Source organism: Varibaculum cambriense DSM 15806 (assembly GCF_000420065.1).
GTDB classification, from domain to species: Bacteria; Actinomycetota; Actinomycetes; order Actinomycetales; family Actinomycetaceae; genus Varibaculum; species Varibaculum cambriense.
On the sequence record NZ_ATUF01000006.1, the window covers coordinates 1 to 57,671 of the forward strand.

General features: G+C 53.8%; 50 protein-coding genes, 1 tRNA gene and 1 pseudogene (1 of these 52 running past the window's edge). 41 read left to right on the top strand and 11 right to left on the bottom strand.

Translation table 11 applies throughout. The features are described from left to right. The first annotated feature begins 917 nt into the window (after positions 1 to 917). Positions 918 to 1,772, top strand: coding sequence for a 23S ribosomal RNA methyltransferase Erm (erm, locus tag F605_RS11330; RefSeq protein ID WP_016456425.1), 855 nt, complete (start codon positions 918 to 920; stop codon positions 1,770 to 1,772). A gap of 70 nt (positions 1,773 to 1,842) precedes the next feature. On the opposite strand, the gene F605_RS11130 is transcribed toward erm, so the two are convergent. After that, complete coding sequence (locus F605_RS11130; protein ID WP_425304311.1) at positions 1,843 to 2,313, bottom strand: type IIL restriction-modification enzyme MmeI; 471 nt, start codon at positions 2,311 to 2,313, stop codon at positions 1,843 to 1,845. 408 nt (positions 2,314 to 2,721) lie between these two features. Next, a complete protein-coding gene (locus F605_RS0108050) occupies positions 2,722 to 3,009 on the bottom strand; it encodes a YciI family protein (RefSeq protein ID WP_022865371.1) in 288 nt (95 codons plus the stop codon). A 124-nt stretch (positions 3,010 to 3,133) separates the two neighbouring features. Between F605_RS0108050 and xerD the strand changes: the two genes are divergently transcribed. From xerD to der, 8 genes are all read left to right on the top strand, one after another. Next, a complete protein-coding gene (xerD, locus tag F605_RS0108055) occupies positions 3,134 to 4,087 on the top strand; it encodes a site-specific tyrosine recombinase XerD (RefSeq protein ID WP_022865372.1) in 954 nt (317 codons plus the stop codon). A 347-nt stretch (positions 4,088 to 4,434) separates the two neighbouring features. Next, on the top strand, positions 4,435 to 5,271 hold the full coding sequence (locus F605_RS0108060; RefSeq protein ID WP_051132157.1) for a ParA family protein: 837 nt from the start codon (positions 4,435 to 4,437) through the stop codon (positions 5,269 to 5,271). Beyond that, the gene (locus F605_RS10545) at positions 5,255 to 6,136 is read left to right on the top strand and encodes a segregation and condensation protein A (RefSeq protein ID WP_022865374.1); all 882 of its coding nucleotides are present in this window, start codon (positions 5,255 to 5,257) and stop codon (positions 6,134 to 6,136) included. The genes F605_RS0108060 and F605_RS10545 overlap by 17 nt, the downstream gene beginning before the upstream one ends. Then, a complete protein-coding gene (gene scpB / locus F605_RS0108070; protein ID WP_102184261.1) occupies positions 6,129 to 6,701 on the top strand; it encodes an SMC-Scp complex subunit ScpB in 573 nt (190 codons plus the stop codon). The genes F605_RS10545 and scpB overlap by 8 nt, the downstream gene beginning before the upstream one ends. Before the next feature lie 143 nt (positions 6,702 to 6,844). Continuing rightward, positions 6,845 to 7,627, top strand: coding sequence for a pseudouridine synthase (locus tag F605_RS0108075; RefSeq protein WP_051132158.1), 783 nt, complete (start codon positions 6,845 to 6,847; stop codon positions 7,625 to 7,627). 9 nt (positions 7,628 to 7,636) lie between these two features. Continuing rightward, complete coding sequence (locus F605_RS0108080) at positions 7,637 to 8,767, top strand: prephenate dehydrogenase (RefSeq protein ID WP_022865377.1); 1,131 nt, start codon at positions 7,637 to 7,639, stop codon at positions 8,765 to 8,767. 121 nt (positions 8,768 to 8,888) lie between these two features. Next, positions 8,889 to 9,599: a (d)CMP kinase gene (gene cmk / locus F605_RS11335; RefSeq protein WP_027723715.1), complete on the top strand. Its 711-nt coding sequence runs from the start codon at positions 8,889 to 8,891 to the stop codon at positions 9,597 to 9,599. 41 nt (positions 9,600 to 9,640) lie between these two features. Then, positions 9,641 to 11,077 carry a ribosome biogenesis GTPase Der gene (der, locus tag F605_RS11135; protein WP_231725817.1) on the top strand — a complete coding sequence of 479 codons (1,437 nt, stop codon included), beginning with the start codon at positions 9,641 to 9,643 and terminating at the stop codon, positions 11,075 to 11,077. A gap of 230 nt (positions 11,078 to 11,307) precedes the next feature. On the opposite strand, the gene F605_RS0108095 is transcribed toward der, so the two are convergent. Further along, positions 11,308 to 11,393, bottom strand: a tRNA-Leu gene (locus F605_RS0108095). Between the two features lie 49 nt (positions 11,394 to 11,442). On the opposite strand from F605_RS0108095, the gene F605_RS0108100 reads away from it, so the two are divergent. From F605_RS0108100 to pflA, 11 genes and pseudogenes are all read left to right on the top strand, one after another. Further along, positions 11,443 to 12,051, top strand: coding sequence for an ANTAR domain-containing response regulator (locus F605_RS0108100; RefSeq protein WP_022865378.1), 609 nt, complete (start codon positions 11,443 to 11,445; stop codon positions 12,049 to 12,051). A gap of 77 nt (positions 12,052 to 12,128) precedes the next feature. Further along, positions 12,129 to 14,792, top strand: coding sequence for a DNA polymerase I (gene polA / locus F605_RS0108105; protein ID WP_022865379.1), 2,664 nt, complete (start codon positions 12,129 to 12,131; stop codon positions 14,790 to 14,792). A 224-nt stretch (positions 14,793 to 15,016) separates the two neighbouring features. After that, positions 15,017 to 16,474: a 30S ribosomal protein S1 gene (rpsA, locus tag F605_RS0108110; protein WP_022865380.1), complete on the top strand. Its 1,458-nt coding sequence runs from the start codon at positions 15,017 to 15,019 to the stop codon at positions 16,472 to 16,474. A gap of 173 nt (positions 16,475 to 16,647) precedes the next feature. Further along, positions 16,648 to 17,139: a hypothetical protein gene (locus tag F605_RS0108115; protein ID WP_022865381.1), complete on the top strand. Its 492-nt coding sequence runs from the start codon at positions 16,648 to 16,650 to the stop codon at positions 17,137 to 17,139. Positions 17,140 to 17,216: 77 nt separating this feature from the next. Beyond that, the gene (locus F605_RS0108120; RefSeq protein WP_156005348.1) at positions 17,217 to 18,728 is read left to right on the top strand and encodes a hypothetical protein; all 1,512 of its coding nucleotides are present in this window, start codon (positions 17,217 to 17,219) and stop codon (positions 18,726 to 18,728) included. Positions 18,729 to 18,846: 118 nt separating this feature from the next. Continuing rightward, positions 18,847 to 19,509, top strand: a complete 663-nt coding sequence (gene coaE, locus F605_RS10555; protein WP_022865383.1) for a dephospho-CoA kinase — start codon at positions 18,847 to 18,849, stop codon at positions 19,507 to 19,509. Positions 19,510 to 19,719: 210 nt separating this feature from the next. Beyond that, the gene (locus F605_RS0108130; protein ID WP_027723718.1) at positions 19,720 to 20,388 is read left to right on the top strand and encodes a queuosine precursor transporter; all 669 of its coding nucleotides are present in this window, start codon (positions 19,720 to 19,722) and stop codon (positions 20,386 to 20,388) included. Continuing rightward, positions 20,360 to 21,613, top strand: a complete 1,254-nt coding sequence (gene tgt / locus F605_RS0108135) for a tRNA guanosine(34) transglycosylase Tgt (RefSeq protein WP_040765527.1) — start codon at positions 20,360 to 20,362, stop codon at positions 21,611 to 21,613. Before F605_RS0108130 ends, tgt begins: the two co-directional genes overlap by 29 nt. Before the next feature lie 140 nt (positions 21,614 to 21,753). Then, the gene (pflB, locus tag F605_RS0108140; RefSeq protein WP_022865386.1) at positions 21,754 to 23,850 is read left to right on the top strand and encodes a formate C-acetyltransferase; all 2,097 of its coding nucleotides are present in this window, start codon (positions 21,754 to 21,756) and stop codon (positions 23,848 to 23,850) included. A 93-nt stretch (positions 23,851 to 23,943) separates the two neighbouring features. Then, positions 23,944 to 24,213: pseudogene (gene grcA2, locus F605_RS0108145) on the top strand (autonomous glycyl radical cofactor GrcA2); the annotation flags it as partial. A gap of 114 nt (positions 24,214 to 24,327) precedes the next feature. Beyond that, a complete protein-coding gene (gene pflA / locus F605_RS0108150) occupies positions 24,328 to 25,239 on the top strand; it encodes a pyruvate formate-lyase-activating protein (RefSeq protein WP_022865388.1) in 912 nt (303 codons plus the stop codon). A gap of 12 nt (positions 25,240 to 25,251) precedes the next feature. Here pflA and gluQRS read toward each other — a convergent pair whose 3' ends face one another. Further along, complete coding sequence (gene gluQRS / locus F605_RS0108155) at positions 25,252 to 26,196, bottom strand: tRNA glutamyl-Q(34) synthetase GluQRS (RefSeq protein WP_040765540.1); 945 nt, start codon at positions 26,194 to 26,196, stop codon at positions 25,252 to 25,254. Positions 26,197 to 26,265: 69 nt separating this feature from the next. Between gluQRS and thrS the strand changes: the two genes are divergently transcribed. The 16 genes from thrS (at position 26,266) to F605_RS0108235 (ending at position 43,267) form a co-directional block, all read left to right on the top strand. After that, the gene (thrS, locus tag F605_RS0108160; protein WP_022865390.1) at positions 26,266 to 28,275 is read left to right on the top strand and encodes a threonine--tRNA ligase; all 2,010 of its coding nucleotides are present in this window, start codon (positions 26,266 to 26,268) and stop codon (positions 28,273 to 28,275) included. Between the two features lie 3 nt (positions 28,276 to 28,278). Then, positions 28,279 to 28,842: an HIT family protein gene (locus tag F605_RS0108165; RefSeq protein ID WP_022865391.1), complete on the top strand. Its 564-nt coding sequence runs from the start codon at positions 28,279 to 28,281 to the stop codon at positions 28,840 to 28,842. Positions 28,843 to 28,845: 3 nt separating this feature from the next. Further along, positions 28,846 to 29,460, top strand: coding sequence for a phosphatidylinositol phosphate synthase (gene pgsA / locus F605_RS0108170; RefSeq protein ID WP_022865392.1), 615 nt, complete (start codon positions 28,846 to 28,848; stop codon positions 29,458 to 29,460). Continuing rightward, on the top strand, positions 29,461 to 30,411 hold the full coding sequence (locus F605_RS10560; protein WP_022865393.1) for a phosphatidylinositol mannoside acyltransferase: 951 nt from the start codon (positions 29,461 to 29,463) through the stop codon (positions 30,409 to 30,411). Beyond that, positions 30,408 to 31,517, top strand: a complete 1,110-nt coding sequence (locus F605_RS10565; protein ID WP_022865394.1) for a glycosyltransferase family 4 protein — start codon at positions 30,408 to 30,410, stop codon at positions 31,515 to 31,517. Before F605_RS10560 ends, F605_RS10565 begins: the two co-directional genes overlap by 4 nt. Before the next feature lie 108 nt (positions 31,518 to 31,625). Continuing rightward, positions 31,626 to 32,966, top strand: a complete 1,341-nt coding sequence (locus F605_RS11140; RefSeq protein ID WP_022865395.1) for a PrsW family intramembrane metalloprotease — start codon at positions 31,626 to 31,628, stop codon at positions 32,964 to 32,966. 1 nt (position 32,967) lies between these two features. Further along, entirely contained in the window at positions 32,968 to 33,555 is a 588-nt protein-coding gene (locus F605_RS0108190; protein WP_060920662.1) for an NUDIX hydrolase, read from the top strand. Between the two features lie 89 nt (positions 33,556 to 33,644). Continuing rightward, entirely contained in the window at positions 33,645 to 34,409 is a 765-nt protein-coding gene (locus F605_RS0108195; RefSeq protein WP_022865397.1) for a YebC/PmpR family DNA-binding transcriptional regulator, read from the top strand. Positions 34,410 to 34,418: 9 nt separating this feature from the next. Beyond that, positions 34,419 to 35,057: a crossover junction endodeoxyribonuclease RuvC gene (locus F605_RS0108200; RefSeq protein ID WP_022865398.1), complete on the top strand. Its 639-nt coding sequence runs from the start codon at positions 34,419 to 34,421 to the stop codon at positions 35,055 to 35,057. Positions 35,058 to 35,096: 39 nt separating this feature from the next. Next, positions 35,097 to 35,696 (top strand): Holliday junction branch migration protein RuvA, encoded by a 600-nt coding sequence (ruvA, locus tag F605_RS0108205; RefSeq protein WP_022865399.1) that lies wholly within the window; start codon positions 35,097 to 35,099, stop codon positions 35,694 to 35,696. A gap of 9 nt (positions 35,697 to 35,705) precedes the next feature. Next, positions 35,706 to 36,830 (top strand): Holliday junction branch migration DNA helicase RuvB, encoded by a 1,125-nt coding sequence (gene ruvB / locus F605_RS10575; protein WP_022865400.1) that lies wholly within the window; start codon positions 35,706 to 35,708, stop codon positions 36,828 to 36,830. Between the two features lie 46 nt (positions 36,831 to 36,876). Beyond that, positions 36,877 to 37,308, top strand: a complete 432-nt coding sequence (locus F605_RS11145; protein WP_022865401.1) for a preprotein translocase subunit YajC — start codon at positions 36,877 to 36,879, stop codon at positions 37,306 to 37,308. A gap of 42 nt (positions 37,309 to 37,350) precedes the next feature. Beyond that, complete coding sequence (secD, locus tag F605_RS0108220) at positions 37,351 to 39,234, top strand: protein translocase subunit SecD (protein ID WP_022865402.1); 1,884 nt, start codon at positions 37,351 to 37,353, stop codon at positions 39,232 to 39,234. Next, a complete protein-coding gene (gene secF / locus F605_RS0108225) occupies positions 39,231 to 40,319 on the top strand; it encodes a protein translocase subunit SecF (RefSeq protein WP_022865403.1) in 1,089 nt (362 codons plus the stop codon). Before secD ends, secF begins: the two co-directional genes overlap by 4 nt. Continuing rightward, a complete protein-coding gene (locus F605_RS0108230; protein WP_022865404.1) occupies positions 40,316 to 40,855 on the top strand; it encodes an adenine phosphoribosyltransferase in 540 nt (179 codons plus the stop codon). The genes secF and F605_RS0108230 overlap by 4 nt, the downstream gene beginning before the upstream one ends. An 84-nt stretch (positions 40,856 to 40,939) precedes the next feature. Continuing rightward, the gene (locus F605_RS0108235; protein ID WP_022865405.1) at positions 40,940 to 43,267 is read left to right on the top strand and encodes a RelA/SpoT family protein; all 2,328 of its coding nucleotides are present in this window, start codon (positions 40,940 to 40,942) and stop codon (positions 43,265 to 43,267) included. On the opposite strand, the gene F605_RS0108240 is transcribed toward F605_RS0108235, so the two are convergent. Next, on the bottom strand, positions 43,211 to 43,804 hold the full coding sequence (locus F605_RS0108240) for a hypothetical protein (protein WP_022865406.1): 594 nt from the start codon (positions 43,802 to 43,804) through the stop codon (positions 43,211 to 43,213). The two genes, F605_RS0108235 and F605_RS0108240, sit on opposite strands and share 57 nt — an antisense overlap. Before the next feature lie 89 nt (positions 43,805 to 43,893). Next, positions 43,894 to 44,649 (bottom strand): MBL fold metallo-hydrolase, encoded by a 756-nt coding sequence (locus tag F605_RS0108245; RefSeq protein WP_022865407.1) that lies wholly within the window; start codon positions 44,647 to 44,649, stop codon positions 43,894 to 43,896. Between the two features lie 131 nt (positions 44,650 to 44,780). Here F605_RS0108245 and F605_RS0108250 point away from each other — a divergent pair, with 131 nt between their 5' ends. Beyond that, complete coding sequence (locus tag F605_RS0108250) at positions 44,781 to 46,121, top strand: DUF349 domain-containing protein (protein WP_022865408.1); 1,341 nt, start codon at positions 44,781 to 44,783, stop codon at positions 46,119 to 46,121. A gap of 30 nt (positions 46,122 to 46,151) precedes the next feature. Continuing rightward, the gene (locus tag F605_RS0108255; RefSeq protein WP_022865409.1) at positions 46,152 to 47,531 is read left to right on the top strand and encodes a UTP--glucose-1-phosphate uridylyltransferase; all 1,380 of its coding nucleotides are present in this window, start codon (positions 46,152 to 46,154) and stop codon (positions 47,529 to 47,531) included. Positions 47,532 to 47,645: 114 nt separating this feature from the next. Here F605_RS0108255 and F605_RS10585 read toward each other — a convergent pair whose 3' ends face one another. After that, on the bottom strand, positions 47,646 to 49,523 hold the full coding sequence (locus tag F605_RS10585; protein WP_022865410.1) for a DEAD/DEAH box helicase: 1,878 nt from the start codon (positions 49,521 to 49,523) through the stop codon (positions 47,646 to 47,648). Positions 49,524 to 49,688: 165 nt separating this feature from the next. Here F605_RS10585 and aspS point away from each other — a divergent pair, with 165 nt between their 5' ends. After that, positions 49,689 to 51,473: an aspartate--tRNA ligase gene (gene aspS / locus F605_RS0108265; protein ID WP_022865411.1), complete on the top strand. Its 1,785-nt coding sequence runs from the start codon at positions 49,689 to 49,691 to the stop codon at positions 51,471 to 51,473. A gap of 84 nt (positions 51,474 to 51,557) precedes the next feature. Here the strand turns inward: aspS and F605_RS0108270 are convergent, their stop codons facing one another. The 3 genes from F605_RS0108270 to proC all read right to left on the bottom strand — a co-directional run bounded on the left by F605_RS0108270 (position 51,558) and on the right by proC (position 53,797). After that, on the bottom strand, positions 51,558 to 52,526 hold the full coding sequence (locus tag F605_RS0108270; RefSeq protein ID WP_022865412.1) for a bile acid:sodium symporter family protein: 969 nt from the start codon (positions 52,524 to 52,526) through the stop codon (positions 51,558 to 51,560). A 32-nt stretch (positions 52,527 to 52,558) separates the two neighbouring features. After that, positions 52,559 to 52,885: a YciI family protein gene (locus tag F605_RS10590; protein WP_022865413.1), complete on the bottom strand. Its 327-nt coding sequence runs from the start codon at positions 52,883 to 52,885 to the stop codon at positions 52,559 to 52,561. A gap of 96 nt (positions 52,886 to 52,981) precedes the next feature. Beyond that, the gene (gene proC / locus F605_RS0108280; protein WP_022865414.1) at positions 52,982 to 53,797 is read right to left on the bottom strand and encodes a pyrroline-5-carboxylate reductase; all 816 of its coding nucleotides are present in this window, start codon (positions 53,795 to 53,797) and stop codon (positions 52,982 to 52,984) included. Positions 53,798 to 53,821: 24 nt separating this feature from the next. On the opposite strand from proC, the gene F605_RS11435 reads away from it, so the two are divergent. Together F605_RS11435 and ileS are read left to right on the top strand one after the other, a co-directional pair. Beyond that, positions 53,822 to 53,965 carry a hypothetical protein gene (locus F605_RS11435; RefSeq protein ID WP_156005351.1) on the top strand — a complete coding sequence of 48 codons (144 nt, stop codon included), beginning with the start codon at positions 53,822 to 53,824 and terminating at the stop codon, positions 53,963 to 53,965. Positions 53,966 to 54,082: 117 nt separating this feature from the next. Then, complete coding sequence (gene ileS / locus F605_RS0108290; RefSeq protein ID WP_022865415.1) at positions 54,083 to 57,349, top strand: isoleucine--tRNA ligase; 3,267 nt, start codon at positions 54,083 to 54,085, stop codon at positions 57,347 to 57,349. Positions 57,350 to 57,424: 75 nt separating this feature from the next. Here the strand turns inward: ileS and F605_RS0108295 are convergent, their stop codons facing one another. Then, on the bottom strand, positions 57,425 to 57,671 hold the final stretch of the coding sequence (locus tag F605_RS0108295) for a DeoR/GlpR family DNA-binding transcription regulator (protein ID WP_022865416.1). It continues 533 nt past the right edge of the window; the window shows 247 of its 780 coding nt (coding positions 534–780); its start codon lies off the right edge, out of view; it ends in the stop codon at positions 57,425 to 57,427.

The following is a 57,671-nucleotide window of genomic DNA, read 5'->3' on the forward strand; positions in this document are numbered from 1 at the left end:
TACGAAACGCTCTACCTGCGGTTTCGTGATTTCCGCAAACGAAAAGAACAAAACTACGAAACACGCGATAACGCTGTGACCTGCATAGACACGTCACATTTCGGCGATGTTTCGTAATTTTGCGGTATTTCGACCCAAACCTTTTAAGAGAGAGACACAGACACGCATTGCAGGCACATGTCTACGACACAGAGCGTCCTCGTTGAGGGCACGCTGCAGGGGTTGCAGCTATGTGACACGGGACACAATCGCAATCAAGGTGTCTCTTCTTATTTAGATTTTCTTCAAAAAGTGGAAAAATTACGAAACGAAAACCATTTACGCTGCTCAACGTATGTTTTTGTGTTTCGTAGTTTTGTTCTTTTCGTTTACGAGATTACGAAATGACCCGCAAATACCTACCGTGACCTGCGGTGATGTGTTTCGTATTTTTCTGCGTAATTTCACGTCGCCCGAAGCAGACACCCTGCCGTGTGCTTGCTGCAGGGCTGCGGCCGTCCCTCCATGTGGAGCGTCAGTGTCGATGCTGTAACTTAAACGTACATACATTTGTGGCGCTCTCGTTACGTGTCTGTGCATTGCCGAGCTCTTTACTGTTGTGTGTGGGCGCGCAGCCGTAGTGTCCGTGCCACTCCGAGTAGGGCGCGTCGTACCCCAAACCCATGTTCAATTAAATTCCAATCCAGAGAGGTCTTGCACTGTTGCGGTGCGGTTGTCTTCTTTCTCACCGTATTGGACCCTGCGAAATTAATTGGATACGATAGGCCCATGTTGATTTCAGGTTCCGTTTTCATGCGGCCGCTCACCAGCCGCTAAGGCGGTTTTCTCCCTCCCGCAGGTTAGAAACCGCTCCGGTCCTTTAGCCGGGCGGCCATTTGCCATGCCCGGCTCCGTTTCAACTCCACGGAGCACACCTGATGTCTACATACGGATACGGCCGTCACGAACATGGCCAAAATTTTCTCACAGACCACAAGATCATCAACTCCATCGTCGATCTTGTAAAACAAACCTCCGGCCCCATCATTGAGATCGGGCCAGGAAGCGGTGCCCTCACTCACCCGATATCCCACTTGGGGAGGGCAATAACGGCAGTTGAGGTAGACGCAAAACTAGCTGCCAAACTCACAAAAAAGACCGCCTCGGCGTCGGTCGAAGTGGTCCATGATGATTTCCTCAACTTCCCGTTACCCGCCACTCCCTGCGTCATTGTGGGAAACATTCCCTTTCACCTCACCACTGCCATTCTTCGAAAGTTGTTGCATGCGCCGGCATGGACTGCCGCTGTACTCCTCATGCAGTGGGAAGTCGCTCGCCGCCGGGCCGGGGTAGGTGCAAGCACGATGATGACAGCTCAGTGGTCCCCATGGTTCACGTTTCACCTTGGTTCCCGAGTACCAAGGTCTGCTTTCCGGCCACAGCCAAACGTTGACGGGGGGATCTTAGTGATCCGCCGGGTGGGTGACCCGAAGATCCCGATAGAGCAACGCAAAGCCTTTCAGGCGATGGTGCACACCGTTTTCACCGCCCGGGGACGCGGGATAGGGGAAATTCTCCGAAGGGCAGGGTTGTTTTCATCACGTTCAGAGACACAATCATGGTTGCGCTCGCGAGGAATCGACCCCGCAACCCTACCTCCCAGATTGCACACCAGCGACTGGATCGATCTCTTCCAGGTGACTGGTTCCTCTTCACCGCGCCATCGGCCCATTTCACAATCGGGAAGTAGTCAACGCCCTCCTCAACGGAAAAATCGAGGCCGGCGGCGGTAATCCCCCCACCACCAAAACCGAAATCCACCAGTAGTAGTGAACGACCCATGTTCGTCTACCGTGAGCCGCGTTATGGCAGTGACGTGTTCTCGTCGGGCACAGTCATAGTTCCCGGCGTTGCCAGCGACAGGGTTCTACACCCAGCAGCGGGACCGATCAAAATCACCCGCACGGGGAACGACCCTGCTGGTGGTTTCGATTTTGATGAAAGCGAGGAGACATAGCCCCTCGCCAACTCCCCGTAGCTGGCGAACAGTAGCTCCTGGCGCTGGCGCTCGTTGGTGAGTTTGCGTGCCACATCGAAAGCCTTATCGACTTCCCGGTCCAAGTTGTTGTGAGCCTTGAGCAGAATTGGGTCCATCGATAACGGGTTGTAGTGCTCCGCGAGTGACCGCTGGGGGTGCCGCTCGCGTGCCCGCAGCACCAACTGTCCAGCGTCGATGATTCGCTGCTGCGCCTTCTCATCTAGTTCACACAGAGCTGGTCCGCAGTTGTAGCTCCCGATGTACTCCGAAAAACGGAAAAAATAAATAGTGGGGATACATCAACCTTCCACTTTCCATTCTTCCGGCTCAGAGTATTGAGGGGTCTGGGACCGGGTCCGTAAACCCTTTATGTTTTTCGCGCACAGCGGTTTTTAGCGACGCACCCTATAGGTTTTCCGCAGAACCTATATGTGTTTCTGTGCACCCCCATATGTTGTCTGTTTCTAGCGGTATTTCGTTGTACTTTGCGCATCGAATAGTTATTTATCGACGACACTCCGTCGAATTCAAATTTAACGTCTAGCGTTAATAATGGGGTGCGTTAGCGGGGAGGAGGCAGACCTCTGACCGCTGATAAGAGCAATCTCTGAAAAGTGCTCAATAAATTACTTGAAAAGTGCTTAGTAAATTGTCTGAAAAGTGCTCAATTCTTGTTTCCTGTTGCTTTTGGAAACTGGAACTGGCTAGGCGATTTCTCCGATAATTACATTCCATTGATGTACTTTGCGATTGGTGATGAAACCCGCCAAGAAGAAGGGATCTTCCGCTAAAGCGGTGAGGGCGTCCTCGCCAGATTCGGCTTCCACCGCGATTAGGGCGCCCGGATGGGGGTCATTAACCCAAGAACCCACCAGTTTCACAATGCCTTGATCGTACAGGCCGCGCAGGTGTGCACGGTGGTCAGGGCGTACCTCATCCATTTTCGCGGCGGCGGCAGGGTCATAAAAATATTCAATCGCGAATAAAGCCATAAAAGATCACTCCTAAAAGTCAACGGTGCTTCTATTATCACCCCAGCAGCGAAGTGGCGCTGGATAACACCTTTTGCTGCAGGGGAGGCCAGATAATAACGAATGTGCCCTCTAAAATAGCCCTATGGATGAAATCGAACAGGCGAGCGGGGCATATCTAGATCACCTGGCGATTGAACGCGGACTATCAAATAATACTGTCGGCTCCTACCGGCGGGACTTGGCGCGTTACCACGAATATTTAGTCGGTGCCGGTGTTCATTCTCTAGCGGAAATCACCCCCGAAACTTTGCGGGCGTTCTTGCAAGCCGCTGCAGCCGGAGAAGACGGAAAGAACCCGTTGGCGGCCTCTTCAATCGCGCGGCTAATGGCCTCTCTGCGTGGATTTCACGGCTTTATGTTAAACGAACGCTTGTGTAGCACCGACCCCACCGAAAACCTAGAAAATCCTCGCTTAGCGCGACCGCTACCCAAAGCGCTCACCATCCCCCAGACTCGCGCCCTGCTGGAAGCGTTTAGCGGGGAAGATGCCGCCTCCTTGCGTTCGCGGGCGCTACTGGAGACCCTGTATGCGTCGGGAGCGAGGGTGAGTGAGCTGTGCGCCCTAGACGTGGATGATTTAGGAGTTTTAGCTGGTAGTGAGGCAGAAGATTCGGAAGAAAACCCGATTACTCTAGTTACCGTAACCGGAAAAGGCAACAAGCAACGGCTAGTACCGCTAGGGGAATACGCAGTCAAAGCGTTAGAGGCGTATTTGGTACGCGCCCGCCCACAGCTTGCGCAAAAAGGCCGGGGTAGTTCCGCCTTGTTCTTGAATCTGCGGGGAGGGCGCCTATCGCGGCAAAGCGCCTGGAATATTATTCGCGAGGCCGCGGAAAAAGCGGGGATAAAAACACCGGTTTCCCCCCACAGCCTGCGACACTCCTTCGCCACCCATATGTTAGAGGGCGGAGCAGACGTTAGGGTAGTGCAGGAGCTGCTTGGCCACGTGAACGTGACTACCACCCAGATCTATACCAAGGTCACCGCCACTTTGTTGCGCGAGGTGTATCAAGAGACCCATCCGCGTGCTCAGTAGTGGTTGCTCCCGGTTGTGGGGATGCTGGGTAGTGCGAGGAAATTATTTTTCCTGTGGGTGGGGTAGAGCTAAATTGTGGGGCTCTGGAATGAGGTGGGGGTCAGATTTTATCCGAGTAGGTGCGGTGGGCATAAGAATTCGGAAAATGCCCCAGCATTTTTCGAATTCTTGGGCGGGAGGAAAAATCTTAGCCCCACCCCCCCAAGTCTCCCTAGGCAATAAATTCCGGATTTTGTAAGCTTTCTCGGTGCCGAGAAAGGATAAAAGGCTCGGTGAGCGTCAGTTGGTAACATTTTTTCTCAGGTTGTCATATCGTTATAAGGGTGAGCGATATTCAACCCGGTTTGATGCCCCCGCCAACCCCGAAAGATGCGGAGTTTCCCGCGCCTGCGCCCCTAAAGTCCCATGGGCCCGCGCGGATTATTGCCATGTGCAATCAAAAAGGCGGGGTGGGCAAGACTACTACCACTATTAACTTGGCTGCGTCTTTGGCAGAGTATGGGCGTAAGGTGCTGATTGTAGATTTCGATCCTCAAGGTGCCGCGACTGCCGGACTGGGCGTAAACGGCAACGATTTGGATGCCACTATCTACAACGTCCTCCTTGATCGCAACGTCAATGTGGAACAAGTTATTCATCCCACTGCGATCGAGGGGATGGATCTGGTGCCGGCCAATATCGATCTTTCCGCTGCCGAGATTCAAATGGTTAACGAGGTTGCCCGGGAAATGGCGCTCGCCCGCGCCCTCCACCCGGTTAGCGATAAATACGATGTGATTTTGATTGACTGCCAGCCTTCCCTAGGCCTGCTCACCGTGAATGCCCTGACGGCGGCGCACGGGGTAATGATCCCCATGGAAACCGAATTTTTCGCCCTGCGCGGGGTAGCACTGCTGGTAGAAACCATTGAAAAAGTTCGTGACCGTCTCAATCCTAAACTGAAGATAGACGGGATTTTGGCGACTATGGTCGATACTCGCACCCTACATGCGCGCGAAGTAATGGAACGTCTGCAAGAGGCCTTCGGGGATCGGGTATATCAGACAGTTATTCGCCGGACTGTAAAGTTCCCGGATGCCTCGGTAGCTACCGAACCGATTACTACTTTTGCGCCCTCTCATCCGGGGGCAGAAGCTTACCGGCAGTTGGCGCGCGAGGTTATTGCCCGTGGTGACACCGCCTAAGTCGCCGGTAGTAGCTAGCCAGCAAGCGGTAGACGGGGAGGAGGGAGCGCTGTTTCCTGCCCAATTAGCGGGAAAGAGCGACCCGGAAAAAGCTCCTCCTTTTGAACTGGAACTAGAAGTATTTTCCGGGCCGCTAGATTTACTGCTCACCCTGATTATCAAGAACAAACTCGATATTACCGAGGTGGCATTAGCGCAGGTAACCGATGATTTTATTGCCTATATGCAGGCGTTTCCGGATTTGTCGCAAGCTTCCCAGTTCCTAGAGATCGCGGCTACTTTGCTCAATATCAAGGCCAGTCAGCTGCTGCCCGGAGAAGAAACTGAGGAACTCGATCCCGAATATTTAGAGGCGCGTGACCTGCTGTTTTCACGGCTATTACAGTATCGTGCCTATAAGGAAGTCGCAGAGTATTTACGCGTGCGTATCGGGGAAGGGCAGGCTTACTATCCGCGGGAAGTTCCCCTGCCCGCCAAGTTCGCGCGCCTCTTGCCGCCACTACGAGTGGATTTCACTCCCGAAGATTTAGCCCGTGCCGCCGTGGATGCTTTTACCCGTTGTCCTCCCGAAGTGTCCCTCTCTCATCTTCACCTGCCGCAAGCCTCCCTGGCTGAGCAAGCCCAAATTGTGGTTGCGGAGCTCAAACGAAGCGGAAAAGCTAGCTTTAGTGAGCTGACCCGCTCTGCTAAAAACGCCACTGAAAGAGTTACCCGCTTCCTAGCTTTACTGGAACTTTATCGACATCGCTGCGTGGAATTTACCCAAGAAAGTGCGCTGGAAGAACTATATGTGACCTTAGATACCAAGGAAATCCCAGACTTTAACAACTTTATTTTTGATGAATATGGAGCCGCAGATGACTAACTCCGCCGATGAACAGCTACTGGCCGCCTTAGAGGCCATTTTGATTGTAGCCAGCGAGCCACTCAGCCCCGAGGAACTAGCGCCGCGCCTGAAAAGCAGTCCCCAGCAGGTCAAGGCAGCATTAGAGCAACTCCGCGCCGAATATGCGGGCGAAACCGCTCGTCCTCACGGATTCGTTTTACGCAACGTGGCTGGAGGCTGGCGACTTTATTCTGCCCCCACGCAAGAAGAAATCGTCTCCGAATTCTTAACCCAAGGGGGAACTTCCCATCTGTCCAACCCGGCGTTAGAAACCCTGGCGGTAATCGCCTACCGGCAGCCGGTTTCCCGCTCGGTGATCGCTAGCATTAGGGGAGTGAGCGTAGATGGGGTAGTACGTACCCTGTTGGCGCACGATTTGATTCACGAAGTTGAGCGGGCAGACTCGGGGGCGATTCTCTACGGCACCACCACCAGTTTCTTAGAACGGATGGGGCTCGCCAGCCTAGATGAACTTCCGCCGCTCGCTCCCCATCTGCCAGGCAGTGAAGAACTAGACGAGCTAGAAGCCCGGCTCAAACAATAATTTGCTACCGCGATAGGATGAAGGCAGTTAAGAAATAAAACCCAATAGGAGAAGCCAAGTTGACTGATCTTAGTTCCTATCAGGAAAGCGATGAGGGCACCGATCGGCAAGGGCGGCCAGCTGACAAGATTCCCTTAGCCCCGATGCCTCCCCGCCGTAAAGACCCGCAGGTGCCCGTGGTAAAACCGCAAACAATCACCGAAAGCGGCAAAGAAGAACGACTACAAAAGGTCTTGGCTGCTGCCGGAGTCGCCTCTAGGCGTGCCTGCGAAAAACTGATCGTGTCTGGGCGGGTTAAAGTCAATGGCAAAGTGGTGCGCGAACTAGGTACCAAAGTTGATCCCGATCAGGTAATGCTGCATGTAGATGGGCAACTGGTGATGATTGATGATTCCCGGGTCACGATCGCGCTCAATAAACCCACCGGGGTGGAATCTTCCCTTCGCGGTGACCCTCACGACCTCACCCAATTTTTGACCGACTACCGGGAACGGCTCTTCCATGTGGGCAGGCTAGATGTGGATACTTCTGGTCTTTTGCTGCTCACCAACGATGGGGAACTCGCGAACCGTCTTACCCACCCGTCTTGGGAAGTGCCGAAAACCTATTTAGCGACTGTGAAAGGTAAATTTACCGGCAAAACCGCTCAGGAGCTGCGCTCCGGAATCATGCTGGAGGACGGGTTTGCACAGGCGGACCGGGTATCAATAAAAGGTACTCACGGGGGGCTCACCTTGGTGGAAATTGAGCTACATCTGGGGAGAAACCGGATTGTACGTCGAATGTTAGAGGAGGTAGGTTCCCCGGTGATGGAACTATCGCGGATCGCGCACGGTACCGTGAAACTGGGAACGTTGCCCCTGGGGGCAACCCGCCGGCTTTCAAAACCTGAGCTGAGCGTGCTAATGCAGAGCGTCGGTCTTTAGGGTGAAGCTATGGCAAACACACAGTCGCCACTTTCTGGCACCGAGGTAGGTACCACCGGACCAGTATTGATTATTGGAGCGGGTCTGCTAGGCGCATCCTTGGGGATGCGCCTGAGCAAACTGGGAGTGCCAGTTTTTTTACGGGATATTTATCCGGTAGTTAGTGCCCTGGCCTGCGATATGGGAGCCGGTAGTACCTGGGAAGAAAACTCCCCTGAACCTGCGCTAGTAGTGGTAGCTACCCCGCCAGATGTGGCTGCGGATCAGGTGATTGCTGCGCTCAAAGAGTTCCCTGATGCCATTGTTACTGACGTGGCCTCGGTAAAAAGCGTGATTTTAGCGGAAGTAGCGGAGGCCGGTGCAGACCTATCCCGCTATGTCGGCTGCCATCCGATGGCGGGGCGGGAACGCTCCGGCACTGCTTTTGCCCGCGAAGACCTGTTCGAATCCCGCCCCTGGGTGATAGTTCCCAATGAAAAAACCGTGGCGGGAGCAGTTTTAGCGATGCGTAGTCTCGCTTTAGATGTAGGTTCCTTACCCCTGCAATTAGAAGCGGAAACTCACGACCAATCGGTGGCGCTAGTATCGCATGTTCCCCAACTGGTATCTTCCCTTTTAGCCGCGCAACTCGCGAGAGCGATGCCAGAATCTTTAGGGCTAGCGGGACAAGGGCTGCGAGATACTACCCGGATTGCTTCTTCCGATCCCGCCCTGTGGGCGGCAATCATTGCGGGTAACGCCGAGCATGTGGCGAAAGTGTTGCGAGGATTTACTGATGATATGCAACAAGTTTTGCACGCCCTCGAACATCCCGGAACCGCAATCCCTTCCCCCAGCTTGGTGGGAGCTGTAACCTTAGCGATGCGGCAAGGCAACTTAGGGGTGGCGCGCATCCCCGGCAAACACGGGGGAGCACCCCGGCGCTACCAGGAAGTAATGGTTAAAGTGCCAGACGAGGCCGGTACCTTAGGTAGGCTTTTCCAGGCGGTAGGCGAGACCGGTATCAATATTGAAGATTTGGAGTTGGAACATTCCCCAGGAGCAGCGTTCGGGATAGCTCGGTTGGCGATTGAACCTAACTCCGCGGCCTCGTTGGCGGAAAAACTTGAGATAAAAGGCTGGGAAATCGTAGCCTCTTAGCGTATTCGCGGCAGAGTTAGCGAGGAAGCTATCCTAAACGGCTATAAATGGCATAGTATCGAAGGGTAGGGGACGTGTTCGCGCGTTCCAGTAATAATGCTTTCAGAAGGGTTATAACGCTATGTCAGGTGACGGTTCGCAATACGTTAGCCAGCAGATTCTTGGAGCCGGCTTGGTAATCGCCATTGATGGCCCCAGCGGGGCAGGCAAATCTACCATCGCGCGCCTATCTGCTGCGGAGCTAGGCACTAACTTTTTAAACACTGGCGCCATGTATCGCGCCCTCACCTGGTATGCCCTACAGCAACATGCAGATCTAAATGATCCTGCGGCGCTTACGACTCTGGCCACCACGATTCCGATGCAGGTAGAAGCGGTAGCTCATGCCCCGCGTATCTTGATCGAGGGGCGCGACGTGACTCGTTTCCTGCACGGGGAGGAAATAAATAGCGCCGTCAGCCAGGTTAGCGCGATTCCTGGGGTGCGTGAACAGATGATTGCCCGTCAGCGGCAAATCATCCAAGCTGCCCAAGCATCTGGGCGGGGGATTGTAGCCGAGGGGCGCGATATTACTACCGTAGTTGCTCCGGGGGCAGACGTTAAGATTTTGCTCACTGCCTCTCCCGAGGTGCGTGAGCAGCGCCGCGCTCAGCAGTCAGGAGCAGGAAACGATGCGGTAGCTGCCCGTGACCTGGCCGACTCGCAGGTAAACAACTTCACGACTCCTGCTCCGGGAGTTGAACTTCTAGATTCTTCCGACCTGGATGAACAAGAAACTATGGAAGCGGTAGTGGACATGGTTGGCCGGACTTTCCGGGCCCGTCAAGGCTAAGGTTTCGCCAAAGCCCCTTGGCCTCGCCTAAACTAAAGGGCGTGAGTGAAGACTTAAACCCCGTGGATTCTGCGAATCTGCTCAGTGAAATTGAGCTACAGGACGACGACCTGGAGCTGCTTGAGGGCGAAGCTACCTCCGAGCAAACGCCGGATACCGGTGCCCTGCCGGTACTTGCGGTTATTGGGCGCCCAAACGTAGGTAAATCCACCCTGGTTAACCGAATTTTAGGGCGGCGCGCGGCCGTAGTACAAGACCACCCGGGAGTAACCCGCGATCGGGTACGTTACCAAGCACAATGGGCGGGTAAAGATTTCCAATTGCTGGACACTGGTGGCTGGGAACTGGGCGTAAATGGTTTAGATCAGATGGTGGCGGCGCAAGCCGAAGCCTCGATCCAGCTTGCCGATGCGGTGCTATTTGTGACCGATGCCGGGGTGGGAGCCACCGAAACCGATATGCAGATTGCGCGGATTTTGCAGCGCTGTAATAAACCGGTGATTTTAGTAGCCAATAAGGTTGATTCCGAGCGGATGGAGGCCGATGCGGCTGCCCTGTGGTCATTGGGGTTAGGAGAACCCTTCCCGCTTTCTGCCCTCCATGGGCGGGGCAGCGGTGATCTGTTGGATAAAGCGATTGGAATGCTGCCGGAAGAATCCCAGTATTCGCGGGCGCTGCCGGAGGGCAGCCCGGGGCGCGTGGCACTGATTGGTCGCCCTAATGTGGGTAAATCTTCGCTGCTTAACTCCCTCGCCGGTTCCCAGCGAGTAGTCGTCAACGAACTTGCAGGCACTACCCGTGATCCGGTAGATGAAGTAATCGAGATCGCTGGGGTTCCCTGGACATTTGTGGATACCGCCGGGATTCGCCGTCGGATGCTGAAGAGTCGGGGTGCGGACTTTTATGCTTCCTTGCGCACCCAGGCAGCGATTGAGGAGGCCGATGTAGCGATGGTGTTGCTAGATGCCTCCCAGCCCCTGGCTAGCGCGGATATTAGGATCATTGAAGAAGTTATTTCTGCGGGCAGAGCTATGGTTCTGGTGAACAATAAATGGGATTTGCTGGATGAGGAACGTCGCCACGATTTAGAACGCGAATGGGATTTGCAGCTGTCCCACGTGGAATGGGCTCCCCGAATTAATCTTTCGGCGAAGACTGCCTGGCATACTAACCGTATCCAGGGGGCTTTAGCGCAGGCGCTTGCAGGTTGGAATACCCGGATTACCACCAGCGAACTTAACACTTTCCTGGGGCGTCTGGTTGCTGAACATCCGCATCCGGTTAGGGGAGGGAAACAGCCGCGGATAATGTTCGCTACCCAGGTTTCGGCAGCTCCTCCCCGGTTTGTGCTCTTTACCACCGGGTTCCTAGATCCGTCCTATCGCCGTTTTATTGAACATCGCCTGCGCGAAGAGTACGGTTTTATCGGCAGTCCCATCCAAATTTCGGTACGGGTACGCGAACGCCGCAAGCGTTAGCAAGCAGGGCAGCAGGGGAAACCAATAGGCAAGTGCGCCTTTGTGAACATAGTTCTGAAGAAAAATAGTTGTTATCCGGGAGGAATCTGCCTTAGTGAGGAGTTTCATAAGGAGGGTTTTATCTAGAGGCTTCGGCGCGTAAGGCTAAAATTCCCGCAACTTACCCGGAAGGAAAAAAGATTAAAACAGGCGATTAAAACGCCAATATGCTGGGGTTATGCGCTGATCAGTACCTCGAGTGGGACTCGAACCCACATGTCCGGTGAAGGACGGCGGATTTTGAATCCGCTGCGTCTACCAATTCCGCCATCGAGGCTTTTTTGTAACGCTGTAAAGCGTGACGGGTTTCAGTCTAATATAGACACGTGGCAACTTCGAAATCTAACACCAAGAAAAATCAGACTGCTTCCCGTAAAGTGCTGGTAGCCGAGGATGAAACCCTGATCCGCCTGGATATTGTGGAAACTCTCACGGATGCCGGCTACGAAGTAGTAGCCGAGGCCGGAGATGGGGAAGCGGCCTATCAGGCAGCGATAGAAAACCATCCTGACCTGTGTGTAATGGACGTAAAGATGCCCAAAATGGACGGAATTACGGCTGCGGAAAAGATTATGAAGGAGATCTCTTGCGCAGTAGTGATGCTTACCGCATTTTCACAAAAAGAGTTGGTGGAGCGAGCGCGAGACGCTGGCGCCATGGCCTATGTAGTTAAACCTTTTACCCCTGCCGAACTCTTGCCGGCAGTAGAAATCGCGCTTTCCCGGCATGCCGAGATTCAATCTCTGGAAGGCGAAGTAGCTGACTTGCAGGATCGTTTCGAGACTCGCAAAGTGGTAGATCGGGCTAAAGGGCTGCTGATGGAAAACATGGAAATGAGCGAACCGGATGCTTTCCGTTGGATCCAAACCACTTCCATGAATCGGCGCCTGACTATGCGAGAAGTTGCCGAAGCGGTGGTGGAACAGATCGGCTAAAGCCAGGTTAGCAGCAACTATAGGCGGTTGCTGTGACAGTAAGGCCTTTCCTCTAGGATGGTTACCAGGAGGAAAACATGGCCGACAAGAAAACTCTGCTAGTAATCGACGGGCATTCCGCAGCTTTTCGCGCGTTCTACGCCCTCGACCCCGCAAATTTTCGTACCCAAGAGGGACAATACACTAACGCGGTATTCGGGTTCTTGCGGATGCTGGTCAAGATGCTGCAAGAGGAGCAACCCGACTATTTAGCGGTGGCTTTTGATGTTTCTCGCCATTCTTTCCGCACCGATGAATACCCCGAATACAAGGCCGGCCGCAAACCTACTCCGCCCGAATTTTCCGGACAAGTTGAACTGATTAAAGAGGCGCTAGCTCATCTGGGAATCACTACTTTAGAACAAGAAAATATTGAGGCCGACGATATTTTGGCTACTCTTGCTAGCCGAGGAAGTGCCGCCGGGATCCAGGTGTTGGTTGCTAGCGGGGATCGTGACACTTTCCAGTTATCAAACGAGCAGGTTACCGTGCTTTATCCTTCCCGCTCGATCACTGACCTGAAACGGATGACACCCGGGGCTATTGAAGAAAAATATGGGGTTCCGCCGCACCGGTATCCCGAGATTGCCGCCTTGGTGGGAGAAAAAGCCGATAATCTCCCAGGGGTTCCCGGGGTGGGGGAGAAAACCGCTGCCTCCTGGATAAATAAATATGACGGCCTAGAGGGAGTGATCGCCCATGCCGCCGATATTGGCGGTAAACGGGGGGAAGATCTACGCGCTCACCTGGAGGATGTTAAACGTAACCGGAAATTGAATGCGTTACTGACCGATCTGGATTTAGGAGTAGAGGTTACCGAACTCACCTTTGGGAAAGCCGATGCCGCGAAGCTAGAAAAACTACTAGACAAATTGGAGATTGGACAGGGTACCCGCCAGGTTTTAGCCAGTATTCCCGCCTTCGCCCTCGCAGCTAAGCCCGCGGAAAAACGCCCCGAAGTTAAACATATTGCTCCAGAAAAGATAGCTAACTGGATAGCTGACCTTAAGGGGTCGGTAGGGGTAATAGTCGAGGGAGTTACCACTCCTGGCAGCGGAGAGGCCACCCAGGTTACTTTGGCCAGCCAAAACGAAGCTGCCCTTATCAGCTTGATCGAAGATGACGTAGCAACTGTAGCCGCGCTGCGCCAGTGGTTGCAAGACCCTAAGGAGAGCATTTTCCACAACTGGAAGAGCGCCTGGCATGCGCTCAAGGGCGCGGGGATCAAGCTTGGTTTGCCTAGTTGGGACAGTGAAATCGGTGGTTATCTGCTAGACCCTTCTGCCCGCTCCTACGATATTGAGGTATTGAGCGGGAAAATTCTGGGGCATCCTTTGGTGGTTGCGGAAGAAGAGGCCGGCGGACAGACCGCCCTGGATTTTTCGGGTACTGCTAATACCAAGACCGCACAGATTGCGGCGGCTCTACCCGAGATTGCTAGCGGGGAAAAAGCGCGGTTAGCTACCGGACGCACTGAGCATTTATGGCTAGAAATGGAGCGGCCGATCGCCGAGATTCTTGCCCGGATGGAAGATACCGGAATTGCCCTCTCGGACCAGGTGCTAGGGGATTTAGAAAATGATTTAAGGCGGCAAACCGAGGACGCTATGCAGGCGGCCAGAAGGGAAGTAAATAGACCAGAGCTGAATCTTTCTAGCCCCAAACAGCTACAAGAAGTGTTATTTGACCAGTTGGGGATGCCGAAAACGAAGAAAACTCGTACCGGATACACCACGAATGCGGATGCCCTGGAGTGGCTGTTTAGTAAAACCCAGCATCCGTTCTTGCAGTATCTGTTGGCACACCGGGACTCAATCAAACTTTTGCAGACCGTGGAGGGATTGCAAAAGGCAGTGCAAGCTGATGGCCGGATTCACACCACTTTTAAGCAAACTGTGACTGCTACCGGTCGGCTCTCATCTGCCGACCCGAACTTGCAGAATATTCCGGTACGCTCCGAGACTGGGCAACGTATTCGGGAAGCCTTTGTACGCGGGGCAGGATTCGAAAACTTGATGAGCGTGGACTATTCCCAGATCGAGATGCGGGTAATGGCGCATATGTCCGGGGATCAAGATCTGATTGCCGCTATTAGGACTGGCGAAGATTTACACCGCACTATGGCGGCCATGATTTTCGGGATTCCCGCCGAACAGGTCGATGACCAGATGCGCTCGCAGGTAAAAGCCACTTCCTATGGTCTGGCCTATGGCCTATCGGCTTATGGGCTGGCGAATCAGCTGCGGATTGGCCAAAAGGAAGCCGAAAAGCTAATGGAAAGTTATTTTCAGCGTTTCGGCAAAGTTCGCAGCTATTTGCAGCAGATCGTGGAGGAGGCACGCGAACGGGGCTATACCGAAACCCTACAGGGGCGGCGTCGGCAACTGCCCGACCTCAGAAGCTCCAATCACACTTTGCGGCGCATGGCGGAGCGCGCAGCCCTTAATGCCCCCATTCAGGGCACGGCTGCGGATTTGATGAAACAGGCAATGATCCGGGTTGATCAGGAACTGAAGGAACAAAAGCTGTCTTCGCGGGTGCTACTGCAGATTCACGATGAATTAATCCTGGAGGTGGCTCCGGGGGAGGAAACGCAGCTGCGCGCCTTAGTAGAGGAAGCAATGTGTCATGCTGCGGAGCTGGCAGTGCCCCTAGTGGTCGGCATCGGAGTGGGAGAAAACTGGCGGAGCGCCGCCCATTAGGCAGCTGCGTATTGCGGTAGCGCAGAGCAGCTCCGGAACCTTCCGGCTCGCCCTCAGGGTCGATAACACTGTGTGATCGCCTACATTTTGCCAAAATACCCTCCGCAAGGGGTCTTTCAGCTGGAGCCGAAAGGGTTTTTGCTGATAGGCTCAACAAGGTTTCTCTTATGAGGAACCAAATTGTCCATATTGTCTATTAAGTCCGTTTTGGAGAAATTATCTCTATGACCACCTCTACTGAGCAGCTGGATCAAGTTGCCGTAAATGATATCGGTTCACAAGAAGAACTACTTGCTGCAATCGATAAAACTATCAAGTACTTTGGCGATGGCGACATCGTTACCGGTACTGTCGTGCGGGTCGACCGCGATGAAGTCCTCCTCGATATTGGTTATAAAACCGAGGGCGTTATCCTCTCCCGCGAACTATCCATCAAACATGATGTGAGTCCCGAAGACGTTGTCCAGGTGGGCGACGAAATCGAAGCCCTGGTATTGCAGAAGGAAGATAAGGAGGGGCGCTTACTGCTTTCGAAGAAGCGTGCCCAATACGAGCGTGCCTGGGGCGACGTCCAGAAGGTCAAGGAAGCCGATGGTGTAGTCACCGGTACCGTGATCGAGGTGGTCAAGGGCGGCCTGATTTTGGATATCGGTCTGCGCGGCTTCTTGCCGGCTTCGCTGGTAGAAATGCGCCGGGTGCGTGACCTCGCTCCCTACATTGGTCGCGAGCTCGAAGCCAAGATTATTGAACTGGATGAGAACCGCAACAACGTGGTGCTTTCCCGCCGTGCCTGGTTGGAGCAAACCCAGGCGGAGGTACGTACCCAGTTCCTGGATACCTTGCAAAAAGGCCAGATTCGTTCCGGCGTGGTTTCTTCGATCGTCAACTTCGGTGCGTTCGTGGACCTGGGCGGAGTAGACGGCCTGGTGCACGTATCGGAACTTTCCTGGAAGCATATCGATCACCCCTCCGAAGTGGTGGAAGTTGGTCAGGAAGTCTCCGTCGAGGTACTGGACGTGGATATGGATCGCGAACGGGTTTCGCTGTCCTTGAAAGCCACCCAGGAAGATCCGTGGCAGACCTTCGCGCGTACCCACGCTATCGGCCAAGTGGTGCCGGGCAAGGTAACCAAGCTGGTTCCCTTCGGTGCCTTTGTACGGGTCGAGGACGGGATCGAAGGCTTGGTACATATCTCTGAACTGGCGCAGCGTCACGTAGAGGTACCGGAACAGGTCGTTAAAGTTGGCGAAGAAGTATTCGTTAAGGTTATCGATATTGATCTGGATCGTCGCCGGATTTCGCTGTCGCTCAAGCAGGCGAACGAGGGCGTCGACCCCAATACCACCGAGTTTGATCCTTCGCTGTACGGCATGACCGCCGAATACGATGAAGAGGGCAACTACAAGTACCCCGAAGGCTTCGATCCGGAAACTAACGAGTGGATGGAAGGTTACGAGGCACAGCGGGAAGCTTGGGAAGAAGAATACGCCCAGGCGGAAGCCCGTTGGAAGGCTCACAAGGAGCAGGTGGCTAAGGCGCTGGAAGCCGATACGGAAGCCGCCGCTACCCGTCCGGATCCCGCAGAGAACGCTAGCTACTCCACCGAGAGTGAAGACTCGGCCGGTACTTTGGCTTCCGATGAAGCCCTAGCTGCTCTCCGCGAGAAGCTAACTGGCGAGTAAACAGTTAATCGCAGTTCTACCTAAGAACTGTGACGCTTAACTTTCAGGGTGGCCAGAAGCAGAATTGCTTCTGGCCACCCTGTTTTTTATAGAGTAGAGCCGTGAATGCTGGATATTTGCGCTGATTTTTCTATCTCCCGTTTTCCTTAACTAATGACAGGTAGCGTGAAACTGTGAAGCAGATGCCAGGCAGCGATGGTGAGGGCAAGAAGAGTAGCTCCTTGCCACCAAATGCGCAGCGGTCTAACCCCTATGGGCCTCCCGGTAAGATTCTGCCTGCCGGACAGCCGCCAACGTTTGCTCCCTCTCCTTATCCCCAGTCATACCAGGCAGGTGGTGCCGCCTATCCGCAGCCGGCAGCCCCGCCAGCGGCAGTACCGGCAGCATTTTCAGCGGCGTATTGGCAGCAGGGGGCGGGGAATTCCCCTAATCCAGAGGTTTCTTTTAACGCCAACTCGCCAGAGAGTAGCAATTCGACCTCTCAGAGATTACCGGTCGTGCTCTTGATAATCGGGATAGTAATCGCCTTAGCCTACCTGGTTTTCTTATTGCTGGTACTAGTAAAACCAGACATTCTGTCGTTAACTGCTTTCTCTTCACCCCCGGTTTCGATAACCGCTGAAGCGAAGCAACTGCTTGCTAGCAGCCCTATAGGGCTGTGGTGAATATCGGGTTAGAAGGTAGGTAGATAACGATGCTAGCTTCCCCAGCTTCCAGTAGCGGCGCTAAAAAGGGCAGTTTAGTGCTGCGTTTATTAGCGGTGCTAGTTGCCTTGGTGCTGATCGATCTGATGCTGACTATTTACCTGTTTGTTTTCTCTGATGGACCCGGTAAGCTGGGAGGGGGACTGAGTAAGGGAAAAACTCCCACTGTTTCCACAGTGATCGAAGTGCATAAGCAGATAAAAACCGATGCTTTTACTCCCTATGTTGCTGTCGAATCTAGTCCGGCCGTGATGGTCAAGGAGAGCCGAGACATCTGGCTAATTTTTATTACTAACGACGGGGCTAGTGCTCAACCTTTATCTGGGGAGGGGAAAGTAAAAAGGGAACCGTTTAGCTTGCCGGCCTGCGTTAACGGGCTGGCGCAACCCTATGAGGTATTCGGGGGACAGATAGTTTGCAAAGGAGCGTTAGGGGAGAAGGACACCCCGGCCTCGGCTACTAAAACCGGGGAATGCGCGGGAGAGGTCATCTACCATGACAGCCAAGTAACGGTGTGTGCTGAGCCTACCGCTAAACAAGCTAAAACGGTGCGCTATCTGCAAAAAGGCAAGAGCATCTGGGAAACTAGTCTGCCGGGGAAATCCGCCATAGCAGCCAATAGTAAATCCATTTGGGCAACCCGCATAACCGATAAGCAGGGGAAGATTAGTTACCAAAGATTTGATGTTCCCGGAGCCCCAGATCCGGGCAGTGAAAAACCCTCCGGCTGGGATGCGATTAAGAAGGTAGATTTCCAAAATATAACCCTAAGTAACATCACCATAGGTAGTGCCAAATATAACGATCTTCCCCTGAGCGGCGGCAGGTGGAGGGAGGTACCGGAGCGAGACATAGGACTAGCTCTAGGTATCAGGCAAAATGATAAGGTCTATGCCGATATCAATGGTGATGGCTACCTGGATTTCGCTCAGGTTCTTTATCATCAAATTTTCGGTGGAGAGATACCGGAAAGAGATGAGGGAGAACTTACTTTTCAAGGACGAGTTCACCAGATACTGGTCTGGATTTGGGATCCCCAAAGCCAGAAACCAAAAATGATGGATTCCCCTCTTATTTCTCCGACTATTGGACCCTACTGCGGTATGGGATACGACTCTGAAATCCCATTTGCAGCAGATCTGTCTACACCTGAAGGCTTGGGATTAATAGTTAAGTATCTTTACAGCCAGGCTAGCTGGAATGATGTTGTCGTTGAAGGCAAAGACATGGAGCAGTTAAGCCAGGTTTCCCGTAGTGAGGAAGGGGAATATCGGGTGGTTAAAGATAACTTGGTAAGAGTACTCGATGGAAGCTATACCGCGGTAGTACCCCCTGAGGCCTGCATTGAAATCCTGGAGGAAGACGAAGAGATTAACAATGTCCCGGACTTGTTGCCCTTCCGCGGAGCTGATTCCTCCCTGGCGATTTCTCCGAAAAAGTTTAAGAACGTCACTTACTGGTTCCCAGCGTGGAAAGATTCCGAAGGAAGTATCTTGTGGTATGCCTTTGATGAGTCCAAAGAGCACTACGTACTTGGTTGGTCAAAATAAAGCCGCTATCGCGTTAAGCCACTTTCTGGCAAGGTGCCAGTATATCCAGGCAGCTATTGGACGGTAGCACCAAGCTTTGCTCTTGGGTAGATAGGGATTCGCTCGGTAGGCTGGAATCGTGAGTGAACTATTGATTTACCGTAACCCGGATCGAGGAGCCCGCTGGGCAGCGGCCTCGCCTGCCAACGCTCTCTCTGTGGCAGTAACTGGCGGCATCGGTTCCGGTAAATCCACGGCGGTACAAACTTTAAAAGCCTTAGGCGCCAAAACTTGTAGCGCCGACGGACTGGCCGGGCAGGCTCTGGTGGATTTAGCTCCCGATATTGCCCGCGCTTTTGATCATCCCGAATGGGAAACCAGTGTTGACCGCCGCGCCCTCGCCGCGATCGTATTTAATAATCCCGATGCCCGCCTGCTCCTAGAATCCATAACTCACCCCTATATCGCGTTCCTTTCCGATCGTTTCTTTGCCTCCCTCACTCCGGGAGATATCGGCATTTACGATGTTCCGTTGCTAGCCGAGAATCCGAACGCGCGGGCTTTTGACGTGATTGTGGCAGTGACTGCGCCCCTTAAGCAGCGCTACCAGCGCCTGCAAGAGCGTTCCGGTTTAGAACCGGAACAAGTCGACGCCCGGATCGCCGCCCAAGCCAGTGAAGAACAGCGCCGCGCGATTGCTAACTTTGAACTGGTAAATGACACTACCCGCGAAGATCTGCGGCGTACGATTGCCTCGGAGTTATGGCCCGAGCTACGCCGCCTGGCCGATGGAGAAAACTGATTACGTAAGGAATCGACTTTTCCTCGTCCGGCATCGGTGCGGGCAGAGGTTTTTCCTCCCGCCAAGCCGATAAAAGTAACAGATAATACTCTGGGGCTAACTGGACGAGCACCCCGGGGAGGCTGCTAGATTGTACGGGTGACAACTTTAGAAAAATCTGAAAAATCTGTTCCCTCAAAGTCCCCAGCTCTCGACCAAGAAACCTCTTCGCTGGTCCGCGGTGCCGCCACTTTCGCGCGCAGCCCGCGCGGACTGTTTGATATTTGCGTTATTTTCTTTGTGGCGTTCCTGCTAATCGCCAATATCTGCGCCACCAAAGCCATCCAGATAGGGCCGATTGTTTTCGATGGGGGAGCCATTACTTTCCCGCTCACCTACGTCCTCGGGGACGTAATCAGCGAAGTCTGGGGACTGCGTGCCGCAAAACGCGCTATCCTTATGGGCTTCGTGATTTCCGTAATGGCCTCGCTGACCTTCTGGGTGGTGGGGATGCTTCCCCCCGAAGCCTCCTACCAAAATAACGAGGCATTCCAAAGCGTGCTGGGGTTTGTACCCCGGATTGTAATTGCTTCCATGGCCGGATACGTGTTGGGTAACTGGCTCAACGCCTACGTGTTGGTGAAAATCAAAGAGCGGTGGGGCGAGAACAATATGTGGGTGCGGCTAGTGACCTCTACCTTGGCGGGCGAACTGGTAGATTCCATTGTTTTTTGTACCATCGCGTTTGGGGGAATCATGAGTTTCTCCCAGTTGCTGATCTATATTTTCCTGGGCGGCTACCTGTATAAATGTGCAGTAGAGATTCTGTGTCTACCCTTTACTTATCTGGTTATTTCCCGGGTAAAGAAGCATGAGGGGTACGGACTTGACCTTCACTAAAGTAGCCGAGCTACCCGGCAGGCGGGGACGAGCCGGTATTATTCATACCCCGCACGGTGATATTCCTACCCCTGCCTTTATCCCGGTGGGTACCAAGGCCACGGTGAAAACGGTGCTGCCCGAAACTATGAAACAGCTGGGCGCAGCGGCGATTCTATCGAATGCTTATCACCTCTACCTGCAGCCCGGCCCGGAAGTTATTGACCAGGCAGGAGGGCTCGCTCGCTTTATGAACTGGAACGGCCCGACTTTTACCGACTCGGGCGGATTCCAGGTGCTCTCCCTAGGGTCAGGCTACAAGAAAGTACTTTCGGGAGAGTTTACCGGCTCAGGGCGCGCCGATCACACGGTGGCAGAAAGGAAAGAGCGCCACGCGCATGTAGATGACGAGGGCGTGACTTTCCGTTCCCATCTAGATGGTTCCCGGCATCGGTTTACTCCCGAAGTGTCCATGCAGATCCAGCACCAGCTGGGTGCCGATATTATGATGGCCTTCGATGAGCTCACCACTTTGCTGAACTCTCGCGAATACCAGGTGGAATCCCTAGAGCGTACCCGCCGCTGGGCGGAGCGCTGCCTGGTCGAACATGACCGCCTCACCCTCGAGCGCGCCGATAAGCCCTACCAAATGCTGTATGGGGTTATCCAAGGGGCCCAATATGAAGATTTGCGCCGCAAAGCTGCCCGTGACTTGTCGGCAATGGAAGTGACAGGGCGCAGCTTTGACGGGTTTGGCATCGGCGGCGCTTTTGAGAAAGAAAATCTGGCCACCATCGTGGATTGGGTTTGCGAAGAACTTCCGGAAGATAAACCTCGCCACCTGCTGGGACTGAGCGAACCCGACGATATTTTTGCCGGGGTAGAAGCCGGGGCAGACACTTTTGACTGTGTAAATCCCTCTCGGATAGGGCGTAATGGCGGACTCTATGGACGCTATGGGCGCTTTAACTTGACTCGCTCTGAATTTAAACGCGATTTTGCGGCTCCAGTGGCGGGATGTAACTGTTACACCTGCCAAAACTACTCGATTGCCTACCTGCATCACCTGTTCAAAGCGAAAGAAATGTTGGGCTTTACTCTGGCGTCTATTCACAACGAATACTTCACGGTACAGCTGGTACGCGGGATTAGACAATCCATTATTGAGGACGACTATCCGGAATATAAACAGCGCGTCCTCGGCGACTTTTATGGGAGGCAGCCGCTGCGTTCCCACTGGGGATAATAGCAACCTGAGTCTAATCTATGACTTAGATTGCACTTGTCTGTTTGAGGGTGTAGGAGCGACTTTAATTTGAGAAAATATATCTGTAACAAATAAGTACCCTTACTGGCAGCGATCCTGCCGGAGGAGCTGAATAATTGATGTCTACTACCGTAGAGAATTCAACGGATAATGCGTGGCGCACTTTTGTCCAGGGGAAATGGAATAAAGAAATCGATGTTCGCGATTTCATTCAAAAGAACTATACCCCCTACCAGGGCGACGCAGCTTTCTTAAGCGGACCGACCTCCAAAACCCAGAAACTCTGGCAAGCGCTAGAGGAAAACTATCTTTCAATAGAACGTCAAAAACGAGTCTTCGATGTTGACACCGACACTCCGGCCGATATTGATGCTTTCGGACCCGGATACATCAGCGAAGAAGATGACGTAATCGTTGGTCTGCAAACTGATACCCCCTTAAAGCGAGCGATGATGCCCAACGGCGGATGGCGCATGGTCGAAACCGCCATTAAAGAAGCCGGAAAAGAAATTAATCCGGAAGTAAAAGAAATCTTCACTCGTTACCGCAAAACCCATAATGACGCGGTATTTGATATTTATACTCCCCGAATTCGGGCGGCTCGATCTTCCCACATCATCACCGGTTTGCCCGACGCCTATGGACGCGGCCGGATTATCGGTGACTATCGACGCGTTGCCCTATATGGGGTAGACCAGCTAATCGCTTGGAAACAGGAAGATAAAGACAAAGTCGCCGACAAGCCCTTTAGTGAACATTGGGCGCGCTACCGGGAAGAACACTCCGAGCAGATCAAGGCGCTGAAGAAGCTAAAAGCCATGGCTGCCAGCTATGGCTTCGATATTTCTGGGCCGGCGAAGAACGCTAAAGAGGCCGTGCAATGGACTTATTTCGGCTACTTGGCCGCGGTAAAAAGCCAAGACGGAGCCGCCATGTCTATTGGTCGTCTCTCGGCTTTCTTCGACTGCTATTTTGAGCGTGATTTTGCGGAAGGCACCCTAGATGAACAGGGCGCCCAAGAAATCATTGACGCCCTGGTAGTTAAACTGCGGATCGTGCGATTCCTACGCACCGAAGCCTATGACCAAATCTTTTCCGGCGACCCCTACTGGGCTACCTGGTCAGATGCGGGTTTCGGGGAGGACGGACGTACCCTCGTTACCAAAACCTCCTTCCGGCTTTTGCAGACCCTAATAAATCTGGGGCCGGCACCCGAACCCAATATCACTATTTTTTGGTCCCCGCGTTTGCCGGAAGGCTATAAAGAGTTCTGCGCCAAGATTTCCATCGAAACTTCCTCTGTCCAATATGAAGCCGATGATCAGATTCGTCGGCAGTGGGGCGATGACGCTGCTATTGCCTGCTGCGTTTCCCCCATGAGGGTCGGCAAACAAATGCAGTTCTTCGGCGCCAGGGTAAACGCAGCTAAAACCCTGCTTTACGCGATTAACGGTGGCCGCGACGAAGTAACCGGCAAACAAGTAGTGCCCGGATATGAAGGTATCGTTGGCGACGGTCCCCTGGACTTCAATGATGTGTGGGAACGTTACGAGAAAATGCTGGACTGGGTGGTGGGCACCTATGTGGAGGCGCTCAACATTATTCACTACTGCCATGACCGTTACGCTTACGAATGCCTAGAGATGGCTCTGCATGACAGCGATATTGTGCGCACCATGGGCTGCGGAATCGCGGGACTGTCGATTGTGGCTGATTCCCTATCGGCTATCAAATACGCCAAGGTCACCCCAGTACGTGACGAAACCGGCTTGGTGGTGGACTACCACACCGAAGGGGACTTCCCCTGCTACGGAAACGACGATGACCGCGTCGATGACATCGCGGCCACCATCGTGCACACGGTAATGGCAAAGATCAAAGAGATTAAGCTCTATCGGGATGCCATTCCAACCCAGTCGGTACTCACTATCACCTCCAATGTGGTTTACGGTAAAGCCACTGGGGCTTTCCCCTCCGGACATGAGGCTGGAACCCCCTTTGCTCCCGGCGCCAACCCGGAAAACGGAATGGATTCGCATGGGATGCTGGCCTCGATGCTCTCGGTAGGCAAACTGGATTACCATGACGCATTGGATGGTATTTCTTTGACCAACACCATCGTGCCCTCCTCGCTGGGACGAACCAAAGAGGAACAAATCCAGAACCTGGTGGGGATTATGGATGCCGGTTTCATTCCCCAAAACTCTTCCTGCTGAAAAACTCTCTGCCCGAACAGGCTCCCGGCGCTTTTATTAGGCGTACACGCAGCTGGTTGGGGCAGAAAAAGAACTAGAAATAATCAAGAAACAAACAAAATAGGAGAAACCATGAGTGTAAAAACTTTTGATGAGCGGCTCGCTTCTATGAAAGCCAATCGTGAAGCCCGCGGGGGAGTGCAAGGTCTCTACCACGCCAATATCAACGTGCTAAATCGCGATACTTTAGAAGATGCAATGAAAAACCCGGAAAAATACCCCCAGCTAACGGTGCGAGTTTCCGGCTATGCAGTTAACTTTGTGAAGCTAACTCGCGAACAACAGCTAGACGTTATTTCTCGTACCTTCCACAACAAGCTTTAAAATTTAATTTTCTGCGCAGGGCGGGTGTCCTCCTTCTGTAAGGAGATGCCCGCCTTGCCTGTAGATAGAACCAGGTAAGCTAAAGATAGGAATAGATAGGGCGAGGCGGGATTAATGGAGAAAACTGGCGGTGTCGAAAATATCAACGTCAGTGCTGATGGGATTACCGGAGAATATGCTCCCGAGCCGTTAGAAGAGCAAGTTCCTCGTACGCGCGGTTCCGGTTTAGGAGCGCTAAGAGAAGCCCCCGAGATGAGCCACTCCCAGCACAACCAGGTCGTCCGCGAAGGCAAGCTAGCTTCAGTGCACTCCTGGGAACTGGTGACTGCCGTAGACGGCCCCGGTACTCGGCTTACCCTGTTTTTATCTGGCTGCCCGCTGCGCTGCCAGTACTGCCACAACCCGGATACTTTCCAGATGCGTTCTGGGCATGCAGTCACCCTTAACGATGTGTTTAAGCTGGTAAAACGTTATCGCGCTATTTTTAAGGTCACCGGAGGGGGACTGACTATTTCTGGGGGCGAAGCCTTAATGCAGGTGAGTTTTGTGCGGAACCTGCTGCGACGCTGTCACCAGGAAGGTATCCATACTTGCCTCGACACTTCGGGATTCTTAGGTGCCAATCTGGCCGATGCTGATCTAAAGAATCTGGATCTAGTTCTTCTGGATGTTAAAAGCGGAGACGAAGCCACCTACCACGAAGTGACTGGGCGCCCCCTTGTCCCTACGATTACTTTTGGCGATCGCCTAGCGGAAGCCAAAGTCCCAGTGTGGGTGCGTTTCGTGTTGGTTCCTGGCCTTACCGATGACCCAGAAAATATTGCAAAGGTAGCACAGATAGCCCGGCGTTGGCCAAACCTGGAACGACTCGAGATCCTACCCTTCCATCAGATGGCTCGGGACAAATGGGAAAACCTAGGGTTGAACTATCAGCTAGCAGATACCCCGGTGCCCACTAAAGATCAGGTAGAGGCAGCAAAAAATATCATGCGTGAGCAAGGTATCCAGCAGGTGTTTTCGTCCTAAACCGCGGTTTCCCTAGCGAGGGGGAAGAAAACGCCAATCTTCCCGGCGCATTTTCGACAGCTCAAACTGCTGGCAGAACTGTCTAGCGGTTTTCACTGGAGCAAACCCAAGGGAACTAGAAAGCAACCCCAGAATCTCAGCGCTATTTACCCCGCGTTGACCGAGTTCGGTCAAAGTAACTGCCCCATCACGTTTAGCTAAGCGCTCACCCTTCTGATTAAGCACCAAAGGAACATGCACCCATGAGGGCGGGGTAGAGCCTAATAACTGATGCAGGTAGTTTTGCCGGGCAACCGAAGACAGTAAGTCCCGGCCGCGGCACACCTGAGTTACCCCTTGATAGGCATCATCGACTACACAAACAAAGTTATAGGAAAACACCCCATCAGAGCGGCGGAGCACAAAGTCATCAACCAAGCCAGTCTGCGGCCCGTAAACCGCATCTATGAAGGGCAAAGATTGCTGGTTAGTGCGCAGGCGAAAAGCAGGGCCGCGTCCTTTCGCTGCCAATTCTTCCCGCTTCCGCGCGCGCTCGGTCGGGGAGAGACTCCGGCAATAACCCGGATAGGCTCCCGGCGGAGTATGCGGGGCCGAAGCAATTTGTGATAACTCCCGACGCGAACAGTAACATTCATAAACCAGCCCTGCTGCTTCTAACCGCGCAAACGCCTGCTCATAACGGCTGCGGCAGTTGGACTGCACCAAAGGATCTCCGTCCCAATCAATCCCGAGAGCCGCTAAATCTGCCAGTTGCAGGTCGCGGAAAGGCTCACGGGAGCGGGCATCTAAATCCTCAAAACGCAGCACGAAACGGCCGCCGCTTTGCCGAGCGAGCGCCCACCCGATGAGGGCGGTGCGCAGATTCCCCAAATGCAAAGCGCCAGTGGGACTGGGCGCATATCGACCAACGAGCGTGAAACTGCCCTCCGCTAGTAGGGTAAGTAGAAACGGCTTCATTTTAATCGCAATGAGCACGTAGGTAGAATAGCCAGGTAATAACTTAATCCGTAACTAGGAGGATCAAACGTGGCAGCACAGGCAGCAGGGCTAATCAACGTCCAGATTGCAGGAGAAACTAAAGAGGTAGCTGCCACTAGCACCGGCCTGGATTTGTGGGGCAAAGACCGCAGCATCGTGGCCATGAACGTAGATGGGCAGCCCTGGGATTTAGCACGTACCTTGCCCGAGGGTGCCCAGGTAGAACCAATTACCGCTGATAGCGAAGCGGGACTAGAAATTATTCGCCACTCCGCTACCCACGTCCTCGCCCAAGCGGTGCAACAGGTTTATCCCGATGCCAACCTGGGAGTAGGCCCTTACATCACTGACGGTTTTTACTACGATTTCGGCAATATCGATCCGGTAACTCCCGAGCTGTTAAAAGATCTGGAAAAACGGATGAAGAAAATCGTGAAAAGCGGGCAGCGTTTTGTGCGGCGGGAAGTAAGCGATGAGGAGGCCCGCCAGGAACTCGCAGATCAGCCCTACAAATTGGAACTGATTGAATCCAAAGGTCACGGGCCTGACCAAGCGGAAGGTGCCAGTGTAGAGGTAGGAGCCGGAACCCTAACCATTTATGACAATATTGACCGCTCCGGCCAGTGTGCCTGGAAGGATCTCTGCCGCGGCCCGCATGTGCCTAACACCCGCTATATTGGTAACGGCTTTGCCCTGACCAAGTCGTCTGCCGCCTATTGGAAAGGCGATCAAGCCAATGATCACCTGCAGCGCATCTACGGCACCGCCTGGGCCAGTAAAGATGATCTGGTTGCCTATCAAACTCGGATTCGCGAGGCCGAACGGCGTGACCACCGCAAACTAGGGCGCGAACTAGACCTATTCTCCTTCCCAGATGAGATTGGCTCCGGCCTGCCGGTATTCCACCCCAAAGGGGCGATTATCCGCAACGAAATGGAAGAATATTCCCGCAAACGGCATATCGAATCCGGATATTCCTTTGTTTACAGTCCCCACATCACCAAGGCGGATCTGTTCAAAACCTCTGGACACCTGGATTGGTATGCAGATGGCATGTATCCACCGATGCACCTGGATGAAGAACGCGACCAGGCCGGAAATATCACCAAGCAGGGGCAAGATTACTATCTGAAGCCTATGAACTGTCCCATGCATAACCTAATTTTTGCTTCCAAGGGGCGTTCTTACCGAGAATTGCCGCTGCGGCTTTTCGAGTTCGGTACCGTGTACCGTTACGAAAAATCCGGGGTGGTGCACGGACTTACCCGCGCCCGCGGATTCACTCAAGACGATTCCCACATTTACTGCACTCGCGAGCAGATGCGCGATGAGCTGGCCAGCCTGCTAACTTTCGTCCTCGATCTGTTAAAAGATTTTGGGCTAGAGGATTTCTATCTGGAGCTGTCCACTAAGAATCCCGCTAAGTTCGTAGGTGACGATGACACCTGGGAAGAAGCTACCCGCACTTTGGAAGAGGTGGCGACCGCTTCCGGGCTGAAACTGGTTCCGGATCCGGGCGGGGCCGCCTTCTACGGACCGAAGATCTCGGTACAGGCTAAGGATGCGATTGGGCGCACCTGGCAAATGTCTACTATCCAGCTGGACTTCAACCTGCCGGAACGTTTCGACCTCACTTACACCGCTGCCGATGGTTCCCACCAGCGTCCAGTGATGATTCACCGCGCTCTCTTCGGTTCCATAGAACGATTCTTCGGGGTGCTGCTGGAACACTATGCGGGTGCTTTCCCCGCCTGGCTTGCCCCTGTCCAGGTACGCTGCGTACCGGTAGCCGAAGCCTTTAACGATTACCTATTCGAAGTCGCCTCCCAGTTGCGCAAACAGGGGGTGCGGGTAGAGGTCGATACTTCTGATGACCGCTTCGGCAAGAAAATCCGTAACGCTTCCAAAGATAAGATCCCCTTTACCCTGATTGCCGGGGGAGAGGACGCGGAGGCGGGGGCAGTTTCCTTCCGTTACCGGGATGGCAGCCAAGAAAACGGGGTGCCGATCGAGGAAGCAATCAATAAGATCACTGCCGCGATCGCAGAACGGAAATAGCTAATGACCTCGCCGGATTATGGTGCGCTGCCGACCGAAGATTCTCGCAGCTTCGGGGGAGTTCCTGATGCTTTCCAGCGCCTGTGGACTCCCCACCGCCAGGTATATATCTCGGGTGAAGAACGCCCGATGACTAAGAAAAGTGAGGACTGTCCTTTCTGTGCTGCCCCTGCTCGCAGCGACGAGGACGCCCTGATTGTTTACCGGGGTGAAAAAGTTTTCGCGCTCATGAATCTCTTCCCCTACAACTCGGGGCATATGTTGATCTGTCCCTACCGGCATATATCTGAATATATTGACCTGGACGAGGACGAGCGTGCCGAATTCGGGGAAGTAACCGCGCAGGCGATTAGGACCTTGAAAAAGGTGGCGAACCCCGCCGGTTTCAACCTGGGGATGAATCAAGGGGAAGTCGCCGGCGCGGGTATCGCCGGACACCTGCATCAACATATTGTTCCCCGCTGGGCAGGAGATGCTAATTTCTTCCCGCTAATCGCCCGTACCAAAGCGGTGCCCCAGCTTTTGGGTCAGGCCCGCGAACAGTTAGCTAGTGGCTGGCAGGGGTAGTTAATGCTTGGAAACCATGGAAGAGGTCTCGCCCGTGCTATTTTTACCTCCCCGGCAAGGCTGCTAGCCAAAATGGGGGTGACCCCCAATATGGTCACTGTTGCCGGCACCATAATCAATATGGCACTGGCTATAGGGCTGCTGGCACGCGGCTATTTAGCGCTGGGGGGAATCCTGATTGGCATCACCGCCTTTGCCGACTCTCTAGATGGGGTGCTTGCGCGGCTTACTAATCGGACCAGCGAGTTTGGGGCGTTCCTTGATTCCTCCATGGATCGACTCGCCGATGGTGCTATTTTTGGTTCCCTGCTGTACTGGGCTATCACTGGAATGGCTCCAGGCGGCATCCGCACCGCTACTATTATCGCCGCAATTTGCGCGCTAGTGGGAGCAGCGGCGGTTCCCTATGTGCGCGCCCGCGGGGAAGCCCTGGGGGTGGTTGCCAAAGTGGGGATTGGGGAACGCACCGATCGCCTGGTAGTCGCCCTAGTAGGGGCAGGCATAACCGATCTGGGGGCCCCGGAAATCTGTTTTCCGGTCGCCCTGTCCTGGGTAGCTTTCGCAAGTTTTGTGACCGTGGGGCAAAGAATCCTTTACGTCAGAAAGCATCTGAAGTAAGTGAAAACTGGGATATTTTCGAGTGCGGCACTTGCGCGGACAGGCTTAAAACTGCTGTCTAAAGTACCACTTCCCCTAGCCCAGATAATCGGGAATCTGATTGGCGAAGTGCTCTACCGGATAAATACTTCCGGGGCTGAGCAATACCGGAAAAATCTGCGACATTTAGGGATCGCAGACAACAAAATCGAAGAAACTGTGCGGCAGGGACTAAAAGGCTATATGCGGTTATTTTCCGAAACCGCTTTATTAGGGGCATTCTCTCATTCCCAACTTCTGGCGCGCGTACGGATTGGCGGGGATCGCGAATCCTTGCTGGAGGACTGCGCCCGCGGCAATGTTTGCTTAGCACTTACCCACTCGGGAAACTGGGATTTAGCGGGTTACTTTGCCAGCCAGGAAGTAATACCGGTCCTTACGGTGGCAGAAAAAGTAAAACCGGAAGCGCTGTTCCAGGCGTTTACCCGAGTACGCCAACAGGCTAATATGCGGATAATTGCGGTCACCAAAGGGGAAAAGCCTTTCTCTAACCTAGTGGCAGCCGCGGCGGAAGGACACTATTTGATTCCTCTGCTCGCTGACCGGGATATTACTGGCAGGGGGGTAGAAGTTACCCTGGGAAACTCAAAAGCCCTAGTAGCAGCGGGTCCGGTCGCCCTCGCCCAGAAAATTAATGCCCCGCTTTACTGTGGACATATCTCTTTGGAAAAGTTAGGACGGGCCCGCAGGGGAGCGGCTAGTTCCCGCTGGGGCATAGTGATAAATATTTCCGGTCCCATAAAGCCGGATAGAGTAGAAAATATGACCAAAGAATGGGCTAGCAGAGTGGGGAAAATGATTTTGGATTCCCCCGAGTCTTGGTTCATGCTGCAAAAATTGTTTGTAGCTGATTTAGATCCGGAGCGATTAGCGCGGGCTCGTCAGCACGTCAGGCAGGAGAGACAGTCATGAAAATCGGAATCGTTTGTCCCTATGCTTACGACGTGCCAGGGGGAGTACAGTTTCACGTACGTGACCAGGCAGCAGAACTGCGGCGACGCGGTCATAAAGTTTCAGTATTCGCCCCGGTAGAAACCGAATATAGCGAGGACGGGTTCGTAAACGCCGGAAAAACTTTTGCGATTCCCTATAACGGATCCGTAGCTCGCCTAGCCTTTGGGCCGCGAGTGGCAGCTCGCACTCGCCAATGGGTGACCACCAGTGATTTCGATATTTTACATGTGCATGAACCAGCCACGCCCTCGGTATCTCTAATTGCGCTGCAACATGCACGCTGCCCGGTGGTGGGGACTTTCCATGCTGCCTTGGAAAGATCTTTGCTTTATACCCTGGGTAAACCGGTGGTGCAATCGGTAAAAGAGAAGCTCAGCGCGCAAATCGCAGTCTCTGAGGAGGCGCGGCGCACGCTGCAACGTTATCAAGACGGAGACGCTACCGTGATTCCTAACGGGGTTGACTTCCCCGCGTTCGCTGGGGCAAGTGCGAGTCCCAAGTGGCAACAGAGCGAAGAATCGCCAGTGTTCTGCTTCTTAGGACGCCTAGATGAACCTCGAAAGGGACTGTCAATTCTGGTAGAAGCGATTCCACTGGTGTTAGAAAAATATCCTGCCGCTCGCTTCTTAATCGCCGGTCCCGGCACCGCTAGTCGAGCTCGCGCTGCCCTAGAGCCGTTTGGAAGTAGCGTAGAGTTTTTGGGCGCGCTGAGTGAAGAAGAAAAAAAGTCGCTTTTTAAGTCCGCTACCGCCTATATCGCACCCCAAACCGGGGGAGAGTCCTTCGGGATTGTACTGGTAGAGGCGATGGCAGCTAACTGTCTGGTGGTTGCGTCCTCGATTCCCGCATTTTCGGCGGTATTAGAGCAGGGCAGGCTGGGTAAGATCTTTACCTCCGAGGACGCAAATTCGCTGGCTGAAGAACTGTTGGCAGTATGCGAAAACAGGGAAGCAGCCTCCCAGCTAGCTAGTTGCGGACACCAAGGTGCAAAGCGTTATGACTGGTCGAACGTAACTGACCAAGTATTAGCGGTTTATGAACACTGTAGGGAAGGAAAAGCATAAAGACTGGGAAAGCCAGCGCTAGTCAGTTTTGTGATTGTCTAGAAGAGGAAAATAATCTCCCAGTTTCGACAAGTTAGACTAGGGTTAGCCCAAAAAAAGGAGGACTAGGTGAGCCAATCGAATTCCGGGTATCTGCCGGCTGCCTCTATTCCGCCTGAGTCTGACGCCAGTTACCCTCCGGTTACTGAACAGCTAGTTGCTAGTTACAGCTTTGACGCCCGCAGTTTGCCTGCGGATCCAATGATTCCGCATCCTGCTGTTTCCCAACGAGTTTCCGCCCAACCGCTATTGGTAGATCCGGGAGCAGAAAAAGCGAGCAGACGTTCGCGTCTGCGCTCCTTCCCCTGGCTGGAAGTAATGTGTTTGTTAGCAGCCGGGGGTGGACTTACCTATTTGGCAGTTTTTGTTTCTTCGGAAGAATCCATCACCACTACCATAGGCGCCGTAATTGCTGCCTTGTTACCGATGGCGATCGTAGTGATCGTAATGGTGTGGCTTGATCGCTGGGCGCCAAAACCGTGGTGGCTACTAGTAATAGCGTTCCTTTGGGGAGCGGGGATCGCTTCCGTCTGTGCTTTGGGGCTCAATACCTTTTCCGGGGAAAAGCTACAGTCGGTAGATTTTGGTCCCACTCCTTTTCAATCTTTTGGTCTTTTGGCTACCATCGTGGCTCCGATAGTTGAAGAGTCCTTAAAAGGTCTCGGGGTAGTAATCATTATGTTGGCCAGGCGTCGCTCGATAAAAAGTCCCCTCGATGGGGTGGTGATTGCCGGCATCCTGGCCGCGGGCTTTGCTTTCACGGAGAACGTGCTTTATTTTGCCCGTTTTTACGAACAACTCCCGGTAGTTTTCTTTATGCGGGCGATGCTGGGACCCTTTGGTCACACCGTTTACACTTCGATTTTTGGCCTCGCGGTGGGGATGGCGCTTACCCGCATTGCCTCACCTAAAATGCGGGTCATTCTGCCGGTTTCTGGTCTGGTTTCCGCTATCTGTCTTCATGCGGCCTGGAACGGACTAGCCACTTACTCGGCGTTGCTATTTGTGGTTTCCTATGTGTTTTTCTGGGGACCGATGTTCATTACTTGGCTAGTGATTAACCTGGTGGTGTCGGTGCGGCAACGCAACGCCATCGAAAATGGTCTCCAAGCCTATATCGCGGATGGTTGGATTGATGTTCGCGAATCACAAATGCTCTGTTCCCTTTCGGGTAGGCGGCGAGCTCGGCGTTCAGCGCGCACTATTTCACCTGCTGCTCGTCGCGCACTCTCGGAATTCCAACAGGCGGCGACAGTTTTGGCGCTTAACTATGTAGCCAGTTCTCACCGCGGCCTGTCTGAAGGAATCAAAAAAGAGAATGAGGAAACCGTTAAGAAGTTACTGGCGGCTCGCAGGCATTTTGCCGCTGCCTGCACCGCAGTCGGCGCCTATCGGATGGGGCGGGCCTAAGGTGAGCTCCGGTTTTCGAGTGCCGCGTCCCCTCCCGAATCCTTTTCCGCCTAACGGAGAAAATCCGCTCGGTTCAGACTGGCCAGTCGATGCCGATGGTTACCCCGGTCGCTACGCTGCCCGCATCATTGCCTTCGATAGCTCGCAACGCATCCTCTTAATCAGTGGCCACGATTTTTCTGATCCCACCCATCGCTGGTGGTTTACCCCCGGAGGTGGGATAGAAGGCGGAGAAACCCCCGAGCAGGCAGCCCTGAGGGAATTTAAAGAAGAAACTGGAATCACTCTTGACCGTGAACAGCTGCAAGGCCCGGTGCTTTACCGGGAATCTTTACTAAAGTTCCGCAAACTTTGGGCTATCCAGGCAGAACATTATTTCTTAGTGCGTTTAAGCGCAGACGCTCCTCGGGCTTTCCCCGCCCAGTGGACGCCCTCGGAAAAGCAACTTTTAGAAGATATCCGCTGGGTTGGCCTGGGAGAACTTGCGCACTTAGCCCAGCGGGAAACTATCTATCCCAAGTGTCTGCCGAAACTGGCAAAGCAGTGGGCTTTCGATTGGGATGGATGTCAGAAGACCGTCTACGATTAAGGCTATTTAGACGGTTAGGGTGCAAAAGCGCTAAAATCAGCCTTGGTATTTCGAAAATTAATTGCGCGAGAGGAACTTAAGGAGAGCGAATGTCGGGTCACTCAAAGTGGGCTACCACCAAGCATAAGAAAGCGGCAATCGACGCTAAGCGGGGCAAACTATTTGCCCGTTTAATTAAGAATATCGAGGTAGCAGCCCGTACCGGCGGTGGCGATCCGGCGGGAAATCCCACCCTATTCGACGCGATCCAAAAGGCAAAAAAGAACTCGGTACCTGCCGATAACATCAAACGGGCAGTAGGGCGCGGCTCCGGTGCGGAAGCTGGCGGCGCGGACTGGCAGACTATCTCCTACGAAGGTTACGGCCCGGGCGGGGTAGCGATGCTGGTAGAGTGCCTCACCGACAATAAGAACCGGGCAGCCGCCGATGTGCGGACTGCTTTTAGTAAAAACGGTGGTAACCTGGCTGATCCCGGCTCCGTTTCCTACCTATTCAACCGGATCGGAGCTATCGAGGTAGCTAAGGCCGAGGGCGTAGACGAGGACACCATTTTGATGGCGGTCCTGGACGCAGGAGCCGAAGAGGTCGAGGAAGGCGCCGAAAACTTCACCGTTATTTGTGATCCCACAAATCTGGTCGAAGTACGCAAAGCCTTACAGGATGCCGGCATTGACTACGATTCAGCAGAATCCCAGTGGAAAGCTACCACGGAAGCAGAGCTGGATCTGGCAAAGTATCGCCAGGTGATGCGGCTTATCGATGCGCTGGAAGATAGCGATGATGTCCAGGACGTATTCACTAATCTTTCGGTTAGCCGCGAGGTACAAGCCCAATACGAAGCAGGGGACGAATAGGTAGTCTCGTTGCGGATTATCGGGATTGACCCCGGTCTTACTCGCTGCGGGATCGGGATCATTGATATGGATTCACAGCGGCGTGCCCAGCTGGTGCATGTCGAAGTTGCCCGGTCTCCGCAAAATATGGCGTCTCATTTCCGTTTAGATAAGATTCGCCAACGGATTGCGGCAGCTATTGAAGAGCATCACCCGGAAGTAATGTCGATTGAGCGGGTATTCGCCCAAGACAACGTGCAATCAGTTACCTCCACCATGTGGGTTATGGGAATAGCGATGAGCGAAGCCGCCGCCCATCGCTTGCCGCTAGCGATCCATACCCCCTCGGAAGTAAAAGCCGCCGTTACCGGCTCGGGGGTAGCCGATAAGGCTCAAGTCCAGCATATGGTGCAGCGCATTTTACGGATGGATAAAGTGGTGCGGCCGGCCGACGCTGCCGACGCGTTAGCGATTGCGATTTGTCATGGTTGGCGCCAAGACGGTTTGCAGGGAGCAAGTCGAGATGGCACCGTTAACGTTTCTCTATCGGGCAAGATTTCTGCACGGGGGGATCTTACTCCCGCCCAAAAAATATGGGCACAGGCGCAGGCAGCTAGCCGGCGTACCGGGGCAGTTGATCCGCGGCTTAGGCGAAATAAGAGCAAGTAGGATAGCGTTTATTAAGTAGCTAGCTAGCGGAGATTCTATATGATTACGCATTTATCAGGAACCATTGAGGAAGTAAGGCTAGATAAAGCCACTATTGACGTGTCCGGTGTGGGCTACAGCTTTTTTGCTACTCCCGCTACCTTATCTACCTTGACTGCCGGGAAAGAGGCCAAAATCTTGACTCACTTGGTGGTGAGAGAAGATGCTTGGCTCCTTTTCGGTTTTGCGGGGCGCGACGAACGCGATATTTTCTCCACCCTGATCACCGTTTCCGGGATCGGTCCCAAACTGGCATTGGCGGCTCTGGCGGTGTTTAGTCCCGACGAATTGCGGGCAGCAGTGTCCCAAGGTGACCTGGCGGCGCTTACCCAAATCCCGGGGGTAGGTAAGAAATCTGCGCAAAGAATCTTGGTAGAAATTGGGGATAAGCTGGGTGAACCTTCCGGAGGAGAAGGCGACTCTAGCAGCGGGATTGGCAGTGCCGAACGCGAAGAAGTTTGCCATGCCCTAGAGCAGCTTGGGTGGCGAACCCCGCTGGCACAAAAAGCAGTTAAAGAGGCAGCCGAAGCTAACCCGCAAGCGCAGGTGCCGGAGCTTTTGCGTGCGGCCTTACAATTACTAGGCAAGCATCACGCATAGGGGAGCAACGTGGAAGAAACAAACGAATGGGCGATCAGCTCTCCAGTAGGACCGGGGGCGGATGAAGTCGAGCGAGCCGCCGAGGCCGCGCTACGTCCGAAAGATCTCGACTCTTTCGTAGGGCAAGAAAAAATTCGCCGCCAGTTGGATTTGGTGCTCAAAGCCGCAATCGGACGGGGAGCTACCCCTGACCATGTGCTGTTAGCTGGTCCGCCAGGTTTAGGAAAAACTACTCTGGCGATGATTATTGCCCATGAAACCGGAACCTCACTGCGACTAACCTCTGGCCCGGCGATTCAGCATGCCGGGGATTTAGCCGCAATTCTTTCGGCTCTGCAAGAGGGCGACGTGCTCTTTATCGACGAGATTCACCGTTTGGCACGCACTGCGGAAGAAATGCTTTACCTGGCGATGGAAGATTTTCGCGTCGATGTGGTGGTGGGCAAAGGGCCGGGGGCAACCTCGATTCCGTTGACGCTGCCCCCCTTTACAGTCGTGGGTGCTACTACCCGTTCTGGGTTGCTACCGGCTCCTTTGCGGGATCGCTTCGGTTTTACCGCTCATTTGGACTATTACAGCACCGCCGAATTACAACAAGTGTTGACCAGGTCGGCGCGGTTAATGGAGGCGGAACTTGATCCGCGGGCAGCTGCGGAAATGGCGGCGCGTTCGCGGGGAACTCCCCGGATTGCGAATCGTTTGCTCCGAAGAGTAATCGACTATGCCCAGGTGCATGGGGACGGAACCCTGTCTTTGGAAGCCGCTAAAGCTGCCCTTGACCTGTTCGAGGTAGACCCGGCCGGGCTTGATCGCTTGGATCGAGCGGTTCTCGAGGCTCTCTGCAAACGTTTTGCCGGCGGTCCGGTCGGGCTGACCACTTTGGCGGTTTCCGTGGGGGAGGAACCGGAAACCGTAGAAACCGTCTCGGAGCCTTACCTGGTGCGCGAGGGTTTTATTGCCCGGACTCCTCGCGGGCGAATCGCTACTGATAATGCCTTTGCTCATCTGGGGATCACTGCTCCGCGACCAGAGGCAGAAGCATCGCTTTTTGACTTGCCGAAGCCTGAATCAGGGGGCGACTGGTCACAAAACCGGCCTAAACCGGGTGAGAAAGATGAAACAGATGTCCTTTAACGCTTAGAATCATTAAGGTTAAGAATTTTAGACTGGAAGGTTGACAATGGGAAGTGGAGTACTTCTAGCCGTCATTGGCGCGTTCTTATTGATGATGATTTTTTCTTCACGCAATGCCAAGAAAAAACAACTAGAGCAGCGCGACAAACTTGCTAACGATATGGTCCCCGGCGCGTGGGTGATGACCACCTCAGGTTTTTATGGACGCTATGTAGAAACCGATGGGGACGTAATCGTGCTCGAAACCTCGGATGGAACCGAGACCCTGTGGACATCTCGGGCGATTGTCAGCGTGGGGAACCCGCCGTTCGCGCCGGATACCGCAGAAGCCGACCCCCAGGACGCGGACACCGAAAAAGCTGATAAAGCCGAAGAGGCCAAGGATCTGGCGGCCGATTCCCCGGAAGAAGAAACTTCCAGTGACGAGGCCAAAGACGACGCCGCTTCTGCGGATGGCGATCCCAGCGAAAAGAACTAATAAGCGAAGAAATAATCACCGTATATAACGGAAAGAACAACATTGGCGAAGAAAAAATATCACGCCGGACGCACACTGGCATTTTTCCTGGTACTTGTGCTGGCTTTAACGGGAACCCTACTGGTGGGGGTACTCACTAAGAAAGCTAAACCAACCCCCTCTTTGGCTCTGGATTTGGAGGGCGGCACCCAGCTGATCCTCACCCCGAAAGGTAATGCTGCTTCCGGAGCTAAACGTGCAGTTACCTCTGAGGATATTACCCAGGCGATTGAGGTTATTAGGCAGCGTGTCGATGCTTCCGGGGTTTCGGAAGCGGAGATCACCTCCCAGGGTAACTCCAATATTTTGGTCTCCCTACCCGGTAACCCTTCCAAAGAAACTTTGGATTTGGTGCGCCAGTCCGCAGAGTTGTATTTCCGTGCGGTATTGCGTTCTGCTCCGGGAGTTCCCCAATCGGTGATGGCGCAACAGGCAGAGCAACAACAAGCCGGCAAGAAGCAGGCGAAACCGGCAAACATCGATCCGGAAGCCTTTGCTAAGCAATTGGCGGATCTTGACCATGACGGCAAGATCAGTGATAAGCCGGCAAGCCAGCCTAAAGACAATTCGGATGATGCTTGGATAACCGAGAAAGTTCTGCAAGAGTTCTATGCCAAAGATTGTCAGCAAAAGAGCTCTCGGGAAGGTGGCTCCTCCGGTGATATTAAGAAACCACTGGTAGCCTGCTCCAGCGAAGGGCACGAGAAGTATATTTTGTCTCCTGCTGAGGTTTCGGGTGCGCGGATTTCTTCTGCGGAATCGGGGATGGGAACCGGTGCTTCCGGGCAGTCCACCGGACAGTGGATAGTAAGCTTATCTTTCGATAAACAGGGTGCCTCCCAATTCGCGGATATCACCACCCGGATGATGAAGTACCGGGGTAAACCGGTTGCGGGAGAAAACGGCTTACCGCCAGGGCAAAATAACGATAAGAACCGTTTCGCGATCGTGCTGGATGGACTGGTAGTTTCAGCACCGGGAGTAAATAACGCGATCACTAACGGCAAAGCCGAGATTTCGGGATCTTTTACCCGTTCTTCTGCTACGGCCTTAGCGAACCAGTTGAAGTTCGGCTCCTTACCGCTAAACTTCGATGTGCAATCCGAACAACAAGTATCGGCTACCCTGGGTGCTGACCAGCTCCGTTATGGGGTTATTGCCGGTATTATCGGTTTAATTCTGGTGGTCTTTTATCTGATTTGGCAATACCGCGGCCTAGCAGTAGTCGCGGTGGGCTCTCTGGTGAGCGCCGGTGTGCTCCTCTACTTGACCTTGACTTTATTGTCCTGGTCGATGGGCTATCGCCTCTCCCTAGCGGGCATTGCGGGCGTGATCGTGTCTATCGGGACTACCGCTGACTCGTTCATTATTTACTTCGAGAGGATTCGCGATGAGGTTCGCGACGGCAAAGCCTTGTCGAGTGCGGTTAGCGTCGGTTGGGATCGGGCAAAACGCACTATCGTTACCTCCGACTTGGTGAACGTGCTGGCGGCTTGCGTGCTCTACTTCCTGGCAGTGGGCGGGGTACAGGGCTTCGCCTTCACCCTCGGGATCACTACTTTGATCGACTTGGCGCTAATCTTCATCTTCACCCACCCGATGATGGTGTGGCTACTGCGGTTTAAGTTCTTCGGTGAAGGACATAAGCTCTCCGGCCTCGATCCAGAGCACCTGGGTGCGCAGCGCGGAACCTACCGGTATGTAGGCGCGGGACAGGTTCGCAAGATTCGCTCTGTCTATAAATCTCAGCCGGAAGAGGACGCCGGAAAGTCAGATGATGACAAAGCTAAGGAAGCAGACGCGGTAAAAGCGGATTCGAACGAGGATGATGCTCCTGCAGATGAGCCAACGTCAGTATCCGCGACGGACCAGGAGGAAGAAAAGTGAGTTTCGCAAGTTGGGGTAATGCCCTCTATTCTGGTCGCAAATCTTACAAGTTTATTGATAACCGCAAATACCTGCTGATTGCGGGGGTTGCGTTAATGCTGATTTCAGTGCTGGCGATATCAGTGCTGGGGTTGGAGCGCTCTATTGACTTTAAGGGCGGCACCGAGTTCACAATTTCTTCGGTGGCGGGTAGAGATCAAGCTCCGGCTCAAAAGGTAGTAAACGCCAACCCTAAGCTCAAGGGTTCCTCGGTGAACTCGGTGGGAGCATCTTCCATTCGGGTGCAATCAGTTTCCCTAGATACTACCGCTAAGCGTCAGGTGGTTTCCGATTTAGCTAAAGCCTATAAGGTGCCAGAAGCCAAAGTAGCGGCGACCACGATTGGCCCGTCTTGGGGCGCGGACGTGACCTATAAGGCGCTGCAATCTTTGGTTATTTTCTTTATCCTAGTAGCTCTGATGTTGTGGGCGTACTTTAGAACCTGGACAATGGCATTCTCGGCATTGTTCGCGCTCTGTCATGACGTGCTAATCACCGGCCTGGTTTTAGCGCTGACTCGGGTAGAGATTTCCCCGGCCACTATCATCGGGGTGCTCACCATTTTGGGCTACTCCCTCTATGACACGGTGGTAGTCTTCGATAAGGTACGTGAACTTTCGGTTGATTTCGAGCAGCAAACCCGCTCTACTTACGGCGAGATCGTCAACCTGGCAATCAACCAGACTCTGGTGCGCTCGATCAATACTTCTGTGGTGGCGCTGCTACCGGTTACCTCGATCCTGTTGATTTCCTGGATCACTCTCGGGGGCGGCACCTTGCGTGATATTTCCTTAGCACTATTTGTAGGGATGATTGCCGGTACCCTCTCTTCGATTCTGATTGCACCTTCTATGCTGATGCTGTTGCGTTCGCGCACCGAAAAGATTTCCAGTCACACCCAAAAGGTACTGGAGAAGCGAGCTGGTGGCAGCGACCAGATTGAGGGACAGGAAGCAGAGCTTTCCCGGGTGGCGCAGCCTTTGAAAGCCGGTCATCACCAGGGACAACAGGCACAACCCAAACGCACTCCCAGGAGCAAACGATGATAAACCCCAAACTCGCTCCCTTAGGAAAAATTATTCGCGAGAACCTGCGCGACGTGCCGGATTTTCCGCAAACGGGGGTACTCTTTAGAGATATTTCCCCGCTGCTGGCTAACGGAGAAGCGTTTTCCCAGTTGGTGAAAGGTCTTGCTGATTTTTATCGCGGCCGCGTGGATTTGGTTGCCGGCCTGGAATCCCGGGGATTCTTGATTGCGGCTCCGGTAGCGGTCGAACTGGGGCTAGGCACCTTGATGATCCGTAAAGCGGGGAAACTGCCTGGTCCGGTAATCGGAATCGATTACGGCCTCGAATATGGCAAATCCCGCATGGAGCTGCAGCCGGATTCCATTAAAGAGGGTGCGCGGGTTTTAGTACTCGATGACGTGCTGGCTACTGGCGGCACCGTAAATGCGTCGGCGGCGCTCATCAAACGCGCGGGCGCAATCGTAGAATCCGTGTGCGTTTTGATGGAGCTGGAAGAACTCGATGGCCGCGAGCATATCGGCGACTTGGAATGTGAAGCCCTGACTCTGATCTAGAGTATTTGCTTCTCCTTTTCCCATCCATGGGCCGATCTAACTGGCAAATTGGGGAAATGACTGGAGGGTCACTAAACTAGATACATGAGTTCTATCACTCCTGATGAGGGCGCCAACGCAGTTCCGTCCTCGCGGGTGCGTGCTTCTTTGGCCTGGTTAACTGGGCGTTCTAAAAACATTGATCCTCATATTCAAGCTTTGGTGCGCGCGCTTCGCGCCAATCATCCCAAAGCAGATATTTCTTTGATAGAACGCGCCTATCAGACGGCCTCGCGTTGCCATGAAGGGCAGTTCCGCAAATCAGGGGAACCCTATATTACCCATCCGGTAGCGGTGGCTACTATCCTGGCAGAAATTGGGATGACCAGCACCACCTTGGCAGCGGCGCTGCTGCATGACACGGTGGAGGACACCGACTATACCCTGGAGGAACTTACCGCCGATTTTGGGGAAGAAATCGCCCTCCTGGTTGACGGGGTAACCAAACTAGACAAAGTCACCTACGGGCAGGCAGCACAATCCGAAACCGTGCGCAAAATGATTATCTCCATGTCCCGCGATATTCGGGTGTTGGTGATAAAACTGGGGGATCGTCTCCATAACGCGCGGACTTGGAAATATGTTTCCCCCAAATCGGCGCAAAATAAGGCGCGGGAAACCTTAGAGATTTTTGCGCCTCTGGCCCATCGCCTGGGGATGAATACCATCAAATGGGAGCTAGAGGATCTGGCCTTCAAGACTCTCTACCCGGATCTTTATGAAGAAATCGATAACTTGGTGCATGAGCGTGCCCCGGAACGCGAAAAATATCTGCGCGAAGTAATCGACAAAATAAAAGAAGATTTACGGGTAAATAAGATCGCGGGACAGGTAACTGGCCGCCCCAAACATCACTATTCCATCTACCAAAAGATGATTGTCCGCGGACGCGACTTTGACGATATCTATGATCTAGTTGGGGTGCGGGTACTGGTAGATACGGTGCGGGATTGTTATGCAGTCCTCGGGGAAATGCACGCGCGTTGGAACCCGATCCCGGGGCGCTTTAAAGACTATATTGCAATGCCCAAATTCAATCTGTACCAGTCGCTACATACTACGGTCGTAGGCCCCGGAGGTAAACCGGTAGAAATCCAGATTCGCACCTGGGAAATGCATCGCCGCGCCGAATATGGAATCGCTGCTCACTGGCGCTACAAAGAAGACCCCAACGCTAAATCGGCAGGCGATAATAAAGGGGTATTGGCTGATAGTGGCGAAATGGGCTGGCTGCGCCAATTAGTGGATTGGCAAAAAGAGACCCAAGACCCGGGTGAATTTTTGGATTCTCTGCGCTATGAAATGTCAGGATCCCGGGTATATGTGTTTACCCCGGCGGGAGAGGTTAAAGATCTGCCGGCGGGCGCTACTCCGGTCGATTTTGCCTACGCGGTGCATACCGAAGTAGGTAACCGTACTGTGGGGGCAAAAGTTGGCGGCAAATTGGTGCCCCTGGACACCAAGTTGGAAAACGGGGATAACGTTGAGGTGCTAACTTCCCGCTCTCCGACCTCAGGTCCTTCTCGGGATTGGCTACAGTTTGTGGCCAGCCCCCGGGCTCGCAACAAGATCAAAGCCTGGTTCTCTAAAGAACGCCGCGAAGAAGCTATCGAAGCCGGACAGGGTCTGATTTCGACCTATATGCGCAAACAAAATCTACCTTTGCAGCGCCTGATGAGTCATGAGACGATGACGGCTTTGGCCTCTGGTATGGGGTACGGCGATGTCTCCGCCCTTTATGCGGCAGTAGGTAGCCACCATGTTTCGGCAGCCCATGTAGTTGAAAAACTCATGGAAAGTGCCGGGGGAGAGGACGGAGCAGAGGAGACCCTGTCCGAGGCAGTCCTTCCGGAGCAAGTTGAAGCACGTCCTAGTAGTAGTAACGAAGGCACCGGTATCCAGGTTGAAGGGATGAAACAGGGAGAAATCTGGACGAAGATTGCCCGCTGCTGTAATCCGCTACCGGGAGATAAAATTGTCGGGTTTGTTACCCGGGGTCACGGGGTGTCTGTCCATCGCGAGGAATGTTCCAATGCCCAAAACTTGATGGCGCATCCCGAACGGGTAGTGCAGGTTTCTTGGGCAGAGCATCCGACTGCAAAATTCCAGGTAGAAATTGAGATTCAGGCGCTCGATCGTGAGGGATTGATTAATGACGTTACGCAGGTATTGGCGGATTATCGCGCTAATATTTTGGCGGCTTCCATGAACACTTCTTCAGATCGGGTAGCTACTTCCCGCTACACTTTCGAAGTGGCAGACTCTCGCTATTTGCACGCGATTTTGAATGATATCCATAAGATTCCGGGGGTGTTTTTAGCAAAACGCACCACCGGTACTTTGCGTAAACAACCGGTTAACCAAAGCCAATAGCCGGGCGCGGTTCCAGCTATCCTTACCGGTCAGGTGGGGAAAGCGGTCGCAAGAGTGTAGAGCAGCTGTCGGACTCAGCAGATTGACTTTCCCCAGGCGCACAAAATCATTACGCGAGCCGCGACCCCGGTTAGCGGCTTGGCTTTTTAGGGTACTGTCGCCTATTCGATTGCATCCTAGGGGGATAATTCCCTGCTGCTGGAAGCGTCGGCGCGAGGGCGCGTCCAGCTGGATCCAGTAGCGGCAATCAGCGGCGCGCCGCGGACGGCGTAAACTCGCGATATATACCGTCTGCGGGGGACAGGAGTTTCCTGCCCAAACCCAGGCGGCGGAGTGCGCACTAAGGAAACATCCGCTAGGAACTAGGGGAGCCAAAAAGAGCGCCCGTCCGTAGATGGAAGCTAAAGTAACCGGCTCGGCCAGTAAATCAACCGTTCCGCTATGGCTACGAATAAAACGATTTCCGCGCAGTAGCGAGGCTCGCGCTGCCCCTTGCAGCAGTTGGTTTCCCAAGGCATCAACCAGGATTGCTTCCATGGATTTAGCCTGGCGGGCGTGAGGATCCTAAACAAAGCCGCCAGTAACTCGTAAGGAAAACCAAAACCTAAAAGGACTGTGGAAAACTATTAGCCTTGGTATCTAGCTTGCGCCAAGAAGGGGTTGTGGGCTTTCTCCAAACCGAAGACTGTGGCCGGGCCATGTCCAGGAAGCAGCAGGGTATCAGGGTGAATCACATTTTGCAGGGTGCGCAGGGTATGCAGCATCTGCTGGGAATCACCGCCGGGCAAATCGGTGCGTCCCACCGAGCCGGCAAAAATTACGTCGCCTGATAAAGCTAGCTGCCGAGGAGCCTCTTTTTCCCGTCCAGATTCGTTTAGCCACTGCTGGTAAATAGTTTGGGCTTCCGGTTCTGCATTTCCGCACAAGGCTTCGGCTTCGAAAAGAAATAGCGTGGATCCTTCAGTGTGTCCGGGAGCGGGGACTGCTCGCATAAAAATTCCCGGCGCTAGTTCTGCTCCTTCACTGGTGGCAGCGCCGGGCAGTACCTGCAAGTTTTCGGGTTCTTTCCAGGGTGGGAGCGCTAGTTCATGCTCGGCACGTTCGCGAGGATCTAGCTTTTCCGGGTGAAAACGGTATTCGTCGGGGGCGGGAATATAGACCGGAGCCTTGCCAGCGATAGCATGAGCATCCCAAATATGGTCAGCATGTCCGTGAGTACACAGCACTGCCGCCACGGTTACTTCCAGGCGTTGTAGCGTGGCTTGCAGCTGGTCTAAAGCACCAGATCCGGGGTCTACAACCAAGGCTTCCCGACTCCCGGGAGCTAAGAGCAAATAAGGGTTTTCTGAATAGAAGGGCGCATAAAATTTTTCGATCCTCATAGGGATATCATAAAGGATGTGCGCCCTTGGTGGTTTAGCAGCTCTAGGGCATAATATGGTTAAGGAGCAATCAGCTCCGCGCGCAGGCGGCTAATCCTAGCCGCTAAAATAACTGATTTAAGGAAAAATTAGTGACTGAACAGCCCGATACCGCTCCCAAGCCCAAACCCGTTCCCACCCCGGGGAAGATTCGTTTACCCAGGGAAAATAAACCGGTAGCTCCGGTAAGAACCCCTGATTTTTCGGCAGCCTTGCCTTTTGGACGCGTTGATGCAGAGGGGCGCGTCTGGGTTAAAGATGGGGAAGCTGAACGCCAGATTGGTCAGTTCCCGGCGGAAGTTCCCGAGAATCCTTTGAATATCTACGTCAGGCGCTACCTGGATATTGCCGCCCAAATATCGTTGTTTGCGGAGCGACTGCCCCGGCTGGCCGAACGCGAGATTGACCAGACTATGAAGTCACTGCGCGAACAGGTCAGCGAGCCGGCTGCAGTCGGTGATCTCCCGGCTTTGCGGGAAAAAGTTGCTAAGCTGCAGGAAAAAGCCGATAAGCGCAAAGAAGAGGCTGCTCAGCAGCGGGCGGAAGCCAAGGAAGAGGCGCGTAAAAATCGCGAACAAGTGGTGGTGCGGGCCGAAGAAATCGCCGCGCAAGATTCTGCTCGTACCCAGTGGAAGCACTCTGGTCAAGAGTTAAGAGACTTGCTGGACGAGTGGAAACGTCTCCAGCATGCCGGGCCGCGGATTGACCGGGCAATAGAAGATGAACTCTGGAAACGCTTTGCAGCGGCTCGTTCCACCTTCGACAAGAAGCGCCGCGCATTCTTTACCGAACTAGATGCCACGCAGGCGCAAGCGAAGACAGCGAAAGAAAAACTTATTGCCGAGGCCGAAGCCCTCTCCGATTCCACTAACTGGGGCGAGACCGCCCGCGCCTACCGGGATTTAATGACCCGCTGGAAGGCGGCAGGACGTGCCTCCCGCCGGGAAGATGACGCCCTCTGGCAACGCTTCCACCGGGCGCAACAGCAGTTCTTTGATGCTCGTAATGCTCAAAACGAAGCTGTCAATGCCTTAGAAGGGGAGAACCTCGCCAAGAAAGAAGCTCTTTTGGTGAAGGCAGAAGCCCTCAAAGAGCTCACCGACGTAGAGGAAATTAAATCCCGGCTGCGTCCCCTACAAGAGCAATGGGACGAAATTGGGCATGTTCCGCGCGCCGATATTGATCGCGTGGAACGGCGGATGCGTGCGGTAGAGGATCACCTGCGCAACTTGGAAGAGGAAATCTGGCGTAAATCAAACCCGGAAACCAAGGCGCGCGCCGAAGGCATGGCAGGACAGCTTAAAGGTCTTATCGACCAGATTAAGTCGGAGATTGCTCAGGCAGAAGCGGATGGGGATAGTAAAAAAGCGGCAGAACTTCAAGAGTCACTAAAAGCCCGTGAAGCTTGGCTCAAGCAGGTAGAGTCCTTTTAGGAGCTGTTAACGTCAAGAAAGAGGACTGTGATGAGCAAAGCGGGACTAGCCCAGGCAGTTGAAAAAATGGAGCAAGCCGGGGTTAGCCCCGCCGCCATCTCGGTCTTTTCCCACTACTACCAGGTCTTAGAGGGCGAACATACCGGTTTTATTCCCGAGGAAACGATATCCCCGCTCACCAGCGTGGATCGCTTAGAAGCCAACCAGGTTAGTCCCGAGCAGGGGCAGGCTGCTTTAGCTAAAACCGTGATGATAAAGCTCAATGGGGGACTAGGTACCTCCATGGGGATGGATAAAGCTAAGTCTTTATTACCGGTGCGCGCGGGTCTGAGCTTCCTGGATATTATTTGCCAGCAGGTGCTGGCCGCACGTAAGGAATACGGGGTAAGCCTGCCCCTAATTTTCATGAATTCTTTCCGTACCCAGGCTGACACTTTGGCGGCGCTGCAACGCCACCCGGGAATTGAAGTTGCGGGATTGCCGCTGGACTTTTTACAGAATCAAGAACCGAAGCTACGCGCCGATGATTTAACCCCGGTGTCTTGGGAAAAGGATCCCTCTTTAGAATGGTGTCCGCCTGGTCACGGCGATATCTATACTGCCCTCTATGGTTCCGGATTGTTAGATAAATTGATCGCGGCGGGTTACCGCTATGCGATGACTTCTAACTCCGATAATTTGGGGGCTACCCCGGATGCCCAGATCGCGGGCTGGTTTGCGGCCAGCGGAGCGCCCTATGCGGCTGAGCTTTGCGTGCGCACTATCAATGACCGCAAAGGTGGGCATTTAGCGATCCGCAAGCTAGATGGACAATTGATTTTGCGGGATACTGCCCAGACTCCGCCGGAGCAGATGGATTACTTCACCGATGAACATCGCCACCCCTTCTTTCACACTAATAATCTCTGGTTTGACCTGGTTAAATTGCGGGATGCCCTGGTAGAAAATAATGCGGTGCTGGGGCTACCCTTAATCGCCAATCACAAGACCGTTGACCCTGCCGATCCCGAAAGCCCGGCAGTTATTCAAATGGAAACCGCCATGGGGGCAGCGATTGCTTCCTTTAAGGGAGCGACTGCCATCTTGGTGCCGCGTAGTCGCTTTCTCCCGGTGAAAACCACTAATGAACTGACTTTGTTGCGTTCTGATCTCTATGATCTGGACGCTAACTATCACCTGGCTAAAATCAGCGATCAAGAAGTAGCAGTGGATTTGGATTCCCGCTTCTTTAAGAAGATCTCTGATTTTGAAGCGCGTTTCCCGCACGGAGTGCCCTCGCTGCGGGAGGCGACCGCTTTTAAAGTTACCGGCCCCTTTACCTTTGCTGAAGACGTAAAAGTTAAAGGCCAAGTTAATTTGGAAACTACGCAAGAGCAATTGGTGGCGGCGGGCAGCTGCCTGGCGGGATAAACCGCTAAGCTCTGGGGCAATCCCCTTCGGAGCGGGGCGGGCAAATCACCAGCAGCCTGAAATCCATTTACCGGAAAACCAGTGACCGGGATGTTCCGTGGGAACAGAAAATTCCTAACCGCGTCGTTTATGCTTAAAGTCGCGTTTTTTACCGTGTTTTTTACCGCTGTGTTTACCGGGGCCTTCGTCCTCGCGCATCCGCAGGGTACGTCCGGATACTCGAGCTTTAGCAATCTTACGAATGGTTTCGGGGGAAAGCGGGCGAGCCATTTCTACTAACGAGAAACTTTGCAGGATATCTATATGCCCCACGTCGCCACCTTTGAGGCCGCCTTCTCCGGTAATTGCCCCCACTATGGCCCCGGGTTTTACCCGGTCCCGGCGTCCTACTTCCACTCGGTAGCGTCGAGAAGAACCGGAGGAGAAGTGGCGGCGGGCTGACCCCTTAGCGCGGGAGCTCTTGCTTCCTTCATTTTCGCGACCTTCTTCGAAACTGGCGGAGATGAAGCGCCCTAATTCGTCGACCTTTTCTTCCCGGCGGACTCGGAATTCCAATTTGCGTTTTTCGGGTCCAAAATCCCCACTCGCTAAAGCTAGGAGGGCGGCAGCGGCGTCCCCAATATCCATTCCTTTTGCCACTACCAGATCTTGGATCGCGTCATAGTAGACTTCCATTTCTCCTTTTTCGAGGCGCCGGCCAATCTGTTCGGTCATCCGATTCGCGCGTGCCTGCGCTACCTGGTCGGGAGAGGGGATAAAAACTTCGGTCATTTTTTCACCGGTAAGTTTTTCAATTACGCGTTTGCGAGGGCGCTCCCGGGGAGTAAAGAAGGTTAGCGAGGTGCCTTCGCGTCCGGCTCTTCCGGTGCGACCGATGCGATGCACATAAGCTTCGGCTTCTCGCGGCACATCGTAATTGACTACTAGCCCGATGCGCTCGACATCGAGGCCGCGCGCAGCTACATCGGTGGCTACCAGTACATCTAAGGTGCCTTCGCGCAGGCGTGCCACGATCCTTTCCCGCTCTGCCTGGGCTACATCTCCACTAATAGCCGCGGCTAAGAATCCGGCATTCTGAAGTTCGGTCCCCACCTGTTCGGCATCGATCCGGGTGCGCACGAACACGATGGAAGCTGCGGCCTCACTTAGCGCTAGTACGCGGCATAAAGCCTCGGATTTGAATTTAAAAGGCACTACCGCATAGGTCTGATTTACTGTCTCCACTGTGGAAGATTGGGGCGCGATTGAAATCTCAACTGGATCGGATAGGTGCCGCTCCGCAATCCGTTTAATGGCGGGAGGCATAGTGGCGGAAAAGAGGGCGCGGATGGCGTCGCGGTTAGCGCCGCTAGCGATCTGGTCCACGTCCTCGGAAAATCCCATCCGCAGCATTTCATCTGCTTCGTCCAGGACGAAGAACTTGAGTGCCGATAAATCGAGTTCCCCGCGCTCCATTAAATCCATGATCCGTCCGGGAGTGCCCACCACGATTTGGGCGCCGTCTCGCAAAGCCGAAATCTGCGGTCCGTAAGAGGCGCCGCCATAAACCGCCACTACCTTTAGTTTCATTCCCCGAGAAAATTCGGTAAGGGCAGTAGCTGATTGGGCAGCCAGCTCCCGGGTAGGAGCCAGAATTAGGGCTTGAACCTGTCCGGCTTGGTCACATGCAGACAGAATAGGCAGCCCGAAGGCCGCGGTTTTCCCGGTTCCAGTTTGCGCAATCCCTACTACATCCCGTCCCGCCATCAACGGGGGAATCCCTTGCCGCTGGATCGGGGTGGGCTCGCTAAATCCCATGTTTTCTAAGGTGTCCAAAATAATTTTCGGTAACCCTAGGTCAGAAAAGAAAGTCGTTTCTTCGGGGGATCCCTGGGCTGTAGCGGCGTCTGCTTCGTGGGTATCGAAGCTGCCCTCTAGGTCTAGTTCCCCGGTTTCAAAGTTGGGATTGGTTTCCAAAGAGGACGCACTGGTCCCCGCGGCTATTTCGCTCATGTTTATGCCTGTCTGCTTAAATATCATTCGCTTTAACGTTACCGGAGGTAGCAGGCAAGTGAAGAAATCCCAGCCAGTGAATCACGCCACCTAGAGCGGCAGGAAATCCCTCCCACTGGCGCGGGAGGCTAAACTATTAACAGTTACATGAGGAAAGGAATAGCAGTGCTCAGAACGCATGACGCGGGAACTCTAAACCGCGACCTGGTGGGACAAACAGTAGAACTAGCGGGTTGGCTAGATCGCCGCCGCGATCACGGAGGTGTTTGCTTTATTGATTTGCGTGATGCCTCCGGGGTAGCTCAGGTAGTTATCCATGACGAAAAAATCGCCCATGAGCTGCGTAGTGAATATGTTTTGCGGATCAAAGGCAAGGTGCATCCCCGTCCGGAGGGCAATGAGAATCCGGAACTGCCGACTGGCGAAATTGAGGTTTATGCCGATGAAGTTGAGGTACTCAACCCGGCAGCCGCGCTGCCTTTCCAAGTTTCGGTACACGCCGAGGATTCCGGGAAAGTTGGTGAGGACGCACGTCTGAAATACCGCTACCTGGACTTGCGTCGTCCCGAGATGCAAAACCGTTTGCGTCTGCGCTCTAAGGTATCCAAAGTCACTCGCGATACTTTAGATTCTCTGGGCTTCGTAGAGATTGAAACTCCGACTTTGACCCGTTCCACTCCCGAGGGGGCGCGGGACTTCTTGGTACCGGCGCGTCTAGCCCCCGGCTCCTGGTATGCCTTGCCGCAGTCTCCCCAGCTGTTCAAACAGCTGCTAATGGTGGCCGGCATGGAGCGCTACTACCAGATTGCGCGCTGCTACCGGGACGAGGACTTCCGCGCTGACCGCCAGCCCGAGTTCACCCAGCTGGACGTGGAGATGAGTTTCGTAAGGCAAGAAGACGTTATCGAGGTAGCTGAACAGGTGCTGACCAACATCTTCAAGCTGATTGATGTCAATATCGAAACCCCGATTCCCCATATGTCCTACGCCGATGCCATGGCGCGTTTTGGCACTGATAAACCGGATCTGCGCTTTGGTCTAGAACTAACTGACTTGACTGAATACTTTAAAGACACCCCCTTTAGGGTGTTTGCCAACGCGGAATACGTGGGCGCAGTAGTGATGCCGGGTGGCGCCTCTCAGCCGCGACGTACTTTCGATAAATGGCAAGATTGGGCGCGTTCGCGTGGCGGCAAGGGCCTGGCCTACGTAAAGGTAGAAGAGGACGGCACCCTTTCCGGACCGGTAGCCAAGAATCTGACTGATAGCGAACGCGAAGGCCTAGCGGAGGCAACCGGAGCTAAACCGGGCGACTGCATTTTCTTTGGTGCCGGCAAGATCGATGAGGCTCGCGCCCTGCTGGGGGCCGCCCGCCTAGAAATCGGTGCCCGCTGCGATCTGCTAGACCCGAATGAATGGAAGTTCGTGTGGGTAGTGGATGCCCCGCTGTTTAAGCCCTCGGCAGCTGCCAAGGCGGAAGGGGACGTGGCGCTGGGAGCTTCTGCTTGGACCGCGGTACACCACGCCTTTACTTCTCCCAAGCCGGAATGGCTTGACCGCTTCGAGGAAGACCCGGGGAACGCCCTCGCCTATGCTTACGATATTGTGCTAAACGGTAACGAAATCGGAGGCGGCTCCATCCGTATCCACCGCCGTGACGTGCAAGAACGTATCTTCAAGGTCATGGGGCTGTCGGAAGAAGAGGCTCAAGAAAAGTTTGGGTTCTTGCTGAACGCCTTCAAATATGGCGCGCCTCCCCACGGCGGAATCGCTTTCGGTTGGGATCGGATCGTGTCTTTGATGACCCACGCGGATTCGATTCGCGACGTGATTGCTTTCCCCAAGTCCGGGGGTGGCTACGATCCGCTCACTGATGCTCCGGCTCCGATTACGCCCGAGCAGCGTAAAGAAAGCGGCGTTGACTTTGTTCCGGAGGACGAAGAAGGCTAAACGCGGTAAAAACCTTAATGCCGCCCCTACCGGGCTTTGCTCTGGTAGGGGCGGCAAGTTTATGTCCTGCCTTTGTCGCTCAGATTAGGCGGGCTTAGCGGCCAGGCGGCGCGCCAAAACTGCGCAGACTACTAACTGGAATTGGTGAAATACAATTACCGGGATAGTCACTGCCGCTACCGTAGCAGGCGGAAAAATAATGGCTGCCATTGGCAGTCCGGTGGCCAGGGATTTCTTGGATCCGCACATTAGTAACACAATGCGGTCGCGACGGTTTAAGGATATCCAGCGACCCAAATTCCAAGTGAGGGTGAGCATAATGGCCAATACGATCAGGCATTGCAGTAGTAATAATCCCACTTGCTGCGCCGAGATTTTTTGCCAAAGACCCCCGGCAGTAGCCCCGCAAACTGATGAGGCTACGATCGCCAAAATAGTGCCGTTATCGGTGGCTTTGGTTAGAGCGCGATGCGTATTTAACCACTTGCCGATAAACCGGTGAAGTAGCTGCCCTAACACAAAGGGTAGTAACAGTTGCAATAACACATTTACTACCCGCGTGGCCTCGATTCCGCTGGCTCTGCCCATGACCACAAACACCAGGGCAGGGGTGAGAATAATGCCGGCGATATTAGAGATCGTAGCCGAGCAAACTGCGCCTGCGATATTGCCTCCGGCAATAGAAGTAAAGGTTACCGAGGACTGTACCGTAGAGGGCAGTAAAGTTAGATAGAGGGTTCCCAGGGCGAATACTGGTCCCAGGAGCTTCAAATCCAGTGGGTGCATCGCTATTCCCAGTAGCGGGAAAAGTACGAAGGTAGAAAGCGCAACCGCGCCTTGTAAGCGCCAGTTCTTTAATCCTTCCCAAATTTCTTTAGTAGATAGGCGCGCCCCATAAAGAAAAAACAACAGCACGATTAGGACGTTCCCTAAATAGCCTAGGGCATTGACCAGCACCGCAGGTACCGGGATTAAAATCCCCAACACCAAAATAACCAGGATGGAAAGGATAAAGGGATCGAAGAATCTACTTAACCGTTGCCGTCTAGTCACAAAACCAAGATACCGGGCAGAGCACAGCCGGCTTAACAGTCGGCGAAAGTTCCCACTACGGGCGACCATTCCCGTACGGTCATGGATTTCACGATCCCCGCTTGCGCATAGGGGTCGTCGGCTAGAATCTGCTTAGCTTCTTCCGCATCGCGAGCCAGCATAATGGTCAATGAGCCCTGTTCATGCAAGGTGGCGGTTCTGCCGGTAGAAAGTACCGTGCCCAGGCTATTTAGTCGGCGCATAAAGGCACGATGATTGGCACGAATCTCGCTTTTGAGTCCCACTAGTTTAGGGTCATAGTCATACAGGACTATGTAAAGACACATCCCCTGATTATCTTCGTGTCCTGGAGTGGTCATCCTTACCTCCTGTTTTGCAGCGGCTAGCTGAGATTGACTCTCAAAATGCTAACTGCTTCTATCTTAACGCAGGTTTTAGCGCAAAACGTGATTACTTTAGGACGCCGATAGTTCCTGGTCCCGGGCTACTGCCGCATTTACCGCGGCACGAGCGGCCGCCGAAAAACCGGCATCTTCCATAGCTAACAGGCCGGCTACCGTGGTACCCGCTGGGGAACACACCTGATCCACTAAGGCCTGCGGGTTTAAACCTTGAGGCAGATTTTCGAGGACGTTTTGTGCCGAACCGGCTACCGCCTGCGCCACTATCCGAGTAGCTTCCTCTTTCTTAAAGCCGTGGGCTACCCCCGCTTGCGCCAGGGCATCAATTAAACGGTAAATCCAGGCCGGGGAGCACCCGGCAAGCGCGGCAAAGGCAGCGAAATGATCTTCGGGTACCAGCGCGGTTTTACCAATGGCATCAAACATGGCGCGGACTTCCGCTAGGGCTTCTTCGCTAACGTACTGGTTGGCAGCAATCCCGGACATGGACTGGTTGATTTGGGCATTCACATTGGGCATTACCCGTACCACCGGGGTTTGTTCCGGTAAATGCGCTTCAATTGTAGCTATAGGTTTTCCGGCAGCCACTGAGATCACTACCGGTTTCGCGGCGAGGGCATCGCCTAAGTCATCCAGCAGAGGGGCGATCATATAGGGTTTTACCCCTAGCAGCAGGTATTTTACCTGCTTAGCGACGGTGGCAGCATCCGGGGCTACGGGCAGGGAAAACTCGTCCTCGAGGGAGTGCATCCGCTCCCGGGTACGGTTGAAAGCTAAAATGTCTGCTGCCGGCAGCTGTCCGGAGGCGATTAGCCCGCGCACAATCGCGCCTCCCATTGCGCCAACCCCGATAACCCCTAACTTGGCCATGCGTCCTCCTGAAGAAAGTGATTTATGCCAACTGTTCTTATCCTAGCGCGGACAAAATTACCTGAGAAAGTTAAACCCGCTATGCTGTTGCCAAGTGGCGTTGATCCGGCTATCACCGAGGAGCTTCTGGAAGAACCCTGGATGCAGGCAGTAGAACCAGACGGGTAAGCCCGTAACAGCAGTTAATGAGGCCCAGATTTTTGGGCGAAGCGGGGTGGTACCGCGGGGCTGGAAAGCCTTCGTCCCGGCACTGGCAGTAACAGCTCGAAATAGGTGAGGTTTAACGTGGGCTACTATCCGCGGCATAAAGATGGCGATGTTTCCGCCAATCCGTCTTTTCCCCAACTAGAGGAACAGACCCTGAAATACTGGAAGCAGAACGACACTTTCCGCAAGTCGATTGCCCAAAGAGAGGCCGGAGATGCGGGGGCTAACGAGTTTGTATTCTATGACGGTCCTCCTTTTGCTAACGGTTTGCCCCACTATGGGCATTTACTGACCGGTTATGTAAAAGATGTGGTGGGACGTTACCAGACCATGCAAGGTCACCGGGTGGAGCGGCGCTTTGGCTGGGACACGCACGGTCTGCCGGCAGAATTGGAAGCGGAACGCATCTTAAAGATTGAGGATAAATCCGAGATCGAAGGCCCGGATGGTATTGGGATTGAAAAGTTTAACCAGACCTGCCGGGAATCGGTGCTGCGTTACACCAAAGAGTGGGAAGAGTACGTTACCCGTCAGGCGCGCTGGGTGGATTTCGATAACGACTATAAGACGCTTGACGTTAACTATATGGAGTCAGTGATCTGGGCGTTTAAACAGCTCTATGACAAGGGGCTCGCCTATGAAGGTTTTCGGGTATTGCCCTACTGCTGGAACGATCAGACTCCACTGTCTAACCATGAACTGAAAATGGATGACGATATTTATCAGGATCGTCAAGACAATACGGTGACCGTGGGGCTCCGCCTGGAAACCGGGGAACTGGCACTGGTATGGACCACCACTCCCTGGACGTTGCCCTCTAACCTGGCAATCGCAGTCGGACCGGAAATCACCTATGTAACCGTGCAGGTAGACCCGGATTTAGAGTCGCCGGTTGCCGGGGAAAAAGTTATTATCGCGCGTGATCTTTTGCCTGCCTACGCTAAGGAACTGGGCGAAGATCCTAGCATTCTGGCCGAATACCCCGGTTCAGAGCTGGTAGGACGCTCCTATGAACCGATTTTTGATTACTTTAAAGACCAGCTGGGCGAGGGCGAAACTCCGGGCGCAAAGGCCTATCACGTACTGGCAGCGGACTTCGTAACCACTACTGACGGTACTGGTTTGGTACACCAGGCTCCCTACGGCGAGGACGATATGATCCTGCTGACCGCCAATGGGATTAATGCCGTCACTCCGGTGGATGATGCCGGGTTGTTCACCGCCGAGGTACCCGATTATCAGGGCATGCAGATTTTCGATGCCAATAAACAGATTATTCGCGACTTCCGGCTCGGTAACGAGGACGATCAAGGCCCCTTGGCGCGCACCCCGAAAGAAAAACGGGCGGTGCTGGTGCGCCAGCAGTCCTTCGTGCACTCTTATCCGCACTGTTGGCGTTGCCGCAAACCCCTAATCTATAAACCGGTTTCCTCTTGGTTCGTGAAAGTGACTGACTTCCGCGAACGGATGGTGGAGCTAAACCAGCAGATCGACTGGGTGCCGGAGCATATTAAGGATGGACAGTTTGGTAAATGGCTCGAGGGAGCCCGCGACTGGTCGATTTCGCGTAACCGTTTTTGGGGTAGCCCTATCCCGGTTTGGAAATCTGATGACCCCAACTATCCGCGCGTAGATGTTTATGGCTCCCTAGCGGAACTGGAAAAAGATTTCGGGGTGGAAGTTAAAGACTTGCACCGGCCATTTATTGATACTTTGGTGCGTCCTAACCCAGATGATCCCACCGGTAAATCGATGATGCGGCGGATTCCCGACGTATTGGACTGCTGGTTCGATTCCGGTTCCATGCCGTACGCGCAGGTACATTACCCGTTTGAAAACCAGCAGTGGTTCGAGGATCACTATCCCGGCGATTTCATCGTGGAATATATCGGGCAAACCCGCGGCTGGTTCTACCTGCTGCACGTACTGGCGACGGCGCTCTTTGATCGCCCGGCATTTACTTCCTGTGTGTCTCACGGGATTGTGCTCGGCGATGATGGCCGCAAAATGTCGAAGTCGCTGCGCAACTACCCGGACGTGAATGAAGTGTTCGACACTTACGGTTCGGATGCGATGCGTTGGTTCCTAATGTCCTCTCCGGTAGTGCGGGGTGGAAACCTGGTGGTAAAGAGCGAGGGGATCCGCGATACGGTTCGCCACGTTATTTTGCCGCTATGGAACATTTATTACTTCTTCGCTCTGTACGCTGGTTCTTGCAATAAAGGTGCTGGTTACCAGGCTAAAGCCTTGGAGCTAGCGGATCCGAAGACCCTCGAGCAGCTGGGAGTTATGGATCGGTATCTGCTGGCACGCACCCGCAACCTGGCACTAAATGTCAAGGAGCTGCTGGATAGTTACGATATTCCGGGCGCTTGCGATGCGGTCAGCGAACATCTGGATTTGCTCACTAACTGGTACGTGCGTACTTCCCGGGATCGTTTCTGGAACGAGGAGGCCGCGGCTTACGACACTCTCTACACCTGCCTAGAGGTGTTGATGCGGGTGATGGCACCGCTAGCTCCGCTCGTAAGCGAAGAAATCTGGCGGGGACTGACCGGGGGAGAGTCGGTGCATCTGTGCGACTACCCGGTAATGCCAGATACGGTGGATGATCCGGCTTTGGTATCCGCTATGGATATGGTGCGGGAAGTAGTTTCGGCTACCCATTCGCTGCGTAAAACCCATAACTTGCGGGTGCGTCAACCACTGCAGTCCCTAACAGTAGTAGATGATGCTAGCCAAAAGCTGGCAGATTTCTCGGAATTGATCGCCGGGGAAGTAAACGTGAAGCAAGTGGTGTTGCAAGCTTTTAGTGAGTCTGGCCTGCAGCTGCAGCGGCAGTTGAAGCTGAATCCCAAAGCCTTCGCCCCCGAGATTCGCAAAGCCACTTCCCAACTATTTAAGGCCCAAAAAACTGGTCAGTGGCGCGAAGAGGGCGAAAACGTAGTATTCCCCGAGGTACTGGTTAACGGCGAACCGGTTGCTTTAAGCGGAGACCAGTTCTCGCTGTCAACTACGGTAGAAGTTGCTGACGGTCAGGTGGCCACAGTTTTGGGCGATGGCGCGGTGGTGGTGCTGGATACCGAGATCACCCCCGAGCTGGAAGCCGAAGGCTATGCCCGCGACTTGGTGCGCTCTATCCAAGATGAGCGTAAATCCCAGGATCTGCATGTTTCTGATCGCATTGAGCTAGTGCTGGAAGTGCCGGCAGAGCGAGTTCAAAGCGTAGAGACTCATGCGCAGATGATCGCGCACGAAGTGTTGGCTACGGAGTTTAAAGTCCAGGCCGGATCGGACGATGCGGTGAAGATTAATATTACTGCGGTGCATCCGGTAACGGCATAAAAGGGTTGCACAGTAAAAAGTTTCCGCCGGCAACCCCTAGTTGCCGGCGGAAACTTATTTTTTAGACTAGGCGGATTAATCTGCGACTAGCACTTCGAGTCCGCTATCTTTGAGTTCGTTGTGTGCCCAATCCGGGGTATCCCCATCGATAATCGCAGTATCGAAGTCGCTGAGGGGACCTACTTTAAACAGGGCAGAACGCCGGAACTTAGAAGCATCAGCCACCAGTATTTTGCGCCGCGAGGCAGCTAGCAGCGCCCGTTTAAATTTCGCCACTTGCTGATCGGGGTGGAAGCAATAACCGTGATTGATAGCAGTGGCA

Coding starts and splice junctions, on each gene's coding strand:
- erm (WP_016456425.1), top strand. CDS start 918: ATGTCTACATACGGATACGGCCGTCACGAACATGGCCAAAATTTTCTC.
- F605_RS0108050 (WP_022865371.1), bottom strand. CDS start 3,009: ATGGCTTTATTCGCGATTGAATATTTTTATGACCCTGCCGCCGCCGCG.
- xerD (WP_022865372.1), top strand. CDS start 3,134: ATGGATGAAATCGAACAGGCGAGCGGGGCATATCTAGATCACCTGGCG.
- F605_RS0108060 (WP_051132157.1), top strand. CDS start 4,435: ATGCCCCCGCCAACCCCGAAAGATGCGGAGTTTCCCGCGCCTGCGCCC.
- scpB (WP_102184261.1), top strand. CDS start 6,129: ATGACTAACTCCGCCGATGAACAGCTACTGGCCGCCTTAGAGGCCATT.
- F605_RS0108075 (WP_051132158.1), top strand. CDS start 6,845: ATGCCTCCCCGCCGTAAAGACCCGCAGGTGCCCGTGGTAAAACCGCAA.
- F605_RS0108080 (WP_022865377.1), top strand. CDS start 7,637: ATGGCAAACACACAGTCGCCACTTTCTGGCACCGAGGTAGGTACCACC.
- cmk (WP_027723715.1), top strand. CDS start 8,889: ATGTCAGGTGACGGTTCGCAATACGTTAGCCAGCAGATTCTTGGAGCC.
- polA (WP_022865379.1), top strand. CDS start 12,129: ATGGCCGACAAGAAAACTCTGCTAGTAATCGACGGGCATTCCGCAGCT.
- rpsA (WP_022865380.1), top strand. CDS start 15,017: ATGACCACCTCTACTGAGCAGCTGGATCAAGTTGCCGTAAATGATATC.
- tgt (WP_040765527.1), top strand. CDS start 20,360: ATGAGGGGTACGGACTTGACCTTCACTAAAGTAGCCGAGCTACCCGGC.
- pflB (WP_022865386.1), top strand. CDS start 21,754: ATGTCTACTACCGTAGAGAATTCAACGGATAATGCGTGGCGCACTTTT.
- pflA (WP_022865388.1), top strand. CDS start 24,328: ATGGAGAAAACTGGCGGTGTCGAAAATATCAACGTCAGTGCTGATGGG.
- gluQRS (WP_040765540.1), bottom strand. CDS start 26,196: ATGAAGCCGTTTCTACTTACCCTACTAGCGGAGGGCAGTTTCACGCTC.
- F605_RS0108165 (WP_022865391.1), top strand. CDS start 28,279: ATGACCTCGCCGGATTATGGTGCGCTGCCGACCGAAGATTCTCGCAGC.
- pgsA (WP_022865392.1), top strand. CDS start 28,846: ATGCTTGGAAACCATGGAAGAGGTCTCGCCCGTGCTATTTTTACCTCC.
- F605_RS10565 (WP_022865394.1), top strand. CDS start 30,408: ATGAAAATCGGAATCGTTTGTCCCTATGCTTACGACGTGCCAGGGGGA.
- F605_RS0108195 (WP_022865397.1), top strand. CDS start 33,645: ATGTCGGGTCACTCAAAGTGGGCTACCACCAAGCATAAGAAAGCGGCA.
- ruvA (WP_022865399.1), top strand. CDS start 35,097: ATGATTACGCATTTATCAGGAACCATTGAGGAAGTAAGGCTAGATAAA.
- F605_RS11145 (WP_022865401.1), top strand. CDS start 36,877: ATGGGAAGTGGAGTACTTCTAGCCGTCATTGGCGCGTTCTTATTGATG.
- F605_RS0108230 (WP_022865404.1), top strand. CDS start 40,316: ATGATAAACCCCAAACTCGCTCCCTTAGGAAAAATTATTCGCGAGAAC.
- F605_RS0108235 (WP_022865405.1), top strand. CDS start 40,940: ATGAGTTCTATCACTCCTGATGAGGGCGCCAACGCAGTTCCGTCCTCG.
- F605_RS0108240 (WP_022865406.1), bottom strand. CDS start 43,804: ATGGAAGCAATCCTGGTTGATGCCTTGGGAAACCAACTGCTGCAAGGG.
- F605_RS0108245 (WP_022865407.1), bottom strand. CDS start 44,649: ATGAGGATCGAAAAATTTTATGCGCCCTTCTATTCAGAAAACCCTTAT.
- F605_RS0108255 (WP_022865409.1), top strand. CDS start 46,152: ATGAGCAAAGCGGGACTAGCCCAGGCAGTTGAAAAAATGGAGCAAGCC.
- F605_RS10585 (WP_022865410.1), bottom strand. CDS start 49,523: ATGAGCGAAATAGCCGCGGGGACCAGTGCGTCCTCTTTGGAAACCAAT.
- F605_RS10590 (WP_022865413.1), bottom strand. CDS start 52,885: ATGACCACTCCAGGACACGAAGATAATCAGGGGATGTGTCTTTACATA.
- proC (WP_022865414.1), bottom strand. CDS start 53,797: ATGGCCAAGTTAGGGGTTATCGGGGTTGGCGCAATGGGAGGCGCGATT.
- F605_RS11435 (WP_156005351.1), top strand. CDS start 53,822: ATGCCAACTGTTCTTATCCTAGCGCGGACAAAATTACCTGAGAAAGTT.